This window comes from Spirillospora albida (assembly GCF_000718255.1).
GTDB lineage: Bacteria > Actinomycetota > Actinomycetes > Streptosporangiales > Streptosporangiaceae > Spirillospora > Spirillospora albida.
The window spans coordinates 55,942-113,612 of record NZ_JOFJ01000010.1 but is presented as its reverse complement, the minus strand read 5'-3'; the positions used below and the strand labels follow the sequence as shown (position 1 = coordinate 113,612).

General features: G+C 69.0%; 48 protein-coding genes, 4 tRNA genes and 1 pseudogene (2 of these 53 only partly in view). 27 read left to right on the top strand and 26 right to left on the bottom strand.

From position 1 onward, the window contains the following. The 4 genes from IE99_RS0115230 to IE99_RS0115215 form a co-directional block, all read left to right on the top strand. A protein-coding gene (locus tag IE99_RS0115230; RefSeq protein ID WP_030170176.1) for a S8 family serine peptidase crosses the window boundary here: on the top strand, positions 1–254 show its final stretch. 1,453 nt of this gene lie to the left of the window's left edge; the window shows 254 of its 1,707 coding nt (coding positions 1,454–1,707); the start codon falls outside the window, past its left edge; its stop codon occupies positions 252–254. A gap of 68 nt (positions 255–322) precedes the next feature. Next, positions 323–802, top strand: coding sequence for a low molecular weight protein-tyrosine-phosphatase (locus IE99_RS0115225; protein ID WP_030170173.1), 480 nt, complete (start codon positions 323–325; stop codon positions 800–802). 115 nt (positions 803–917) lie between these two features. Further along, positions 918–1,943 carry a TolB-like translocation protein gene (locus tag IE99_RS0115220; protein WP_245623214.1) on the top strand — a complete coding sequence of 342 codons (1,026 nt, stop codon included), beginning with the start codon at positions 918–920 and terminating at the stop codon, positions 1,941–1,943. Positions 1,944–1,996: 53 nt separating this feature from the next. Further along, positions 1,997–2,821, top strand: a complete 825-nt coding sequence (locus IE99_RS0115215; RefSeq protein ID WP_030170167.1) for a PSP1 domain-containing protein — start codon at positions 1,997–1,999, stop codon at positions 2,819–2,821. Between the two features lie 40 nt (positions 2,822–2,861). Here IE99_RS0115215 and IE99_RS0115210 read toward each other — a convergent pair whose 3' ends face one another. The 3 genes from IE99_RS0115210 to IE99_RS0115200 form a co-directional block, all read right to left on the bottom strand. Continuing rightward, positions 2,862–3,983 (bottom strand): fatty acid desaturase family protein, encoded by a 1,122-nt coding sequence (locus tag IE99_RS0115210; RefSeq protein WP_030170164.1) that lies wholly within the window; start codon positions 3,981–3,983, stop codon positions 2,862–2,864. Positions 3,984–3,994: 11 nt separating this feature from the next. Continuing rightward, a complete protein-coding gene (locus IE99_RS0115205; RefSeq protein ID WP_030170160.1) occupies positions 3,995–5,071 on the bottom strand; it encodes a ferredoxin reductase in 1,077 nt (358 codons plus the stop codon). A gap of 200 nt (positions 5,072–5,271) precedes the next feature. Continuing rightward, positions 5,272–6,003: a DUF427 domain-containing protein gene (locus IE99_RS0115200; RefSeq protein WP_030170156.1), complete on the bottom strand. Its 732-nt coding sequence runs from the start codon at positions 6,001–6,003 to the stop codon at positions 5,272–5,274. A gap of 220 nt (positions 6,004–6,223) precedes the next feature. Here IE99_RS0115200 and IE99_RS0115195 point away from each other — a divergent pair, with 220 nt between their 5' ends. From IE99_RS0115195 to IE99_RS0115185, 3 genes are all read left to right on the top strand, one after another. After that, entirely contained in the window at positions 6,224–7,696 is a 1,473-nt protein-coding gene (locus tag IE99_RS0115195) for an alpha/beta hydrolase (protein ID WP_030170153.1), read from the top strand. Positions 7,697–7,750: 54 nt separating this feature from the next. Further along, positions 7,751–7,826 (top strand) — tRNA-Thr (locus IE99_RS0115190). A gap of 134 nt (positions 7,827–7,960) precedes the next feature. Continuing rightward, on the top strand, positions 7,961–8,473 hold the full coding sequence (locus tag IE99_RS0115185) for a DinB family protein (RefSeq protein ID WP_030170150.1): 513 nt from the start codon (positions 7,961–7,963) through the stop codon (positions 8,471–8,473). A gap of 6 nt (positions 8,474–8,479) precedes the next feature. On the opposite strand, the gene IE99_RS0115180 is transcribed toward IE99_RS0115185, so the two are convergent. Continuing rightward, on the bottom strand, positions 8,480–9,106 hold the full coding sequence (locus tag IE99_RS0115180; protein ID WP_030170147.1) for a maltokinase N-terminal cap-like domain-containing protein: 627 nt from the start codon (positions 9,104–9,106) through the stop codon (positions 8,480–8,482). Between the two features lie 155 nt (positions 9,107–9,261). Between IE99_RS0115180 and IE99_RS31880 the strand changes: the two genes are divergently transcribed. The 3 genes from IE99_RS31880 (at position 9,262) to IE99_RS30340 (ending at position 12,769) form a co-directional block, all read left to right on the top strand. Continuing rightward, positions 9,262–9,355 (top strand) — tRNA-Ser (locus IE99_RS31880). A 398-nt stretch (positions 9,356–9,753) separates the two neighbouring features. Then, on the top strand, positions 9,754–11,340 hold the full coding sequence (locus tag IE99_RS0115175) for a TROVE domain-containing protein (RefSeq protein ID WP_030170144.1): 1,587 nt from the start codon (positions 9,754–9,756) through the stop codon (positions 11,338–11,340). 154 nt (positions 11,341–11,494) lie between these two features. Further along, a complete protein-coding gene (locus IE99_RS30340; RefSeq protein ID WP_051712533.1) occupies positions 11,495–12,769 on the top strand; it encodes a CE1 family esterase in 1,275 nt (424 codons plus the stop codon). Positions 12,770–12,796: 27 nt separating this feature from the next. On the opposite strand, the gene IE99_RS0115165 is transcribed toward IE99_RS30340, so the two are convergent. The 5 genes from IE99_RS0115165 to IE99_RS0115145 all read right to left on the bottom strand — a co-directional run bounded on the left by IE99_RS0115165 (position 12,797) and on the right by IE99_RS0115145 (position 15,495). Further along, entirely contained in the window at positions 12,797–13,285 is a 489-nt protein-coding gene (locus tag IE99_RS0115165; protein WP_030170138.1) for a nitroreductase family deazaflavin-dependent oxidoreductase, read from the bottom strand. 279 nt (positions 13,286–13,564) lie between these two features. Then, a complete protein-coding gene (locus IE99_RS33065) occupies positions 13,565–13,702 on the bottom strand; it encodes a hypothetical protein (protein WP_245623213.1) in 138 nt (45 codons plus the stop codon). Beyond that, complete coding sequence (locus IE99_RS0115155; protein ID WP_030170135.1) at positions 13,699–14,022, bottom strand: SDR family oxidoreductase; 324 nt, start codon at positions 14,020–14,022, stop codon at positions 13,699–13,701. Before IE99_RS0115155 ends, IE99_RS33065 begins: the two co-directional genes overlap by 4 nt. Before the next feature lie 163 nt (positions 14,023–14,185). After that, positions 14,186–14,896 carry a class I SAM-dependent DNA methyltransferase gene (locus IE99_RS0115150; protein WP_030170132.1) on the bottom strand — a complete coding sequence of 237 codons (711 nt, stop codon included), beginning with the start codon at positions 14,894–14,896 and terminating at the stop codon, positions 14,186–14,188. 32 nt (positions 14,897–14,928) lie between these two features. Then, the gene (locus IE99_RS0115145) at positions 14,929–15,495 is read right to left on the bottom strand and encodes a TetR/AcrR family transcriptional regulator (protein ID WP_169744433.1); all 567 of its coding nucleotides are present in this window, start codon (positions 15,493–15,495) and stop codon (positions 14,929–14,931) included. Between the two features lie 64 nt (positions 15,496–15,559). Here IE99_RS0115145 and IE99_RS0115140 point away from each other — a divergent pair, with 64 nt between their 5' ends. Continuing rightward, a complete protein-coding gene (locus IE99_RS0115140) occupies positions 15,560–18,691 on the top strand; it encodes a bifunctional cytochrome P450/NADPH--P450 reductase (RefSeq protein ID WP_030170128.1) in 3,132 nt (1,043 codons plus the stop codon). Positions 18,692–18,901: 210 nt separating this feature from the next. Here the strand turns inward: IE99_RS0115140 and IE99_RS0115135 are convergent, their stop codons facing one another. Further along, positions 18,902–19,417, bottom strand: coding sequence for a GNAT family N-acetyltransferase (locus IE99_RS0115135; RefSeq protein WP_030170125.1), 516 nt, complete (start codon positions 19,415–19,417; stop codon positions 18,902–18,904). Positions 19,418–19,821: 404 nt separating this feature from the next. Further along, positions 19,822–20,172, bottom strand: a complete 351-nt coding sequence (locus IE99_RS0115130) for a winged helix-turn-helix transcriptional regulator (protein ID WP_030170122.1) — start codon at positions 20,170–20,172, stop codon at positions 19,822–19,824. Positions 20,173–20,220: 48 nt separating this feature from the next. Between IE99_RS0115130 and IE99_RS0115125 the strand changes: the two genes are divergently transcribed. Further along, positions 20,221–21,114, top strand: a complete 894-nt coding sequence (locus IE99_RS0115125) for an NAD(P)-dependent oxidoreductase (RefSeq protein ID WP_030170119.1) — start codon at positions 20,221–20,223, stop codon at positions 21,112–21,114. A gap of 306 nt (positions 21,115–21,420) precedes the next feature. On the opposite strand, the gene IE99_RS0115120 is transcribed toward IE99_RS0115125, so the two are convergent. Then, a tRNA-Phe gene (locus tag IE99_RS0115120) sits at positions 21,421–21,494 on the bottom strand. A 21-nt stretch (positions 21,495–21,515) separates the two neighbouring features. Further along, positions 21,516–21,593: transfer RNA gene (locus tag IE99_RS0115115), tRNA-Asp, on the bottom strand. A 215-nt stretch (positions 21,594–21,808) separates the two neighbouring features. On the opposite strand from IE99_RS0115115, the gene IE99_RS0115110 reads away from it, so the two are divergent. After that, positions 21,809–22,072 (top strand): hypothetical protein, encoded by a 264-nt coding sequence (locus IE99_RS0115110; RefSeq protein ID WP_157610318.1) that lies wholly within the window; start codon positions 21,809–21,811, stop codon positions 22,070–22,072. A gap of 73 nt (positions 22,073–22,145) precedes the next feature. Beyond that, positions 22,146–22,271, top strand: coding sequence for a hypothetical protein (locus tag IE99_RS33415; RefSeq protein WP_281176542.1), 126 nt, complete (start codon positions 22,146–22,148; stop codon positions 22,269–22,271). Here the strand turns inward: IE99_RS33415 and IE99_RS0115100 are convergent. Further along, positions 22,268–23,140 (bottom strand): LysR family transcriptional regulator, encoded by an 873-nt coding sequence (locus IE99_RS0115100; RefSeq protein ID WP_030170113.1) that lies wholly within the window; start codon positions 23,138–23,140, stop codon positions 22,268–22,270. The genes IE99_RS33415 and IE99_RS0115100 overlap by 4 nt on opposite strands. Positions 23,141–23,356: 216 nt before the next feature. Between IE99_RS0115100 and IE99_RS0115095 the strand changes: the two genes are divergently transcribed. After that, complete coding sequence (locus IE99_RS0115095) at positions 23,357–24,706, top strand: sensor histidine kinase (RefSeq protein ID WP_051712531.1); 1,350 nt, start codon at positions 23,357–23,359, stop codon at positions 24,704–24,706. Positions 24,707–24,800: 94 nt separating this feature from the next. Here the strand turns inward: IE99_RS0115095 and IE99_RS0115090 are convergent, their stop codons facing one another. Beyond that, entirely contained in the window at positions 24,801–26,273 is a 1,473-nt protein-coding gene (locus IE99_RS0115090) for a cyclic nucleotide-binding domain-containing protein (protein WP_030170108.1), read from the bottom strand. Positions 26,274–27,077: 804 nt separating this feature from the next. Between IE99_RS0115090 and IE99_RS0115085 the strand changes: the two genes are divergently transcribed. The 3 genes from IE99_RS0115085 to IE99_RS0115075 all read left to right on the top strand — a co-directional run bounded on the left by IE99_RS0115085 (position 27,078) and on the right by IE99_RS0115075 (position 31,443). After that, a complete protein-coding gene (locus IE99_RS0115085) occupies positions 27,078–27,953 on the top strand; it encodes a helix-turn-helix domain-containing protein (protein ID WP_030170105.1) in 876 nt (291 codons plus the stop codon). Between the two features lie 236 nt (positions 27,954–28,189). Next, positions 28,190–28,417, top strand: a complete 228-nt coding sequence (locus tag IE99_RS0115080) for a DUF397 domain-containing protein (RefSeq protein WP_342666223.1) — start codon at positions 28,190–28,192, stop codon at positions 28,415–28,417. Positions 28,418–28,602: 185 nt separating this feature from the next. Next, positions 28,603–31,443 (top strand): FAD-binding and (Fe-S)-binding domain-containing protein, encoded by a 2,841-nt coding sequence (locus tag IE99_RS0115075; protein WP_211258818.1) that lies wholly within the window; start codon positions 28,603–28,605, stop codon positions 31,441–31,443. A gap of 48 nt (positions 31,444–31,491) precedes the next feature. On the opposite strand, the gene IE99_RS0115070 is transcribed toward IE99_RS0115075, so the two are convergent. The 9 genes from IE99_RS0115070 to IE99_RS0115030 all read right to left on the bottom strand — a co-directional run bounded on the left by IE99_RS0115070 (position 31,492) and on the right by IE99_RS0115030 (position 41,724). Then, entirely contained in the window at positions 31,492–32,751 is a 1,260-nt protein-coding gene (locus IE99_RS0115070) for a lipase family protein (protein WP_030170098.1), read from the bottom strand. 188 nt (positions 32,752–32,939) lie between these two features. Beyond that, positions 32,940–35,858, bottom strand: coding sequence for an AAA family ATPase (locus IE99_RS0115065; RefSeq protein ID WP_245623211.1), 2,919 nt, complete (start codon positions 35,856–35,858; stop codon positions 32,940–32,942). A 72-nt stretch (positions 35,859–35,930) separates the two neighbouring features. Further along, entirely contained in the window at positions 35,931–36,557 is a 627-nt protein-coding gene (locus tag IE99_RS0115060) for an alpha-ketoglutarate-dependent dioxygenase AlkB (RefSeq protein ID WP_030170094.1), read from the bottom strand. Between the two features lie 37 nt (positions 36,558–36,594). Then, positions 36,595–37,521, bottom strand: coding sequence for an MmpS family transport accessory protein (locus tag IE99_RS0115055; protein ID WP_157610316.1), 927 nt, complete (start codon positions 37,519–37,521; stop codon positions 36,595–36,597). A gap of 145 nt (positions 37,522–37,666) precedes the next feature. Then, a complete protein-coding gene (locus tag IE99_RS0115050; RefSeq protein WP_030170089.1) occupies positions 37,667–38,533 on the bottom strand; it encodes a helix-turn-helix domain-containing protein in 867 nt (288 codons plus the stop codon). 119 nt (positions 38,534–38,652) lie between these two features. Next, positions 38,653–39,741: an XRE family transcriptional regulator gene (locus IE99_RS0115045; RefSeq protein ID WP_037559462.1), complete on the bottom strand. Its 1,089-nt coding sequence runs from the start codon at positions 39,739–39,741 to the stop codon at positions 38,653–38,655. After that, positions 39,741–40,388, bottom strand: a complete 648-nt coding sequence (locus tag IE99_RS0115040; protein WP_030170083.1) for a hypothetical protein — start codon at positions 40,386–40,388, stop codon at positions 39,741–39,743. The genes IE99_RS0115045 and IE99_RS0115040 overlap by 1 nt, the downstream gene beginning before the upstream one ends. A gap of 28 nt (positions 40,389–40,416) precedes the next feature. After that, positions 40,417–41,190 (bottom strand): glutamate ABC transporter substrate-binding protein, encoded by a 774-nt coding sequence (locus tag IE99_RS0115035; protein ID WP_051712529.1) that lies wholly within the window; start codon positions 41,188–41,190, stop codon positions 40,417–40,419. A 171-nt stretch (positions 41,191–41,361) separates the two neighbouring features. Then, positions 41,362–41,724: a hypothetical protein gene (locus tag IE99_RS0115030; RefSeq protein ID WP_157610315.1), complete on the bottom strand. Its 363-nt coding sequence runs from the start codon at positions 41,722–41,724 to the stop codon at positions 41,362–41,364. Between the two features lie 193 nt (positions 41,725–41,917). Here IE99_RS0115030 and IE99_RS0115025 point away from each other — a divergent pair, with 193 nt between their 5' ends. Beyond that, a complete protein-coding gene (locus IE99_RS0115025; protein WP_030170075.1) occupies positions 41,918–42,658 on the top strand; it encodes an SDR family NAD(P)-dependent oxidoreductase in 741 nt (246 codons plus the stop codon). Positions 42,659–42,825: 167 nt separating this feature from the next. On the opposite strand, the gene IE99_RS30335 is transcribed toward IE99_RS0115025, so the two are convergent. Beyond that, positions 42,826–43,455 carry a hypothetical protein gene (locus IE99_RS30335; RefSeq protein ID WP_157610313.1) on the bottom strand — a complete coding sequence of 210 codons (630 nt, stop codon included), beginning with the start codon at positions 43,453–43,455 and terminating at the stop codon, positions 42,826–42,828. Between the two features lie 265 nt (positions 43,456–43,720). Between IE99_RS30335 and IE99_RS30330 the strand changes: the two genes are divergently transcribed. Then, on the top strand, positions 43,721–44,134 hold the full coding sequence (locus tag IE99_RS30330; RefSeq protein WP_157610310.1) for a hypothetical protein: 414 nt from the start codon (positions 43,721–43,723) through the stop codon (positions 44,132–44,134). Beyond that, positions 44,131–44,595 (top strand): annotated as a pseudogene (locus IE99_RS33650) (GNAT family N-acetyltransferase); the annotation flags it as partial. The gene IE99_RS30330 and the pseudogene IE99_RS33650, both read left to right, overlap by 4 nt. Positions 44,596–44,695: 100 nt before the next feature. Here IE99_RS33650 and IE99_RS0115015 read toward each other — a convergent pair. After that, entirely contained in the window at positions 44,696–45,799 is a 1,104-nt protein-coding gene (locus IE99_RS0115015) for a DNA cytosine methyltransferase (RefSeq protein ID WP_030170073.1), read from the bottom strand. A gap of 605 nt (positions 45,800–46,404) precedes the next feature. Here IE99_RS0115015 and IE99_RS0115010 point away from each other — a divergent pair. The 6 genes from IE99_RS0115010 to IE99_RS0114985 form a co-directional block, all read left to right on the top strand. Continuing rightward, positions 46,405–48,963 carry a Z1 domain-containing protein gene (locus IE99_RS0115010; RefSeq protein WP_030170071.1) on the top strand — a complete coding sequence of 853 codons (2,559 nt, stop codon included), beginning with the start codon at positions 46,405–46,407 and terminating at the stop codon, positions 48,961–48,963. Continuing rightward, positions 48,960–49,967 carry a PD-(D/E)XK motif protein gene (locus tag IE99_RS29210; protein ID WP_037559445.1) on the top strand — a complete coding sequence of 336 codons (1,008 nt, stop codon included), beginning with the start codon at positions 48,960–48,962 and terminating at the stop codon, positions 49,965–49,967. Before IE99_RS0115010 ends, IE99_RS29210 begins: the two co-directional genes overlap by 4 nt. Before the next feature lie 47 nt (positions 49,968–50,014). Continuing rightward, positions 50,015–52,000, top strand: a complete 1,986-nt coding sequence (locus IE99_RS0115000) for a hypothetical protein (protein WP_157610308.1) — start codon at positions 50,015–50,017, stop codon at positions 51,998–52,000. Continuing rightward, positions 51,997–52,893 carry a hypothetical protein gene (locus tag IE99_RS33060; RefSeq protein WP_245623210.1) on the top strand — a complete coding sequence of 299 codons (897 nt, stop codon included), beginning with the start codon at positions 51,997–51,999 and terminating at the stop codon, positions 52,891–52,893. Before IE99_RS0115000 ends, IE99_RS33060 begins: the two co-directional genes overlap by 4 nt. After that, the gene (locus IE99_RS0114990) at positions 52,893–54,356 is read left to right on the top strand and encodes a DUF6339 family protein (RefSeq protein WP_030170061.1); all 1,464 of its coding nucleotides are present in this window, start codon (positions 52,893–52,895) and stop codon (positions 54,354–54,356) included. Before IE99_RS33060 ends, IE99_RS0114990 begins: the two co-directional genes overlap by 1 nt. A 186-nt stretch (positions 54,357–54,542) precedes the next feature. Further along, positions 54,543–57,671, top strand: partial view of an ATP-dependent DNA helicase gene (locus IE99_RS0114985; RefSeq protein ID WP_211258816.1) — the 5' portion only. Its footprint extends 15 nt past the window's final position; the window shows 3,129 of its 3,144 coding nt (coding positions 1–3,129); it begins with the start codon at positions 54,543–54,545; the stop codon falls past the right edge of the window.

Genomic DNA, 57,671 nt, shown 5'->3' with positions numbered 1-57,671 from the left:
TCGTCAGCAAGTACGGGCGCGAGGACCGGTCCGGCGGGCTGACCGCCGACCCGCGCTTCGTCGAGGCGATGCTGCGCGGCACCGCCACGGCGAAGCCGTGCCCGAGCCCCGCCGCGTACGAGTACGTCTGGTACGCCCTGGTCGACGGCGAGTGGCAGAAGCGCACGTCGACGCAGACGTGCGAGGGGTCGAAGGGCCGCAACGGCTTCTTCGGCAGCGGCATCGTGGACGCGCTGAACGCCGTCCGCCGCTAGAACCGCGTCTGGAGCGGCCCCCGGCACCGGCCGGGGGCCGTTTCCGGCTTCTCGGGCATCATGGAGGCATGCCGTACCGAGTCACGTTCGTCTGCACGGGCAACATCTGCCGCTCCCCGATGGCGGAGTGGATCCTGCGCCACCACGTCGCGGAAGAGGGCCTGGACGTCGAGGTCGACAGCTCCGGTACGGGCGGCTGGCATGTCGGGGACGGTGCCGACGAGCGGACCGTCGCGGCCCTCGACCGGGCGGGCTACCGGTCGGCGCACACCGCCCGCCAGTTCGAGGCGTCGTGGTTCGCCCGCTACGACCTGATCATCGCGCTGGACACGGGCCACCTGCGCGCCCTCCGGTCGATGGCGCCGGACGAGGCGTCGCGCGACAAGGTGCGCCTGCTGCGCGAGTTCGACCCGTCCGCCGCCGGCGACCTCGACGTCCCGGACCCCTACTACGGGGGCCGCGCCGACTTCGACACCGTCCTGGAGATGGTGGAGGCCACGATGCCCGGCCTCCTGGACGAGATCCGCAAGGACCTCAAGGGCGCCTGACCGCCCGGCGGGGGTCCTTCGCCGGGATACGCGGTGGTTACTCCGCAATTTTGATAGAAACTACGGGTCGGCGAACGCGTACGAGCAGCGGAGAGGCGGGTGCGGGGCGAGGCCCATGGGCAGAAGGCAGAAGGACCCGGCTCCAGGTTCGTGGGTGGTGGAGGTGCGCAAGCGCGCCGTCCCGCTGAGCATGGCGGCGGGGGCGGCCCTGTTCGTCGCCGCCGGGCTGGACGTGGTGCACCGCCACCAGAGCGCGAGCGACGAGAAGTACGCCGCGGCCAAGCCGGCGGCGAAGAGCGAGAGCACCCCGCCGCGGTTCGTGGTCGGTGTCCGCAAGGCCGGTGACGGCCTGGTCGTCCGGGACGTCCGCGAGGGCGAGGACGTGGGGCTCGCGGTCGCCGCGCCCGCCGGCCGCCGCTTCCACCAGGTGGCCCCCGCCAAGGGCGGTTCGTACGTCGTCGCGTCGTACGCCTCCCGGACGGTCGAGTTCCAGCGGCTCCGGCTGGAGAAGAGCGGGCGCCCGAAGGCCCTGGAGAACCTCCCGAAGGCCACCGTTCCCGGCATCTCCACCTCCTTCTCCGACCTCGCCGTGAGCCCGGACGGCGACCGCATCGCCTACGTCACCTACCGGGGCAACGCGGGCCGCATCGACGTGGTCTCGACGTCCACGGGAACCCGCAAGGTGTGGACGGCGGCGTCTCCCGCTCACATCAACAGCCTGTCATGGGCCGGTGACACTCTGGCGTTCGTCTGGCATCCGCTCCGCATGGTCGCCGGGAAGGTGACCGAGGTCCGCCACCAGGTCCGCACCCTCGACACGAAGGGCCAGGGCGGCGACCTGAAGATGAGCAAGGCCGTCCTGACCCTGCCGAAGGGCGGTACCACCGCCGTCCTGGCCCGCGACGGCCGGACGCTCGTCGCCGGAATCGTCCAGAACGGGCAGCTGTCGCTGCAGGCTTTCACGGTCGCCACGGGCAGGCCCGCGAACGCCCTGTGGAAGCAGAAGGTGTCCGGATCCGTCACGCGCCTCGGCACCGACAGGACGGGCAGGCACTTCCTGGCCACCGCGTCCGACGGCCGCCTGCACGCGCAGGACGTCCCGCCGGTGACCGGAGTGGATCTCGCAGACGCCGCCTGGTGACTTCCGCTTAGAGTGAGGGGACAGAACCGGGCGAACGGAGCGAGACCGTGGGAATGGTGATGGCTGTCAGCTTCACCCGGTACGGCCGCCTTTACTACCTCGATCCGGGCGCGCACTCCCCGGCGGTCGGCGACAAGGTCCTCGTCCCGACCGATTCCGGCGCCGAGGTCGCCGAGTGCGTCTGGGCGCCCCAGTGGGTCTCGGACGACATCGGCGGCCTCCCCGTCTGCGAGGGCCCCGCCACGGACGAGCACCTGGAGCGCGACGAGGCGAACCGCCGCCGCCGGGCGGAGGGCCGCGGCATCGCCAAGCGGCTGATCCGCAAGCACGGGCTCCCGATGAAGGTGATCGGCGTCGACTACCTCGACGCCGAGGGCATCTTCAAGATCTACTTCACGGCCCCGCGCCGCGTCGACTTCCGGGCCCTGGTCCGCGACCTGGCCCGCAGCATCAAGGCCCGCGTCGAGCTCCGCCAGGTCGGGCCCCGCGACGAGGCGCGACTCCAGGGCGGCATCGGACCCTGCGGCCGCGACCTGTGCTGCGCGACGTTCCTGAAGGACTTCGAACCCGTCTCCGTCCGCATGGCGAAGGACCAGGACCTCCCCGTCAACCCCCTGCGCATAGCGGGCGCCTGCGGCCGCCTCATGTGCTGCCTCAAGTACGAGCATCCGCTGTACATGGAGTTCAAGGAGAACGCCCCGCGCCTCGGGGCGCGCGTCTCCACCCCGGAGGGCGACGGCCAGGTGATCGGCTACAACGTCCCCGGCGACCGCGTGACGGTGAAGGTGGGCTCACGCCGCTGCTCCTGCCCGTCCGCCTCCGTCTGCTCCCCCCGCAAGCAGCACGACGAGATGTACGACGCGGACGGGACGGGCTGACCGGGCGCCGGCCGGCACGGGACGGCCGGCGCCCGGCAGGTCAGACCGCGCTGGTGCGGGCGCGGCGGCGGTTGCGCCGTTCGCGCTGGTAGGCGAGGTCCTCCTTGGTAGGCAGGGCGTAGCGGAAGATCTTCTTCCAGGTGCTGCCGACCTGCTGGGAGAGGGTGCCCGTGTGGTACGGGAGGTCGTACTTCTCGCAGAGGGCGCGGATGCGGGGCGCGATCTCCGCGTAGCGGTTGCTGGGCAGGTCCGGGAAGAGGTGGTGCTCGATCTGGTGGCTGAGGTTGCCGCTCATCAGGTGGAGGAACGCGCTGCCCTTGATGTTGGCGGAGCCCAGCAGCTGCCGGACGTACCACTGGCCCTTCGTCTCGCCCTCGAGGCGCTCCTCCTCGAAGACCTCGACGTCCCCGGGAAAGTGCCCACAGAAGATGATCATGTGGGCCCAGACGTTGCGGGCGGCGTTGGCGGTGAAGTTGGCGGCCAGCGTCGACAGGAACTGGGGCCCGCTGAGCAGCGGGAACGCGAGGTAGTCCTTGCCCCACTGGCGGCGGATCTTGCGTCCGATCTGGCTGAGCTTCTCCTTGGTGACCTCGGGGTCCACCTTCCCCTTGCGCACGTTCGCGATGTCGAGGTCGTGCAGGGCGACCCCGTACTCGAAGAAGAGGGCGAGGAGGGCGTTGTAGATCGGCTGCGGGATCGCCGACCAGTGCCACCTCTGCTCCGGCGTGATCCGCAGGACGCCGTAGCCCACGTCGTTGTCCTTGCCCAGGATGTTCGTGAACGTGTGGTGGACGAAGTTGTGGGAGTGCTTCCACTGCTCGGCGGGGGAGACGTTGTCCCACTCCCAGGTCGTGGAGTGGATCTTGGGGTCGCGCATCCAGTCCCACTGGCCGTGCATGACGTTGTGCCCGATCTCCATGTTCTCCAGGATCTTCGCGACGGCGAGCGTCGTGGTCCCGGCGATCCAGGCGGGCGGCAGCGAGGACGCCATCAGCATCGCGCGTCCGCCGATCTCCAGGCCCCGCTGCCAGCGGATGACCTTGCGGATGTAGGCGGCGTCGCGCTCGCCGAGGTCGGCGGTGAGCTCGTCGCGGAGCGCGTCGAGCTCGGCGGCGATGGTCTCGTAGTCGGCTTCGGTCAGATGGTCGGTGGTGGTGGTCATCGGTACTCCCCTCACAGTTCGATCTCGACCGGGCCGGCGGCGGCCGATATACAGGTCTGGACGGTGCAGCCCTCCTCCCCGTGCACCTCGCCGGTGCGCAGGTCGCGGACCTTGCCGGAGCGCAGGGTGCCGACGCAGCTGTAGCAGATGCCCATCCGGCAGCCGCTCGGCAGCAGCGCGCCCGCGTCCTCCCCGGCGACGAGGAGCGGTGTGTCGCCGGGCGCCTCGACCTCGACATCGCTCGTGGTGAACCGGACGAGGCCGCCCTCGCCGGAGCCCGCGACGGGCGCGAGCCGGAACCGTTCGATGCGCAGCCGCTCGGCGGCGCCGGCGGCCTCCCAGTGGTCGCTGATCGCGTCGAGCAGCCCGGCGGGACCGCATGCCCACGTGTCGCGTTCCGCCCAGTCGGGGCAGAGATCGCCGATATCGGACGGCTCCAGCCGTCCCGCGGCGGACGTGTGCCGCTCGTGCAGGGTGAGCCCCGGCAGGCGGTGGTGCAGGTCGCGGAGTTCGGCGCCGAAGATGACGTCCCCGGGCGTACGGGCCGAGTGGACGAGCGCGATGTCGGACGCGCAGCCGGTCTCGGCGAGGTGGCGGAGCATCGCCATCACGGGCGTGATGCCGCTGCCCGCCGTGAGGAAGAGCAGCCGGGACGGGACGGGCGACGGCAGCGTGAAGTCTCCGTCCGCCGCGTCCAGCCGCAGGATCGCACCCGGGCGGATCTCGTTGACCAGGTGCGGCGAGACGATGCCGTCCGCCGTCGCCTTGACGGTGATCGTGATGCGGCCGTCGCGGCGCGGCGGGGACGACAGCGAGAACGTCCGGGCGTGCCGGACCCCGCCGATGTCGACACCGACCCGCACCCACTGGCCGGGCCGGTGCCCGCGCCAGCCGTGCCCCGGCTTGATCACCAGGGTGGCGGCGCCGGGCGCCTCGTGCCGGACGGCCTCGACGCGGCCGGCCGGCACGGCGGACCACAGCGGGTTGATGAGACCGAGGTAGTCGTCGGGCAGCAGGGGCGTCGTCAGCATCCGGGCGGCGGCCGCGAGCCGGCGCGCGCGGCGCGCTGGGACGGGCGTGGTGGTCATTGCGTGAGCCTCCCCGAAGGCGCTCTAACTTACGAGTGCGTAACCTACGGTCGCGTAGGTTCGGGGAGGGTTCAACCCCCTCCACGCCAAAGCGACGGGTATCACACGATGGCATGACATATCTGTGTCATGGTGTAAAGCCCGTTGATAAAGGGGGCTCCGACATTTGTGGGAATCCCTCAGACGACCCCCCGCATGCGTCAGAACGGGGTGATCGGACGCTCCTGCCGCACTCCGTCCACGAACACGTCCACCTTCTCGTCGTAGAAGCAGACCAGCCCGGCGATCTTCTGGCTCTCCGCCACCGGGGCGCGGTAGCCCCACGCGAGGTCCTGGTGGACGGTCCCGTTCACCCGCACCGACCAGTACTCGGCGGTCCCCTTGTACGGGCAGCCCGTCACGGTGGCGGTCGGTTCCAGTAGATCCATCCGGACATGCGCCTTCGGCAGGTAGTACCGCACCGGCAGGCTCGTCTCGAACAGCATCCGCGGGCTGGACGACTCCGCGACCGTCACGCCGTCCACCTCGACGCGCACATGCCGGGAACTGGCCAGGATGTCGAGGCGATGGTGCGGGTCACGCGGGTGGATGAAGACCTCCTCGTCCTCCTCGAACCAGCCGTCCATCGCCTTCCAGTCGAGCCGGATCAGACCGGGTAGGGCGTCGCGGGAACGCGCGGCGCCGTGGACCTCCCGGCCGCCCGCCATCACCGTGTAGGACGTCCCTTCCCCGAGCTCTGGCGGGCCTTCCGCAGGTCCCTCCGCCTTCAGCTCTGCCCGGACGTCCTCCTCCGGGATGTAGTACATGGGGTAGTAGGGGATCTCCCACACCAGCGACGGCCTCGTGGTGTCCGCCACCAGATGCCCGCCGATGTACGCCCGGACGCGCTTCCCGCACTCCTCGACCCGGATGCCGTCTTGTGATGTGCCCATGTCAGGGCAACAGCTCCCGTCCGGTGCCTATTTCTCAGCAACCTCATATGGCCGAGGGCGTCACTGCCGCCAGGGCCAACCTCGCCGTCGCCGCGGAGGGCGACACGTCCACCGGGGCAGGGCGGCGGCTCAGACCGGGCGGCGGCCGGACCCCACCACACCGGCCGCCGCCCCGCCGGTACCGTAAGCCGCGGCACATCGACGACGAACGGGGACGCAGGTGCGAGCGAAGCTCATCGGCGCGGCCGTGACGGCGCTGGCCCTGACGGCCTGCAACAGCGAACCGCCGCGGCCCCCCGCCCCCGCCGGCCTGTCGTCGTTCTACGGCCAGAAACCGTCCTGGAAGGACTGCGACGGCGGCTTCGAATGCGCGACCATCGACGTCCCCCTCGACTACGCCGCGCCCGCCGCCGGCACGATCGAGCTCGCCGTGATCAGGCTCCCCGCCGACGGCGACCGCATCGGCTCCCTGCTCACCAACCCGGGCGGCCCCGGCGGCTCGGGCGTCGCCTTCGTCCGGCAGGCGGTCGGCGCGTTCAGCACCGACCTGCGGAAACGCTTCGACATCGTCGGCTTCGACCCCCGCGGCGTCGCCACCAGCGCCCCCATCCGCTGCAACACCACCCAGGACCTCGACGCCTTCTTCGCCGCGGACGCCTCCCCCGACGACGAGCGAGAGAAGCAGACCTACGCGTCCGCCAGCAGAGCCTTCGCGCAGAACTGCGCGACCAAGGAAGCCAGAGACCTCCCCCACGTCGGAACGCTCAACGCAGCCCGCGACATGGACATCCTCCGCTCGTCCCTGGGCGACCCCAAGCTCACCTACTTCGGCGCGTCCTACGGCACCTACCTGGGGGCGACGTACGCGGAGCTGTTCCCGCGCAACGTCCGCGCCCTCGTCCTGGACGGCGCGGTAGACCCCACAACGACCTCCACCGGCCTCCTGGCCGAACAGGCGAAGGGCTTCGAGACCGCCCTGCGCGCCTTCGCGGAGGACTGCGTCCAGAAGAACTGCCCCCTGGGCACGACGCCCGCGGCGGTCCTCTCCACGGTCGACGAACTCCAAGCGAAGACCGACAGAACCCCCCTTACAAGCAGTCGCGACCAGCGCAAGGTCACCGAATCCCTGGTCACGATGGGCATCGCCAGGGCCCTCTACGCGAAGGAGTACTGGCCCGTCCTCCGCCAGGCCCTGACCGCCGCCGTCCAGAGGTCCGACGGCACCATGCTCCTGTCCCTGGCCGACGAGATGGTGGAACGCAAGGACGGCTCGTACAGCAACCAGATGGACGCCAACATGGCCGTCAACTGCGTGGACAAGCCCAACCCACCCGACCTGAAGACGTACGCCAAGGCGGCCGACCAGGCCACGAGGGAATCCCCCCGTTTCGGCCCCTTCGTCGTCTGGAGCGGCCTGCCGTGCGTCTACTGGAAGCCCCGAACGGACCGCCGTCCCACAGCCCTCACCGCCAAGGGCGCGGCCCCAATCCTGGTCATAGGCACGACCCGTGACCCCGCGACCCCCTACAAATGGGCGGAGAACCTCGCCACCCAGCTCTCCAGCGGCGTCCTCCTCACCCTGGACGGCGACGGCCACACCGCCTACCTCCAAGGCGACCCCTGCATCACCCGGGCCACCGACCGCTACCTGATCAGCGCGACCCCGCCCCGACCGAGGACCACCTGCCGCTGAACAAACCCGTGCGCACCCACCCCTCCCAACCCGGTAGACTGCTGCCCGAGGCCCGCCGCCTTAGCTCAGTCGGCAGAGCGATTCACTCGTAATGAATAGGTCATCGGTTCGATTCCGATAGGCGGCTCCAGCTCAAAGCCCCCTTGCGATCACCGTAAGGGGGTTTTGTGTTGAGTGCTCGACTGACTGCCTGACGATTGGGGCGTGGCCGGTTTGCAGGGGAGTGGGTGGCTGCTTCGTTCGTTGCGCGGGCAAGATGTGGGGATGGATGCGAACGAGCGGACCGATCCGCCCCTTGAGGGGGATGAGCGTGCGACGCTGACCGGGTTTCTGCAGTACCAGCGTGACACCCTGGCGTGGAAGTGCTCCGGGCTGACCGGTGACCAGTTGCGGAGTCGGGCGGTGTCGCCTTCGGCGCTTTCGCTGATCGGGCTGGTGCGGCACATGACCGATGTCGAGCGGAGCTGGTTCCGCAACGTGTTGAACGGCGAGGACATCTTGCCGATCTACTGGGCTGCGGATCGCAGCCGGTTCGACGATTTCGTGGTCGAGGACGCCGATCCCGATGAGGCGTTCCGGTTGTGGCACGAGGCCTGCGCTGAGTCGCGGGAGATCGTGGACGCCGCCGAATCGCTCGATGTCACCGGACACCATCCCCGGCACGGCAGCGACCACTCGTTGCGGTGGATTCTCGTCCACATGATCGAGGAGTACGCCCGGCACAACGGGCACGCCGACCTGCTCCGTGAGCGTATTGACGGCGCGACCGGCGAATAGCCGGGGCTAGCCGGTCAGCAGGACGGCGAAGAGGCCCTGGACTCGGGTGCCGTCCGGCATCTGCCAGGTGCCCGCGACATGGCCTTGCCTCGGTCGGAGATGAGGTGCGGCGGTCGAGCGCAGGACGCGGTGCAGGCGGAGGGTCGTGCCGTCCGGTGCCGTCAGCTCGGTGCCTTCTTGGGCGTCGGTCACGGTGGTGGGGAGGGGGATGGGCGCGTCGCCTGCGTAGGCGCGGGTGACCTCGTGGTCGGGGGTGTCGCTGGTGTTCTGGTCCTGGGCTTCTGTCCGGCCCTCGATGAGGGCCAGGAGCTGGGCGACCATCACCGGGTCGTGGCAGCCGTCGTAGGCCCAGCGCCTGCCCAGGACGCCGTGTTCCATGGTGCCGACGAGGGCGTGCTCCGCTCCGTCGAGCGGGGCGCCGCGGTAGGTGAGCGGTACGAGGTAGGCGGCCGAGGCGTCGTTGACGATCATGAACTCGATCCCGACCTCGCCCTGGGGGTCGTCCAGGCGGAAGCCGCCGGCCTTGGTCAGGACCGGTCCGGCGCTCCCGCGGTACCACGGCCGGGAGGGGAGCCAGGCGGTGAGCAGCTCCAGCTTGGTCGGCTTGAGGACGGTCTGGTGGATGACGGCCATGGACAGGATTCTGCCGTATACGGGCTCCAGGGGGCCGGAAAATCAGGTGCGGGTTCTCGGGGGCGCTGGTTATCGTCTTCATTGCCTCCCGGTGCGAAGGCCGCGGGTTACTTCTTCTGTTAAAGGAAACGATCCTGCGGTTGCTTCCGTTCTCGGGCGGTGTACGACTTCAGAGTGTTCCCGGTGCGCAGGTGAGGGATACTTCCAATTGAGATGGAGAGGTTGCGGGTTCGAGTCCCGTCGCCGGCCTTCGGGCCGGCGTAGCTCAATCGGTAGAGCGCTTACGGTGACCTTCGCCGACCTTGTTCTCGGGAACTCTCTGGAGACAACCGAATACGCACCTCCCGGTGCGCAGGTGAACGGATACTTCGAGGTTCGACCCCTTGCAGGCCTGGTCAGGCCCGTTGCCCCAACACGGCGGGGCGGTCCGTGCGCCGACCTGATCTCGGGAGGGGGCATGTGTTCCGCGGGTGCCCGGTGCGAAGGCAACGGATACTTCTCAATCCATGGGTCGTGGGTTCGAGTCCCACCGCCACCGCGAGGTGGTGTAGCTCAGTCGGGCAGAGCAATGGGAAACGGCCGTTGCCGATTCTGATCTCGGGCACCACCGCGGAAAGGCTCCCTCCATCTCGGAAGGAGCCTTTTTCATGGCCAAGTTCAATCGCGCCGCCGTGCGCGCGGCGGTCGCCGGTCTGATCAAGACCGAGACGGTGCCGTCCGGCCGTACCCACGAGGGGGCGCCCGCATATGCGCGGGACGCCAAGAGTGAGCTCTTCCTTCTGGCGGTCGCGAACATGGTCGGCGAGGACACCTTCTACGAGTCCGCCGGTGCGCGTGACGCGCGGTTCCGTGAGCTCGTCCACGAGGTCGCCGTCGACGATCCGGAGTGGCTCGCGGAGTTCCTGCCGTGGCTGCGCGGCGAGGCCAACATGCGTTCGGCGCCCGTGGTCGCGGCGCTCGAGGCGGTGCGCGCGCGGCTGGACGCCGGGCTGAGCGGCGGCAACCGGCAGCTCGTGGCGAGTGTGCTGCAGCGGCCGGACGAGCCGGGTGAAGCGCTGGCCTACTGGACGTCCACGTACGGGCGCGCCATTCCGAAGCCGGTGAAGCGGGGCGTCGGCGATGCCGTCCAGCGGCTCTACGGCGAGCGGGCGCTGCTGAAGTACGACGGCGATTCCCGGGGTTTCCGGTTCGGGGACGTCATCGATCTGGTCCACCCGGTACCGGGTGCGCCGTGGCAGGGCGACCTGTTCCGGCATGCGCTGGACCGGCGTCACGGTCGGGGCGAGGAGATCCCGTCGAGCCTGCGAGTGCTGCGGGCGCGTGCGGAGCTGATGTCGCTGCCCGTCGGCGAGCGGCGCGCGGTTCTCGCGGCCCCGGACCGGCTCCGGGACGCGGGCATCACCTGGGAGGCGCTGGCCGGCTGGCTGCAGGGGCCGATGGACGCGGCCGCCTGGGAGGCGGTCATTCCGTCCATGGGGTACATGGCGCGGCTCCGCAACCTGCGGAACTTCGACCAGGCCGGGGTTTCGGACGAGGTCGCCGCGCGGGTCGCGGCGAGCCTGTCCGACCCGGAGCAGGTGGCGCGGTCACGGCAGTTCCCGTTCCGGTTCTTCTCGGCGTACCAGGCGGCACCGTCGCTGCGCTGGGGCGACGCGCTCGAGAAGGCGCTGGCGGCGTCGACCGCGAACGTGCCCGCGCTGCCCGGCCGGACGCTCGTCCTCGCGGACACCTCGGGGTCGATGCTGGGCAGGGGGGTTTCGGCCCGGTCGACCATGTCGTACGCGCAGATGGCCGCGCTGTTCGGCGTCGTCCTCGCGACGCGCGGGAACGATGTCGATCTGCACGGGTTCGCGGACGGCACGTTCCGCCACAAGGTGGGGCGTGGCGCGTCCGTGCTGCGCGAGGTGGGGCGGTTCGTCGGCCGGATCGGCGAGGTCGGGCACGGCACCCGCATCGCCGCGGCCGTCCGCGCGACCTACCGCGGGCACGACCGGGTGATCATCCTGTCGGACATGCAGACGTTCGTCGACGGGCGCGGCGAGGTCGGGCAGGCGGTGCCGCAGCATGTGCCGATGTACGGGTTCAACCTGGCCGGCTACAAGCACGCGGCGATGCCGGCCGGGATCGGGACGCGGCACGAGCTCGGCGGGATGACCGACGCGACGTTCCGGCTCATTCCGCTGATGGAGGCCGGCCACGACGCCGTTTGGCCGTGGAAGACCGCCGCCGCGTGACGGCGGAAGGGATCGGCTCCGCATCCGCCGGACGGATGCGGAGCCGATTTGGCCGGATCCTGCCGCGTCGTCCGTGATCGTCGGGGGTGACTGCGGTGCGTCCGGTGCCTAGCCTGGTGGTGGTCGGGGGTGATCCGTGGAACGGAGGGCTCCCGTGCACATCCTCTCGTGGCGCCGGTGTCGGGCATTCGTCGCGATCTCGCTCGCGATCGGCTTCGCGCAGGTGCCGTCGGCGGCGCACGCGGACGGTCCCCCGCCGGACCGCATCACCGTGTCGGTCGAGGGAGAACCCGCCTATCGCCTGGACGGCGACCTGACGTCCGGCGGGATCGTCATCGCTGATGACATCGTCGATTTCGCCACAAAGCGGATCGAGGGCCAGGGCTCGCTGCGGGGTGCGGACGGCGGTACCGCCACGGTGAACATCAAGGTCGGCAAGGCGTTGGTCGGGATGGCGGGCACGTTCGTCCTGCGGGACCCGTCCGCCGACGTGAGGATCTGGGCTCTGGTGCACGGCGACGTGACCGCTCCGGTCGACGGCACGGTCGTATGGCGCGGCGCCGCCGACGTCCGGCGCGGTTCCGAGTCCGCCAGGCGAACCGTGCGGATCACCATCCAGGACAGGACGCTCGACCCGGGCGACCACGCGATACGTATCGAGCACGCCGGGCAGGACCGCCGCGCCCTCGTCACCCTGCCAGACGGGTACGACGGTTCACCGCTACCGGTGCTGTTCCACCTTCCCGGCCTGATCGAGACCCCGTGGATGGCGGAGCTCTTCGGCCGCATGTCGCAGTACTCAAGGACGCGCGGCTTCATCATGGTGACGGCCGAGCATTACGGGCTGGGCTGGCAGGTGGGCGCGGATGTCCCCCGAGACCCGGATGTGGACGACCCGGGCTTCATCAACCGCCTTCAGGACATCCTGATCTCCCGTTTCAACGCCGACCCGAAACGGCTGTACGCGTCCGGCCTGAGCAACGGCGGGTTCTTCACCAGCCGGCTGGCCTGCGAGAACCGCCGGTTCGCCGCGTACGCCCCGGTGGCCGGGCAGCTCCAGGACGAGGCGTCCTGCCGGCCTGGGCGGCACGTCCCGATCGTCCTGATCCACGGGACGACCGACCCCCTGGTTGAGTACGAGACGGCCCCGGAGGCGGCTGGGTTCTTCGCGTCCAACAACGGCTGCGGCGCGGCCACGGATGTCACCGACCTGCCGGACATCGACCCAGGCGACCGCACCACCGTCACCCGGCACACGTACCGGAATTGCCGGGCGGACGCGCCCGTCGTCCTGTACGAGATCAAGAACGGCGGCCACCAGTGGCCCGGCGGCACGCCGTTCCCGCTCCCGTTCCTCGGCGCGACGACGCAGGACATCGACGCGAACGCGGTCATCTGGGATTTCGTCTCGCGCTTCCGCCTGCCCTGACCACGCGCGGCCGATAATCCGAAAGGGTTATGAGGCGGCCTTGACCGGCTCACAGATGACGACGGGGATCTCGCGGTCCGTCCATTCCTGGTAGTTGCCGTATTCGGGATAGAACTCGACCAGGCGCCGCCAGAGGTCGGCGCGCTCCTCGCCTTCGGCGGTGCGCGCCGTCATCGGCTGCGGACGCCGCCCCGTCTGCACCTTGACCTGCGGATTCGCGCCGGCGTTCAGGTACCACTGGGGGTGCTTGCCGGTTCCGCCACGGGAGGCGACGATGATGACGCGCTCCCCGTCCGGCAGGTAGAGCAGCGCCATGGTGCGGTCCTTGCCGGACTTGCGGCCCGTCGTGGTGAGCAGGCAGACCGGCACCCCGGACGGGAATGCGCTGCCGAACCGGAACTTGCGCCCGACGCGTCCGCCGGTGGCGCGGAAGAGCGTCACATGGCTGCGGGTGAGCGCCTTCATCGCGGGGGCGAACATCGAGGAATCGAAGAACTTGGGCCTGCCGCTCGACACGATCCACTCCATCCTGGGCGGGAACCCGATCATTGTGCCGATCCCGCGCCGAATGCGCACCCGGCCGGCCGGCCGAAGTCGCGCCGGAGACCGCGAATTCGCAGCTAGACACCTTCGTGAGCGATCTGAATTTTCTCAAGCCGCCGGTCGCGCTCGTTCATCGAAGGGCCAAAATGACGTCCGCGACCCGATTGCCGGACGGCGCCGCCCCGGAACGCCCATCTGTGGCGGCCAACCGCGCGACGAATCGCGAGTGGTCGCTCAGCGGTTCGATGCGCGCTACGACCGCGGCACCCCGTCACCGGAGCGCAGCAGAGGACGAAGCGTCGTGTAAGCCCAGCCGGCGAGGGTGGTGGGCGTGGTGGTGATCAGGTCCCGGGGCTGCTCGGGAACCAGGTCACGGGTGCCTGCCGTCATGCCGGCGATGCCCTCCACCGCCGAGGGCGGCAGGCCCGCTCCGCGCAGGGCGCCGCGGTGCGCAGCGAGGTCTCCACCGGGTCCTCGACCACGTGCGGAGTCGGATCGACCCAGAAGACGGTACGTGCCCCCCGCACCGCGTCCCGGACATATGCGGCGTCGGTGAGATCACCTTGGCGCACGTCGACACGTTCGCGAATGCCGTCGTCCAGGCGTTGCGGATCCCGGACGAGCACGCGCGGCCGAACACCGGCCTGGAGCAGCAACCGGACCACGCGCGATCCCACATGGCCGGTAGGGGTGGTGACGACGATGGTCACGATGCTTCCTCCGTTCTCCCCACCGGCTCGCCGAGAATGTGTCCGGTGGCTGCGCCGGGAAACGGTACTCAGAGCGTCGGACGATCTCAGATCGCCGAACCGAATGGCGATCGCCGCCTGCTCCGTGGCCGACGCGCTCCGTCAGCGTGAATCGCCGCGTCCGTCAGCCCTTGCGTGCGAGCACGAGACGGTGACGAGGGCTTCCGTCCGAGCGTCGGCCCAGACAGGCCAATGGGAGGGTCGTCACGGTGAACCCCACCGCTTTCAAATCGTCCTGGAGGGCGCTCAGCGGGCATGTGCGGTAATACATGACGAACGGTGGCCGCCACACGGCGTTTCGCACGCGCATGGCCGCGTCGAATCCGAGCGCCGTCCAGTATCCGATCGAGGCGATCGGTTGCGGCCCGCCGACGGGAAAGGCGAAAAGCCCACCGGATCGGAGCGCGCGGTGCACCCCGGCGAAGACCGCCGGCCGTTCGGCGGGCAGCAGATGCCCGAGTGCCCCGAAGGTGACCGCGAGATCGAAGGCCCCGGCGAAGGGCAGCGCCCTGACGTCGGCCTGCACCCATCCGGCGTTCGGATGCGAGTCGCGCGCCCGCGCGAGCATTCCCGCGCTGAAGTCGACGCCCGTGATCCGTTCGCGGCACAGGGGCTCGAGGGTTCGCATTCCGGCGCCGGTGCCGCAGCACACGTCCAGTCCCCGCCCGAACGGCCCGAGCGGGCGCAGTGCGATGGCGGTCGCGTCGAGAACGCCGTCGGGAGTGCGGAAAGGCGTGTGGTCGAACTTCGGGGCGAGCAGGTCGTAGCCGCGCTCGACCGAGGACAGTGCCTGCACCGCCAGCTCGCGCAGCGACGGACCTTGAGGCGAGAACACGAGGTAAGCGTACTTCGCGCGATCGGCGGTGTTCAGCGGTGGAATGCCGCCAGTCCCGCGATGGCGAAGTCGAGGCTGGACTCGAAGGTCTCGTCGAGGTCGGCGGCCCCGCCCTGCTCGTCCAGCGCTCCGGTCGTCTCGCCGAGGATGAACCCCGACAGCAGCGCGAACAGCGCCTTGCGGGCGTGCGCGAGATCGTCCGGGCCGATGCCGGCGGCGGTGAGGATGCGGTCGAGCGCCCGCCAGAGCCGGTGGTCGCTGCCGGTGACCTCCGGATGCGACTGGGCGTACAGCCACAGGGACGGATGGCGGCGGGCGCTGGCGCGGCAGGCGTGGCCGAGGGCCCGGAGCTGCTGCGGCCACGGCGCGCCGTCGTCGGGCGGCAGGCTCAGCTGGGCGCCGACCAGGGCGCAGACCCGCTGGAGCAGCGTCGTCTTGCTGTCGATGTGGTGGTACAGCGACATCGGGTTGACGTCGAGTTCCACCGCAAGCTTGCGCATGGACAACCCCTCGACGCCGCCCGCGTCGATGAGGCGCAGGGCCGTGGCGTAGATCTCTTCGGGGCTCAGGGGGGCACCCCGGTGCGCACTTACAGCCATACGCTGTATGGTAACGTCCGCCATACGGTGTATGGCTTGCACCGGCCCGCCGCCAAGGAGCCCCATGCCCGCGAACCGGACCATCCCCGTCCTGCGAGGGCTGCCCGTCCTCGGCAACGCCCTGCAACTGTCGGGCGACGTGCCCACCGACTTCCTCGTGGAGACCGCCGAGCGGCACCCCGGGGGGATCTACCAGCTGGACGTCCTGGGACGTCGTCCGCTGTTCGTCTACGACCCCGACCTCGTCGCCGAGATCTGCGACGAGAAGCGGTTCTACAAGAGCGTCGCGCCGCCGCTGGCGATCGTCCGCGACTTCGCCGGCGACGGGCTCTTCACCGCCCGCGGGGACGAGCCGGTCTGGGGCCGGGCGCACCGCATCCTGATGCCGGCGTTCGGCCAGCGGTCCATGAAGGCGTACTTCCCGCAGATGCTCGACATCGCGCAGGAACTGGTGGCGTCCTGGACGCGCCGTCAGGGCGAGGACCTCCCCGTCGCCGACGACATGACGCGCCTCACCCTGGACACGATCGCGCTCACCGGCTTCGGCTACCGGTTCGACTCCTTCTCGTCCCCCCGGCTGCACCCGTTCCTGCAGGCGATGGGCAACGCCCTGACCGAGGCCATGGTCCGCGCCCGGCAGCCGCCGCTGGTCACCCGGATGCGCACCAGGCGCGAGGACGCCTACCGCGCCGACATCCGCGCCATGCAAGACCTCGTGGACGACGTCATCCGGCAGCGCCGCGCCGGAGACCGCGCCGGAGGCACGGACCTGCTCGGCCTGATGCTGGACGCCTCCGACCCCGGCACCGGGGAGCGGCTGCCCGATGACAACATCCGCAACCAGGTGCTGACCTTCCTGATCGCCGGGCACGAGACGACCAGCGGGCTGCTGTCGTTCGCCCTCTACAACCTGCTGCGCAACCCCCACGTCCTGGCCCGCGCCTACGCCGAGGTCGACCGCCTGCTCCCGGACACCACCCCGCCCACCTACGAGACGATCATGAAACTGGACGTGATCCCCCGCGTCCTGGAGGAGACGCTGCGGCTCTGGTCGCCCATCCCCGGCACCATCCTCAAGCCGTTCGCCGACACCGAGATCGGCGGCCACCCGGTGGGCAAGGGCCGGCAGATCTTCATGCTGCTGCCCGCCCTGCACCGGCATCCGAAGGCATGGGACCGTCCGGACGAGTTCGACATCGACCGCTGGCTCCCCGAACGCCGCGCCGAGCACCACCCCGCCGGCTACAAGCCGTTCGGCAACGGCGAACGGGCCTGCATCGGACGCCAGTTCGCCCTCACCGAGGCGCGGCTCGCCCTCGCCCTCGTCCTGCAGCGGTTCGCGATCAGCGACCCCCACGCCTACCGGATGCGGGTCAAGCAGACCCTCACCCTCAAGCCCGAGGGCTTCACGATCCAGGTCCGCGAACGCCGCGCCCACGAGCGCGGCACCGCCATCGCGGAACCGGTGGCGGAGGAACGGGTCGCCGCCGGCACGCCTCTCACCGTCGCCTACGGCACGCCATTCACCGTCGCCTACGGCTCCAACCTCGGCACCTGCGCCGCCATCGCCGAGCGCCTGGCCGAGCGCGCCGACCGGTCCGGCTTCGCCGTCACCCTCACCACGCTGGACGAGCTGGCGACCGACCCGCCCCGGCAGGGGATGCTCGTCGTGGTCGCCGCCAGCTACAACGGCAAGGCCCCCGACAACGCCCGTGCCTTCGACGCCCTCGACGAACTACCGCCCCTGGACGGCGTCCGACTGGCCCTGCTCGGCTGCGGCGACACCCAGTGGCCCACATACCAGGCATTCCCCCGGCGCGCCTTCACCAAGTTCACCGACGCGGGGGCCGTCCCGCTGGTGGAACGCGGCGAAGCCGACGCGGCAGGCGACCTCGACAGCGGTGTCACCACCTGGACCGCCACCCTCTGGGCGGCCCTCACGACCGAGTACGGGACGTCCACCGCGTCGGCCGAGCCCCGCTACACCATGGACGTGCTCACCGAGGCCGACGTCCGCCCCGCCGTGATCTCGGCCGCGGCCGTCCCGCTGACCGTGGTCGAGGTCCAGGAGCTGACCGGTGATCCCACGGGACTGTGGGACTTCTCCCTGGAAGCGCCCCGTCCCGGCGTCCGCTCGATCGTCGCCGCCCTCCCCGACGGAGTGACCTATACGGCCGGCGACCATTTGGCCGTCTTCGCCAAGAACGACCCCGAACAGGTGCAGCGGGCACTGCACCTCCTGAGCGTCCCCCGCGACCAGGTCGTCCGGCTCCGCGCCCGTGGGACGACCCACCTGCCGGTGGACACCCCGATCACGGCCGGTCTCCTGCTGACCGAGTTCACCGAACTCCAGGAGCCCGCCACCCGATCCGACCTGGAAACGCTCACCGCCCACACCGAGTGCCCGCACACCCGCGGCCGGCTCGCCGCACTCGCCGACACCTACGCGGACGAGATCCTGGCGAAACACGTCTCCGTGCTCGACCTCCTGGAACGTTTTCCCGCCGTCACGCTGCCCCTCCCGGTCTTCCTGGAAACGGTCGGCCCGATCCGTCCGCGCTACTACTCGATCTCCTCGTCACCGTTGGCCGACCCCCACCGCGTCCGGCTTACGGTCGGCCTGGTGGAAGGCCGCGCCTGGTCCGGAACGGGCCACTACCGAGGAACATGCTCGGCCTACCTGGCGACCCTGGGCCCCGGCGACGTCTTCTACGGCCACGTCCGCACGCCCGCACCCCCGTTCCGGCTCCCCGCCGACCCGGCCACCCCGCTGATCCTCATAGGCCCCGGCACCGGAATAGCGCCCCTGCGCGGCTTTCTAGAAGAACGCGCCCACTCTGGCGCGACCGGACCGGCCGAACTGTTCACCGGCTGCCGCCACCCCGGCCACGACCGCCTTTACGGCGCCGAACTCGACACCTGGCAGAAGGACGGGCTGGTCCGCGTCCACACCGCGTTCTCCGCAGTGCCCGACCACCCGGTCCGCTATGTCCAGCAGGCCCTGGCCGAGGGAGCCGACCGCCTCTGGGAATTGCTGAACCAGGGGGCGCACATCTACATCTGCGGCGACGGCCTGAACATGGCGCCGGCCGTCCGCCAGACCCTCGCCCGGCTCTACAAGGACCGCACCGGCAACGACAAGGGCCTCAGCCTCCTGGAGGTCGAAGGCCGCTACCACCAGGACATCTTCGCCTGAAGACCGCAACCCAGACCTCCACTCGGCGAACCACCAGGCGCACCAATGAGCGGCTCATCACAAGTGTTGTCCGCGACGATCCACAGACTGTGGACGGCCCGCTCCGCCGGATTCGTCTCAGCGCTATCAGGACCGGCGAGGGCGCGCCCGATAAGCCTGTGCCATCCGCCGGGGGATCGGCAGCGGAGAACCCGCTGCCGATCCCGTGGGTTACCGCTGCGCCGGGCGAGTGGCGCGGTAACGAGCGGTGTTCTGCTCGGGATCGGTGTGCGTCCGCTCGAACCCGGCCTTTTCCAAGACCCGGATGGAGGGCGGGTTGGACAGCTCCACGTTGGCGTGGACGGCATGGACGCCGGGTGCCCTGAAGGCGTACGCGGTCAGGGCTCGCGTGGCCTCGGGGGCGTAGCCGAGTCCTCGGCGGGACGGCACGATGCCGTAGCCGATTTCCACCGTGCCGTCGCTGGGCGGCCAGAACAGCCCGATCGACCCGACCACCAGACCGCTGTCGCTTTCGATGATCTGACGGTGGCCGTACTCGCCCAGCCATGCGGGGTGCTCGGTGAACAGACCGGCGATGACGTGGTCGCCCTCGGCGGGGAAGTCCTCCGCCCAGTGCGCCGGCCGAGCGCCGTCCAGGACGGCGGTGACCTCGGCAGGGACCCACGACCGCAGGACGAGGCGGTCAGTGGTCAGGTCGGCATCGGTCGCCGAGAAGAAAGAAGACAAGGTGGAACTCCTGATCGTGGAAACGACCCGGCCGGCGCTCTAGGCGCGCGCGGACCGGAGAAGGGCATGCTGAAGACGGCCGTCGGCAGCCATATTCATCAAGCTCCTCGTCCGTAGTGATCAGGTGCCACGACACTAAGGCCCTGCGGCCATCCGGAGCAAACCGGTTTCCACAGGTCTTCAGCCTCGACCCGCCCCTCCGGACCGTCCGAAAGCACGCGGTCACCGCGCAAGGCCACCCCGCCCCCGAAACCGCGAGCAGCCGCCGAACCGCCCGGCTCGAAGTATGGGCGCGGACGGTACCCACTTTTTGTGGGTACTTGGCTGGGCGCGGTGGTGGGACGAGGCTAGTGGTCGGCGGTCAACGGACCGTTCGATCAAGGTGGAACGGAGGTGGCGTGCGTTCAGGAAGCCGACTGGCCCTCGGCGAGTTTCTCCAAGCGGCGGTGACCCCAATCGGAGAGGGGAGCCAGCGCCTCGGAGAGGTCGCGGCCGAACTCGGTCAGGAAGTACACCGTCTTCAGCGGTAGCCCATCGTGCACCTCGCGGTGCACCAGGCCGTCTTCCTCCATTTCGCGGAGCGCCTGAGTCAACACTTTCTCGCTGAGGTCCGGCAGCCGTCGACGCAGCTCGCCAGGGCGGTGCGGGCGGCCTTCCAGCAGCCAGAGCAGGGCGGTCTTCCACTTGCCGTCGATCACGGCGATCGCGGCTGTCACTCCGCAGACGTTGGTGTTCTGAGCAAGCTTGCGCGTCATCGATGTCCTTTTACTGCTGTTTGTCGATTCTATTGTGGAGGTTAAGTCATGTCCGAACAGTCTGCCGTCACCGTGATCGGTCTGGGACCGATGGGGCGTGCCTTGGCGAGCACGTTCGCAGGCGCCGATCTGCGGAGCACCGTCTGGAACCGAACTCCGGGCCGGGATCACGAACTGGTCGAACAAGGCGCGATCCGCGCCCGATCGGCCGAGGAGGCGGTCGCCGCGAGCGACCTGACCGTGGTCTGCGTGGTGGACTACGACGCGGCGGACTCGGTTCTGCGGCGTGACGCGGTCACCGACGCGCTCAAGGGGCGCACCGTGGTGAACCTGACCGCCGACACACCTGGACGTGCCCGCGGCACCGCCGCCTGGGCGGCCGACCACGGCATCCGGTACCTGGACGGCGTGATCATGACGCCGGCCGTCACCATCGGAACGCCGGACGCGGTGTTCATCCACAGCGGCCCGAAGGATCTCTACCGAAAGCACCTTCCAGTGCTGGAGGCGCTGGGCGGCGCCCACACTCATCTGGGCGAGGACATCGGCAGGGCCGCCGCGTATGACATCGCGCTGCTGGACATCTTCTGGACCGCGATGGCCGGCTACGCGCACGCCTTGGCGGTGGCGAAGGCGGAGGGGATCACCGCGCGCGAACTGGCCCCGTTCGCCACGGGCATCGGCGCGATCCTGCCACCGATCTTCGAGGAACTCGCGGAAGGGGTGGACAACGGCAACTTCTCCGGCGAGGGCAACCCGATCACCTCGGCGGCGTCGTCCATGGCCCACATCATCCACACCTCCGAAGCCCACGGGATCGACGCCGGTGTCATGCGAGCCGCCGAGGGCCTGGCCCGCCGCGTCATTGGAATGGGCAACGGCACGGACGGCTTCATCCGCGTCACCGAACTCCTCGCAGAGACGACCGACGTGGGGCGCTGAAGACCGTTCGAGGGGACATCGAAAGCTCGTACTCGTCGTCGACTATTCGCTGCTCGCCCCAGAACGCCGACCTAAGAAGCCCGTTGACGGATCAGGCACGCAACGGCCACGGCCGCAGGAGAACGGCTCGTGAACGATGAGGCCCCAGCGTTCAGGATCATGTCCCGGACACCGCCTACGCTCACGCGGCACTGAAAGAGAAGCGGCGGGCGCTTGGGAAGCCAAGGGATGCGCTCGGCCGAGGCCGTTGCTGTCAAAAGGCCCGGAACCTGATCAGCTTCCGGGCCCTTTGGCTGGTCTATGGAGTGGGCAGGGGCGGGGTCGAACCGCCGACCTTCCGCTTTTCAGGCGGACGCTCGTACCGACTGAGCTACCTGCCCAGGACGCGCAGTCGGCGCGTCTGGCGGTCCTGACGGGATTTGAACCCGCGGCCTCCACCTTGACAGGGTGGCGAGCACTCCTAACTGCTCCACAGGACCTTGCTGCTCCTGAGCTTAGTGGCTCTGGAGTGTGTCTTGACCGGGCTGCCCCGTTCTTGGCGACGTCCGAGAGCATACGCGATGGCCGTGGGTGGCGCCAACTCGGTTCGTGGCCCGGGGAGGGGGTCGCGATCTATCGTGAGGCGGCCATGGGGAGGCGCGGGTGAGCGGCAGGAGCAGGCTCGAGATCCGGGGTGCGGTGGGTGCTGGCGCACATGGTCGTCGTCGCGAACGCCATAGGGTCCGTGGTGGTGATGCTGTTCGCGACGTTCGTGGTGCCGGATCCGCCGCTGGAGGACGTGGCGCGGGTGCGGTTCGTGAACACGGTCGTGTTCGCCGGGTATCCGGTGTTCGCGGGGCCGGTGGCTCTGGTGTCCGGGCTGTGGTTATGGCGGCCTGTGGTCCGGTTGGTGCGGGACGGGGAGGTCGCCGATCGGCGGCAGGCGCGGGCCGTTCTGCATGGGGGCCGTTGCGATTGACGCTGTTGGTGGGGGTGCTGTGGGTCGTCGGGGCGGTGGGGTGGGCCGTTCTCGATCTGGTGATGTTCACGGGGTGGCTGGCGGTGAAGACGGCGACGAGTACACGATCGTGTACCTGTTGTCGGAGCGGCTGCTGCGGCCGGCGACGGCGCTGGCGCTGGTGGAGGAGCGGCTGCGGCTGCTCGCGCGGCGGGACTAGCCGGCGGCTCGCGCGCGGGTCAGGAGGGCGCGGGCGGCGGGGCCGCTCGGGCCTTCGGCGCGCCAGGCGAGGGCGACGCGGCCGTGGAGGCGGGGCTGGACGATCGGGAGCGCGTGCAGGTCGGTGGCGCGGGCGGCGCTCTCGGGGAGGACGGCGACGCCGAGCCCGTAGGCGGCCAGCTGCGCGAGGACGGGCGGGTGGCCCGCCTCGAACGCGATGCGGGGACGCAGGCCCGCGGTGGTGCAGGCGTCGTCGAGGAGGGCGCGCAGGCCGGTGCCGGTGGGCAGGCACAGCAGTTCCAGGCCGGCGAGTTCGGCGAGCTTGATCTCGGTGCCGCCGGCGAGGGGGTGGCCGGGCGGGACGGCCGCGACGAGGTCCTGTTCGAGGACGACCTGCGTGCGCAGGCCGGTGGGGTCGTCGGCGCCGAGGCTGAGGTAGGCGAGGTCGAGGCGTCCGGCGCGGAGGGCGTCGGCCAGGGAGGCGGTGTCGTCCTGCGTGACGGTGATCTCCACGAGGGGGTGGTCGCGGTGGAAGGCGGCGAGGAGGTCGGGGAGGCCGAGGGCCTGGATCCACTCGATCACGCCGAGGGTGACGCGGCCGCGCAGGAGGCCGGTCAGCTCGTCCACCGACTGCCGTGCGGCGGCGACCGCGGCGAGCGCGGCGCGGGCGTAGGGCAGGACGGTCGCGCCGGCCTCGGTGAGGGTGACGGTCCGGCCGGAGCGGTCGAACAGCGGCTGGCCGAGTTCGTGTTCGAGCCGGCGGATCTGGGCGCTGACGCCGGGCTGGGCGACGTGCAGCCGTTCGGCGGCGCGGGTGAAACCGGCCTCCTCCGTCACGGCCACGAAGTACTCGAGCTGGCGCAGTTCCATAACCTCAGATGCTAGACAACCCTGGACGTAGACGGCGTGCTTCTCCCGGTGGTCCATGTCCTCGCGTGGACGCGAATGCGGCCTCGTGAACCATTTCTTTGACGTCTCTTGGTCGCCGTGCTCCCGTCCGGGGGACTGATCTCGCCCCCGCGGGTGATTACCTCACGTGCAGGAGGTCAGGTGAACGGACGGGGCACATGGTCCATACGCGTGCGGATGACCGTCCTGGCCGGGGCGGTCACCGCGGTGATCTGTGCCGTCCTGTCCGTGTTGATCATCGTCGGCGCGCGCGGGCAGGTGGCCGACCACCGGCGCGATCAGGCGACCGCGGCGGCGCTCCGGCTCGTCTACGAGGTGAAGCGGAGCCGGGTGCCGGCGGTGCTGTCGGGGCCGGAGGCAACCGTCCTCCAGGTACTGAACGCGCGCGGGCACGTCGTGGCGGGATCGCGGAACGCCCCGGACACGCCGATCGCCACCTTCCTGCCCGAAGAGGGCAGCGTCTATGAGATGCGGACGCTGTGCCCACCGAAGGGGCTCTCGGACTGCATGTGGGTGATCGCGTTCCGCGTCTTCGAGCCGGACGGCGACTGGACGGTCTACGCGGCCGCCGAGCGCATCCCCTGGTACGTCAGCGGCGCGCTCTGCCTGTTCCTGCTCGGCGCGTCCCTGCTGATCGTGCTGCTCGCGGCGCTGCGCACCTGGCGGACCGTGGACCGCACCCTCGCGCCGGTCGACGCCATCCGCGCCGAACTCGCCGAGATCACCGCGAGCCGGTCCGGCCGCCGGGTCCCGGTGCCGGAGACCAGGGACGAGATCCGCGCGCTGGCCGAGGCCGCGAACGCCACCCTGGACCGCCTCGACGCCGAACTCGAGCGGCAGCGGCGCTTCACCTCCGACGCGTCCCATGATCTGCGCAGCCCCATCGCGGCGGCGCGGGCGCAACTGGAGGAGGCGCTGATGTACCCGCTCGAGGCCGACTGGCCCCGGACGGGACGCGGCGTCCTGCAGAGCCTCGACCGGCTCCAGGCCATCGTCACGGATCTGCTCGAGCTCGCCCGGCTCGACGCGGGCCGGTACCACGGTGACGAGACCATCGATCTGTCCGCCCTGGTGACGATCGAGATCCGGCGTTCGGAACGCACCAAACGGATCGTCACGACGCTCGCGGAGGGCGTGACGGTGCGCGGGGACCGGCTCCGGCTCGTCCGGCTCCTGACGAACCTCCTCGACAACGCCGAGCGGCACGCCGACTCCCGGATCGACGTGAGCGTCCGGGCCGAGGACGGATACGCGGTCCTGGAGGTGCTGGACGACGGGGCCGGCATCCCGGAACGCCAGCGCGACCTGGTCTTCCAGCGGTTCGCCCGGTTGAAGGAGGCCGAGGACAAGGACGCGGGCGGCACCGGCCTCGGGCTGCCGATCGCCCGCGAGATCGCCACCTCGCACGGCGGCACCTTGACCATCGAGGACAGCGATCATGGTGCCCGGTTCGTCCTTCGGCTTCCGTTGGAGCGGTCCGAACGCACGCCCGGCCGCACCGCGAAGGCCGTCCGGGCACGGACATAGGGCCGGAAACAGGAAGACCCCGCCGGAGCGGGGTGGCGCCGCCGCACGGACCCGTGCGGGGGCGGGTCGTGCGCGGGCGTCGGGCGCGGCCGGGTCAGGCGGCGCGGTGGTGGCCGGGGCCGGTCGGCAGGAACATCCAGCCGGTGAACTCCGACTCCTTGACGGTGCAGGTCACGTGCTCGTAGTCGGCCGCGTTCACGTATCCGGGGCTGTGGGCGATGACGGAGTCGTAGACGAACGGCGAGGCGATGAAGCCGAGGTCGGCGCCGGTGTCGGTGAGCCGCCGCTTGAGGACGGGCGCCTCCACCAGCCGCGCCGTGTGGTTGACGGCCGAGCCCGACACGCCTTCGGCGTCGGGCGTCACGGGCCCGACGTGGACGGCGAGCCGCAGCTGGAGCCGGACGGCCGGGCCGGCCTGGTGGTTGTAGCGGCGCAGCCGGGCCGCCAGCCAGGCGAGCATCGGATCGACGACGGACATGGTCGGCATCTCGGGCGGAACGATGAGCATCACGCCGTCACCGCGGTCTTCGTGGTGAGTGGCGTCCCAGGGCACCTTCGACTCCTCGAACGCCGCCCGCAGGAGGTCGTACATGGCGTGCTTCACCATGCGGCGGTCGTCGTCGTCGCGGTGCCGCCCGTTGTAGCCCGCGATGTCGGCGAACACGATCGTGCAGTTCTGGCCGGACCAGGACGGCGCCGGGTGGAGGTTCGCTTGCGCGGCCATGGTCTGGGTCTCGAGAGCGTGCGACGCCCACTGCACCGGATGCGTCGCGACGGGTCGGTGGAGCGGAGCTCCGTAAGGCCAGGACGCGTCCATCACGGGGATGTGGTGCTGGAGGGCGGCGTACGGGTTCGTCCACGGCGGTGATCCGCCCGCGTAGTGCTGCGGAAACGCGTACGGCTGCGGGTACGCGTAGTGCTGCGGGAACGCGGCCGGGGGCTGCGTCATGCCCGCCGCGGGCGGAGGCGCGGTGGCGGCGCCGTTCTCCGTCATCCGGAGGTACACCTCCCGCTCGATGACGGCGAGCACGCGCGGGTGGTCCGACAGGTAGGCCGCGAACTCCTGCGTGGTCAGGCGCAGGGCCCGGACGGTGTCGAGCGCGACGATGCTCGCCGACCGCTGGCGCAGCATCAGCGCGGCGCGCTCGCCGATGATGTCGCCGGGACCGCGGGTCGCGAGGATCCGCTCGTGCCCCTCCCGCTCCACGCAGACCGTCACCCAGCCGGAGCGGAGGATCAGGACGTGGTCGGCGGTCTCACCTTCGCGCCACAAGACGGTGCCCAGCGGGTACACGGACTCGTGCGCGGCGTGCTCGAGGGCCGCCCGCTCGATGGGGGTGAGGGAACCGAGGAATCCGTGCCGCGTCTTCGCGGCGTGGCCGCCGCCGGGCGGGGGCCCGCCGGCGGGGGCCTCGGGGTGGGGGTGGCCGGACGAGGGGCGCCCGGCGGGGCTGTGCGCGGCCGGCCGGGCCGCGGCGAACTCGTGCCGGTCGGCCGTGTCCGGCGCCGGACGCGGCGGGGGCGCCGCCGCCGGGCCGATGAGGTCGGGGTCGTGCCGATGGGCCATCACACCACCTCCCCTTGCCGGATCGGGTGAAGGGGAGGGGGAGCGCCGGAGGCGCGGCCGGAAAGGGTGGGGTAGGGGCGGTCGAAGGTCGGGGGAAGCGTGAACGGTCGGGACATGTCGAACCCCATGCCTTGAAGCGCGACCCCGGATCCCGAGCGGTCTGCCCGAAAATCGGCCAGAACACGATTCTCGGTGGCCGAAGTCACATCACCTATAGCCCGTTCCGCGTGATCGCGGTTAGACTTGGTGAGCCCGCAGGAAGCGTTTTTCCAGGTCAATGCGGCTTTCTCTGCGCTCTGCGCAGTATGGCCGAATGGCCGGAGCGGCGCCTCCCGCGGTCCCGAAGAGTCGCTCCCCACTTGCCGTCGATCCTCTTGGCTCGCAACCGTTGATCGGCGGGAGGTGGGAGCGGCTCTTTTCGTTGCGCAGTCTGTCCGAATTGTCGTTTTGAGTGGTGACCTCCCGGTCGGCCGCCGCGGTGGGGGCGGCGGACGGAGGGCGGGACAGGTGCGGCTGCGCTCCCATTCTCACTACCCTCCGCTCGGTCGAAGCTCGCATCGCGTGGTGTGGCGTGGCGCGCTCTGTCGATGTGCTACCTTGCACATTACAACAAAGTTTCGCGACACGCAGCATGCCGCAACCTTCGCGGTGTAAGTTTCGCGCAGGTGGAGAGATTCTCACCCTCTTCGTCGGCGGCAGGGAGCGGAGGACGCATGACAGTGTGCGGTCATGTATCCCGACAGGTCGCCGTATGCCATATTGCACCCGAGCAGCTAGCACGCCTACTCAGAGTGAGCGATCCATATGACCACCAGTGATCAGGGACCCATCGTCCAGAGCGCGCTCCTGCGATCCGAGCTCCTCCGTCTCCGCAAAGAGAAAGGGATGACGCAGGAGCAGGTGGCGAGGACCCTGGAGTGGTCGCCGTCCAAGCTCATCCGGGTGGAGGGCGGCAAGAACTCCATCACGCGGACCGATTTGCAGGCACTGCTGCGCCTGTATGACGTGACGTCGGAGAGCCGCCACGAGCGCATGCAGGCGCTGGCCCGCGGAGCGCGCGAGCCGGCCTGGTGGAACGCCTACCGGGGCGAGTTCGACGACGCCTTCCTGACCTTCGTCGGCTACTCGGCCGGTGCCGCCTTCATCCGGCACTTCCACGGCACGGTCATCCCCGGCCTGCTCCAGACGGAGCGGTACGCCGAGGTCCTCTCGACCGGAGTGGTGTCCTCGCAGAAGCAGGCCATGGGCGTGAAGCTGCGCATGCAGCGCCAGCGCGAACTGGCCAAGCGGACGCATGCGCCCCGGCAGAACTACATTCTCGACGAGGCGGTGATCCGCCGGCATGTGGGCATCAAGGCCGACCCGGCGATCATGCCGGAGCAGCTGCGGCATGTGGCCGACTCCGCCGAGCAGGACGAAATGCTGACCGTCCGCGTCGTGCCGTTCAGTGCGGGCGCGCACCTCGGTATTCACGGCCCCTTCACCGTCCTGGAGTTCGACGGCGACCTCAACGACGTGCTCTATCTGGAGGGCCGCCGAGGGAACAGCGCGCTGATCACCGGGGACGACGAGAGGATCGCCGAATACCGGGACAACTTCGAGACGCTGCTCGATGACGCGCTGCCTCCGGAGGAGTCGGTCGCGCTCATCCGGCAGGCCGCCGAGGATCTGATGGCCTGAATCAGCCCCATCGTGTCCGGCCGGAGGTGACCGCCTTTACCCGACGTCCATAGGCGAGTAGCCGACATAGCACGCTACGTGATCTTGTGTTCCCTTGTAGGCGGGATAACTCAGACCGTTTACACTCGTGATCGGGAAATTTTCCACAAGGTCGTGGTTTGCCGTGCCCTGCTTGGCTCTCGTCCGGCGGCCCTTCTTGCCCGATCCACGGGCAGGACTCCCCCCGCCGGCTTCGGATGGAGGGTTGCTGGATGGTCGAACGGTCGAATCTAAGGGTGGCACCGAGGTGGCGCAAGAGCAGCGCCAGCGATGTCGACGGCGACTGCGTCGAGGTCGCGGGTGATGGCCGGTCGGTGCTGGTCCGCGACTCGCGTGACCCTGACGGGGGTTTGCTCGCTCTCAGCTCGGCCCAGTGGCGTTTGATGTTGGGAGCGATCCGGAACGGGGACCTGGACGGCCGCTGAGTCTCCTGGCCCACTTCCCTCAAATGACTCGGAAATATCGACTACCACAATGATGTGAAGCGCTTTCCGGCGAATTTTGACAATGCGGTTGTCAACACCGTCCCGCCGGGGGAGGCGGTCGCCCCGCGCGGCGGGAGGGGATACCTCCGGACACCCCGCCGCGCGGCCGCGCCTACGCTGGGAGAGTGTTCGATCTTGCTCGGAGGCTGGACGCCGCGCTGCCCGGCGTCTTTCGCACCGATCTGACCGCCCGGACCGCCTACTCGTCCGATGCGTCCCTCTACCGGTGCGTTCCGGCCGCCGTGGCGGAGCCCCGTTCCGTCGATGATCTGCCGCGCATCCTGGCGCTGGCCGAGGACGAGGGGCTGCCCGTCACGATGCGCGGCGGCGGGACGTCGATCGCGGGCAACGCGGTCGGTGCCGGGATCGTCGTCGACACGTCCCGCCATCTGCACCGGATCCGTGAGATCGACCCCGATGCGCGGACGGCGGTCGTGGAGCCAGGTGTGGTCCTGGACCGGCTGCGCGCGGCGGTGGCGGAGCACGGGCTCACCTTCGGTCCCGATCCGTCCACCCATTCGCGGTGCACGCTGGGCGGGATGATCGGCAACAACGCGTGCGGGCCGCACAGCGTGGCGTGGGGCACGACGGCCGCGAACGTGGAGGCGCTGCGGCTCGTCCTGCCGGGTGGACGCGAGCTGGCCGCGACGCGTGGTTCGTCCGGTGATGCGGGGACCGATTCCGTCCTGACCCGGCTCAGGGACGCCCACCTCGCTCAAGCTCGGACGGAACTCGGGCGATTCACCCGCCAGGGGTCCGGTTACGGCCTGCACCATCTGCTGCCCGAGAACGGCTTCGATGTCGGGAAGGCGCTGGTCGGCGCGGAAGGGACGTGCGGGGTCGTCACGGAGGCGACGGTGAACCTCGTCCCGGTGCCGAAGGCGCGCGCGCTGGCGGTCCTCGGTTTCGCGGACGTGTTCGCCGCGGCCGAGATCGCCCCGTTCGTTGCGGAATCGGGGGCGCTGACCGTCGAGGGCATGGCGTCCGACCTCCTCAGCGCGCTGCGCGCCCAGCCCGGACGGCAGGAGGCGGGCGCCGACCTCCCGCCCGGCGGCGGCTGGCTGTTCTGCGAGGTCGGAGGGGGAAGCCGGGCCGAGGCCCGGGACGCGGCGCACGCGCTGGCCGACGCAATCGCCGCCGGGGTGCCCGGCATGACCCGGGTCATCGTCGACGACCCGGCGCGCATGCGGGCGCTGTGGTGGATCCGCGAAGCGGGCGCCGGGATCGTGACCCGCCTCCCGGACGGCGGCGAAGCCTGGCCGGGCTGGGAGGACTCCGCCGTACCGCCCACCCGGCTCGCCGGCTACCTGCGCGACCTGTACGGGCTGATGGAGGAGCGCGGGCTCCGGGGCGTCCCGTACGGGCATTTCGGTGAGGGCTGCCTGCACCTGCGCCTCGACTTCGCGCTGGCCGAGCCGCAGGGCGTCGCCGGCTACCGCGCGTTCGTCGAGGACGCGGCGCGGCTCGTCGTGTCCCATGGCGGGTCGGTGTCGGGGGAGCACGGCGACGGCCGCGCCCGCTCCGAGCTGCTGGGGCGCATGTACTCGCCGGAGCTGCTGGGGGCGTTCGCCGCGTTCAAGCACGCCTTCGATCCGGGCGGACGTCTCAATCCGGGCGTCCTCGTCGACCCGGCCCCGCTGGACGCCGATCTCCGTCCGGGCCCCGGCCGGGACGCCCTGAAGATCACTCCGGTCCATGCGCTGACCAGGGATCACGGGTCGTTCGCGGCGGCCGTGCACCGTTGCGTCGGGGTCGGTGCCTGCCGGAACCTCGACAGCGGCGCGATGTGCCCGTCGTTCAAGGCGACGAGGGACGAGGTGCATTCGACGCGGGGGCGCGCGCGGGTGCTGGCGGAGATGCTGCGCGGCGAGTCGCTGCCGGACGGGTGGCGGTCGCGGGAGGTCCGGGACGCGCTGGATCTGTGCCTGTCCTGCAAGGCGTGCGCGAGCGACTGCCCGGTGAACGTCGATATGGCGACCTACAAGGCGGAGTTCCTGTACCGGCACTATTCGGGGCGGCGCCGTCCGATGGCGCACTACACGCTGGGCTGGCTGCCGGTGTGGTCGCGGCTGGTCACGGCGTCTCCCTGGACGGCCCGGCTGGCGAACGCGGCGCTGGCGCGCGACGGCGTCGCGCGGGTGGTGAAGCGGGCCGGCGGCATCGAGCCCCGCCGCGACATGATCCGCTTCGCGGAGCGGACGCTGCGCGCCCGGTTCGGGAACCGGCGGGCAGCAAAGAGCCCGAGCACGGAGAAACCGGGCACGGTCGTCCTCTGGCCGGACACCTTCACCGAGTACCACACGCCCGACGTCGGGCGGGCGGCAGTCGCGGTCCTGGAAGCGCTCGGCCATCGGGTTCTGATCCCGCCGGGCCGGGTCTGCTGCGGCCTGACCTGGCATTCCACCGGGCAGCTCGGCATGACGCGCCGCGTCCTGCGCCATACCCTGGACGTCCTCGCGCCCGCCCTGGACGCCGGCCTCCCCATCGTCGGCCTCGAACCGTCCTGCACCGTGATGCTGCGGGACGAGGCGCCCGAACTGCTCCCGGACGATCCGCGCGCCCACCGCCTCGCCGCGCTCACCGTCACGCTCGCCGAGCTGGTCGCGCGCCACGGCGGTGAGTGGCCGTTCGGCACGCTCGACACGTCGGCGGTCGCGCAGCCGCACTGCCATCAGGTGGCGAAGGGCTCGTACACGGCCGATCTCGCCGTCCTGGAGAGGCTGGGTGTGCGGACGGACGTCATCACCGCGGGCTGCTGCGGCCTCGCCGGCAACTTCGGTTTCGAACCCGGGCACTGGGACGTCTCGCGGGCGTGCGCGGAGCGGGAGCTCTTCCCCAAGGTGCGCGCCGCGGAGGGCGGGTTCGTCCTCGCCGACGGCTTCTCCTGCCGGACGCAGGTGGAGCAGGGAACCGGCCGTAGCGCGCTCCACCTGGCGCAGATCCTCGAGCGGGCATTGAAGCCGTGAAGGGCGGGGCCCCCGTGGCCCCGCCCTTCACCGCTCAGCCGTCAAGGACTACGAGCCGCAGTTCCCCCTGACCGGCTTCCCGGCGAAGCGGTCGCCGACGAAGCCGATCGCGTCGGGGTGGCTCATCACGATGCCGACGGCGTGCTCGGCGAACTGGTAGGTCTTCCAGGTCACGTTCGCGCCCTTGGCGCACCAGGCCGCGCGCAGGGTCTGGGCCTGCTTGAGCGGGATGATCTCGTCGTACAGGGCGTGCGACTGGAACACCGGGACGGTCGGGGCCGTGCCGCCGAGCCTGTTCCCGTCCAGCCTCGCCACCCATGCCTTCGTGGTGAGCGGGTTGGACGTGGTGTAGTCGCCGACCTTCTTGAACGCGGTGCCGAACATCGTGCCGATGCCGTCCAGGCTCACGAGGCACATGTCGTTCGCCTTCTTGAACAGCTCCTTGCCCTGGGCGTTGAGGAACTTCGACAGCTGCAGCTCGGGGTAGGCGGCGTCGTATCCGGCGGCGGCCATGAACATGAACGCGGCGAACGGGTTGCCGTCGAGGCCGTCGGCGACGGCGCGCAGGTCGGCCGGGACCCCGCCGGCGGCGACGCCCTTGAGCTGGAGTTCCGGCGCGTACGCCGGGGCGAGTTCGGCGCCCCACCCGGCGGACGTCCCGCCCTGCGAGTACCCCATCAGCGCGACGGGGCCGCTGCCGATGCGCGCGGCGGAGAGCCGCTGCGCGGCGCGCGCCATGTTCAGCACGGCCTTGCCCTGCGAGCGTCCGACCTCGTAGGTGTGCTGGCCTGGGGTGCCGAGGCCCTCCATGTCGCTGACGGTGACGGCCCAGCCGCGGTTGAGGGCGTCGATGATGGCGAGGGCCTCGTAGTCGTAGCCCTGCGAGAGGGTGTAGGAGGGGGCGCAGGCGTCGCCGAGGCCGCGCGTCCCGACCGCGTAGGAGAGCAGCGGCCGCTTGCCAGGACCGTTCCACGCCTTGGTGGGGACGAGGACCGTCCCGGACACCGCGATCGGAGTGCCCTGCGCCGACTCCGACCGGTACAGCACCTGCCAGGACTTGACGCCCCCGAACGGTGCCCGGCTGAACGGGTCGACGGTGAAGGTCGACCTGCGGGAGCGGATGATGTCGCCCGGCTTTCCGGCGGGCAGCGGCGACGGGGGCCGGTAGAACGGATCCTTGGCGGGAGGGGTGGTGCCCTGCGGAGCCGCCCCGGCGGTTCCCTGGAGGGCGGTCGCCGTCATGGCGACCCCGATGCAGGAGACCAGCGCGGTGCGCAGGAACCGGCGAGCAGACCGGCGAACGAACATGGCCCGTGACCCTTCGACATGCCACCTCTCACGGTGGCGATCACCTGACCCTAAAGTAATTGGACACTGACTCCAATGTGCCTCACGGTGTAAGGAAGGTCACTTCTTTATCACCGGACTGATAACGCCCAACCGTCACGGGCCGCTCGACACGTGACCTGGCACACACCGGCGCCCTCGGACGCCTGTCAGGAGGCGACGTCCTCGGGGAGCAAGGTGATCAGATCGTCCTTCGTCAGGGTCTCGCCCGCGTTCGCGCGCTGCTCGGTGCGGCGGGCATGGGCGGTGACGGCGGCGCGGAACAGCTTGTCGGCCTCGCGTCCGTTGCCCTGGCGGTAGCGGTCGCCGTGCGTGCGGAAGTGGGCCAGCAGGCTGTGGCGGGTCTCCGCCGGGACGAGGTAGTCCGCGCCTTCCGCCTTGCCCAGGAAGATGGAGAGGAGGGCGTCCGCGTCGTAGGGCTCGAACGCGAGCGTGCGTGCGAACCGGGAGGCCAGGCCGGGGTTGGCGGAGAGGAAGCCGTCCATCTCCGCCGTGTAGCCCGCCACGATGACGATGACCTCGTCGCGGTGGTCCTCCATGAGCTTCACCAGCGTGTCGATGGCCTCCCGCCCGAAATCGTGGCCGGTCCCGCCCGGACGGGCCAGGCTGTACGCCTCGTCCACGAACAGGACGCCGCCGCGGGCGCGTTCGAAGACGGCCGCCGTCTTCTGCGCGGTCTCCCCGACGTACCGGCCGACGAGGTCGACGCGGGCGGCCTCGACGAGTTGCCCCTGGGCGAGGACGCCGAGGGCGGCGAGGAGTTCGCCGTAGATGCGGGCGACGGTCGTCTTGCCCGTCCCGGGCGGCCCGGCGAAGACGAGATGGCCGGTGAACGGCTCGGTGTCCAGCCCGGCGTCCCGGCGCCGCCGCGCGGACGCGAGCAGGTCGAGGAGGTCGCCGATCTCGCGCTTCACGTCCGCGAGCCCGGCCATGGCCTGAAGCCTGTCCAGGATGACCTGGACCTGGCCCGGGTCGCGGGCCTCCCCGAAGCGCGCCGCGAGACCCGTCTCGACGTCCAGGTCCTCGGGGAGCAGGAGGGTGAGCTCGTCCCCGGACGGAAGGTCCGGCAGTTCGGCGAGGCGCTGCGCCTGCCGCTCCACCGCGGCCTCGAAGACGCGGCGGGCGGCGCGGCCGTTGCCGAAGCTCGCGTCCCGCTTGACCTGCGTGAAGTAGGCGAGGACGGCGGCGCGCGCGTCGGCCGACAGGCGGTAGCCGTCCGTGCGGGCCTGATGCTCGACGATCTCGACCAGCTCGGCCGGACCGTAGTTCTCGAAGTGGACCGTCCGGGAGAAACGGGATGCCAGCCCGGTGTTCGCCGTCAGGAACTCCCGCATCTCCGCCGAATACCCGGCCGCGATGACGACGACCTCGCTGCTGTGGTCCTCCATGAGCTTCACCAGGGTATCGATGGCCTCCCGCCCGAAATCGGTTCCGGTCGTCGCCCGCGACAGCGCGTAGGCCTCATCGATGAAGAGGACGCCGCCGCGCGCCCGGTCGAACGCCTCCGTCGTCTTCAGGGCCGTCCCGCCGACGTTCTCCGAGACCAGGTCGGCGCGCCCGACCTCCACCACCTGGCCCTTCTCGACGACGCCGAGCGCCGCGAGGATCCGCCCGTAGAGGCGCGCCACGGTCGTCTTGCCCGTGCCGGGCGGCCCGGCGAACACCATGTGCCGGCCGATCGACGGGCCGGGCGGCAGGCCGGCGCGGCGCCGCTGCGCCGCCACCTTCTGCAGGTTCGTCAGCTTCCTGATCTCGCCCTTCACGGGGGCGAGGCCGATCATCGCGTCCAGGTCGGCGAGCAGGTCGTCCGCCGACGCGCCGGTCGCCGGGGCCGTGACGCGCGGCGCCGGCGCCTCCGCCGCGCCGTCCGCGACCGTCGCCGTCGCCTTCCCGGGCGCCTCGAAGGCGAGGACGTCCGGCGCGCCGTTGCGCTCGCTCGTGACGTCCTCCAGCCGGACCCGCGCCTCGGCCGCGGCGGCGATGCCCTGGTGCCCGCTCTCCACGATCGTGCAGCCGAGCATGGTCAGCTCCGCGCCGGGATCGGCGCTCACCCCGAACTCGGCGCTGCCCGTCACGGTCACCGCCTCGAACGTCCCGCTACCGCCCGCCAGGACGGTCACGCCGTCCGCGGCCGCCTCCTCGATCCGCCCGCGGACGAACTCGGCGCGGCCGCCGGCTCCGATGAACGCGCCGAACTTGGCCGCGGCGACGACCTCGCAGTCCTCGAACCGGCCGGAGCCCTGCTCGACGACGACGCCGATCCGTTTCGGCCGCTCCACCCGGAGGCGCCGCGCGGTGAGCGCGCCCTCCTCGGCGACCCACACCGCGTCGACCTCCGCGTCGGCGACCAGGCAGTCATCGGTGCGGGCCCGGCCCCGGTCGCGGACGACCAGCGCGCAGCCTCCCGTGTCGTGCATCGCCGTGTTGCGGACCGCCGCGTCCCCGCGCTGGTCGACCAGGACGGCGGCGCCCGCCGGACGGCTGATCGTGCACTGCTCGATCAGCGGTTTCGCGCCCTCGGTCACCCAGATCCCGTGACCGCCCGCGTCCTCCACCCGGCATGACCGGACGGTCACCGAGCTGCCCGAGCGGAGCGCGATCGCGTTCCCCGGCGTCCCGGAGACGTCCGTGCCGTCCATGACCCCGGACGCGGCCGAGTACAGCACCGCGCCGTCCTGGACGCGGCAGCCGTGCATGGCCAGCCGGCCGCCGTTCCACACGCGGACGGCCACGGAACCGGGTCGGCTGACGAACTCGCACCGCTCCGCCAGCACGCTGCCCTCGGCGACCTCCAGCGCGCTTCCCTCGCCGCTCCAGTTCCGGATGATCAGGCCCTGCAGCGTGACGTGCCCGGTGAGCTCGATCGTCGCGTCGGTGTCGCCGTCCAGCGTGACCGTGCCGGGCCCTCCGACGGCCGTCAGTGTGAAATTCCCGCTGCTGCGGAACCCGGTGTTCGGGTACTGGCCCGGTTCGATCAGGATGTGCGTCCCGGACGGCCCGTAGGGCGGCGTCGGCACCTGCAGCGCGTCCAATACCGTCCGGAATGCCCGAGGTGCTGTCTGGGACACGACAAGACGTTGCAACGGGCCTCCCCTGGAAAATCACCAATTATGGTGCCATCCCCGGGAGGGGCATAGGAGTCAGCGGACGTTGTGCGGGCGGAACTGGATACTGATACGGGGACCCGTCGCGCGGGCGCTCTTCGGGATGGCGTGCTCCCACGTCCGCTGGCAGGAACCGCCCATCACGACGAGATCGCCGTGCCCCACCTCGTACCGGACCGTCCGCCCGCCGCCGCGAGGGCGCAGCAAAAGGGACCGCGGGGAACCGACGGACAAGATCGCGACCATCGTGTCCTCCGTCGAACCGCGCCCGATGCGGTCGCCGTGCCAGGCGACGCTGTCGCGCCCATCCCTGTAGAGGCAGAGCCCGGCGGTGCGGAACGGCTCCCCGAGCTCCTCCTCGTAGTGCTCGTCCAAAGCGGCCTTGACCTCGTCCAGAAGTGGATCGGGCAGCGTCTCGCCCTCGCCGTAGAACGCGAGGAGGCGCGGCACGTCCACGACCCGCTCGTACATGAGCCGCCGCTCGGCCCGCCAGGGGACGGACGCCAGCAGCCGCTCGAACAGGGCGTCCGCGCCCGGAAGCCAGCCGGGAAGGGCGTCGACCCAGGCGCCGTGGGCGAGCCGGGTGCGCCGGAGGGCGGCCAGCGGGCGCGGGCCGGTCTCGTCCGCGAGGTCCAGGAGCGAGCCTTGGAAAGCGCCGGTCATGCCCCCAATGTACCCGGCGGGTCAAACATGTGTTCGATCAGCCGCCGTAGTTCGCCTGGCAGAGCGCGCTGAAGGGTGAGGTGTTGCTCGCGCTCTCCTGGCCGTCGACCACGATCCGGCACGAGAGCACGGTCGTGATCGTGGAGGTGTCGCCCGTCGCGGTGAGGCTGAGCGGGGTGGGCGCCCCGCCCTGCGGCGCCGGCACCGGGAACTCCTTCTTCCACGGCAGCTTCACGTTGCGCAGCGTCACCGACTTGGTGTCGACCGGGTCCAGATAGGTGATCATCTTGGCGGTGCCGGGCCGTCCCGTGATCTCGTAGCGGACCTGGTGCCGGGTGCCGGTGTCCTTCGTCCCCACGTCCGGGAGGCGCTGCAGGACGAGCGCCGCCAGCCCGGACAGGACCGTGCGGGGGTCCTTCTCCTTGTCGCCCTTGATGCCGCTGAGCACGAGCCTCACGGTCAGCGCCCCGCGCCGCGCGGCCAGCTCGTGCTCGACGAACCTCTCTCCGGGGTCGGAGCCGATCGTCCAGTAGTCGAACCAGCTCTCGTCCGCGCCGGGCACCACGTTCTGCGCGATGATGGTCGGCCGCCCGTCCGACCGAAGCCGCTCCCGGTGCTCGTCCAGGTAGCGGCGGAAGAAGAGCTTGGCGTCCTCGGCGGTGGCCTGCAGGTCGAGCGTCAGGTAGTCGCCGCCCGTCCAGGTGCACTCGATGCCGTTGGCCGAGTTCGTCGACCGCCTGCCCGGTTCCGAGGAGAGGCGGTTGTGGCCGTATTTGCGGTAGTCGGCGTCGGTGAGCAGCCCGCACATCTCGGGCGTCAGCTTCCCGTTCTCGGGCTGCGGCCACCCGCCGGGCGGCGGCTTCGCCTCCGTGTCGCCGCCGTCCTGGGAGCCGCCACCGGTGCATCCCGTCACCGCGAGCAGCGCGCCCAGCGCGACCATGCCGATTGCCTGGCGATACCTCACGGTCGCCGACCCTACGTCCGCCCGATCGCGTCCGGTACGCGAACCGGTGAATAGTTCGCCGTCCCATGGCCGGAACCGGTCAGGCCATCGCGGCGCCGGGGCGGGGCGCCCGCATCCGGAGGGGAGGGCACCCCGGTCTGACGGCTCAGTAGTCCTTCAGGAGCTCTTCCAGGATGGTGATCGTGCGGTCGGGGCGGGCGGCGCGGATCGCCAGCAGATCCATGACCTCCTTGCAGCGCGCCACCTCCTGGACCTCCGGGTACCGCGCGCCGGTGAGCTGCTCCAGGTAGACGATGTCGTCCAGGTCGTTCTCCGCGAACCGCAGCACGGTGACCGGACCGCCGAGCGGGAGGTCGCCGCTGGCCGCGAACGGCAGGACCTGGACGTTCACGTGGGGCATGTGCCGCGCCACCTCGATGAGGTGCTCGATCTGGCCGCGCATCGTCGCGGGCCCGCCGAACGGCCGCCGCAGCGCCGCCTCGTCGATGATCGCCCACAGCGACACCGGGTTCGTCGGCCGGTAAAGGATCTTCTGCCGCATCATCCGGACGGTGAGGCGCCGGTCGAGGACCTCGTGCAGCGCCTTGTCGTGCTCCAGGGCGATGACGGCCCGCGCGTACTCCCGCGTCTGCAGCAGGCCGGGGACGTACTGCGCCTCGTAGCTCCGGACGGCCGCCGCGGACTGCTCGAGCCCGAGGTACTGCTCGAACCAGGTCGGCACCACGTCCCCGTACGCGTGCCACCAGCCCGGCTCCTTCGCCTGATCGACCAGCTCCAGCAGCGAGTCGCGCTCGCCGCGGTCGCGCACCCCGTACAGGTCGAGGAGGTCGGTGACGTCGCGGAGCTTGAAGCCGTGCCGGCCGTTCTCCAGCCGGCTCATCTTCGACGCCGATCCGCGGATCGCCGCGCCGGCCGTCGCGCGCGAGATGCCGTTCCGTTCCCTGAGCCGGCGCAAGCGCGCCCCGATCTGCATGCGCAGCGCGGTCGGTCCGGCCTGCCGATGGTCCAGCACAAGATCACCCCGTGCACCCTTGGCTCTGCGACAACCTTCGGAGCTTCTCACACGCACCGGCGGCGCCGCAGGGAACCACCGGTTATAGGTATGCGACCGACTGGTGACGGAGCGTCCTGTCAGTGCCGGTGTGGAACCAGAAGGTCGAGGTCGGCACGGGTGACATGGGCGCGCTCGGCGAGCGCGTCCCGGTCGAGGCCCGCCCCGCCGACCAGTTCCACGGCGTGCACGAGCATGGACGGCTGCTCCAGGCCCCGCGCCGGCCCCGGCTCCTGCCGCCGCCAGCCGCGCGCGCCGAGGGTGCTCATCGCGCTCCGGTACGTCCCCTCGCTCATGATCTTCAGGGTGCGGGCGCGGAACAGCAGGGCCGCCATGCTGACGCCCCACGCGTCCTTGAGCGCCGCGAGCCGGTCCCAGTCGGCGGTCGCGGGCAGTTCTCCGGCGATGTCCTGCTCCGGCATGAGGAACTCCGCCGCGAACCGGTGCGCCTGATCCTCCACGATCTTCTCGCCGGGCTCCGCGTCCGCGTGCATGACGAGGTGGCCGAGCTCGTGCGCGGCGTCGAACCTGTTGCGCCAGTAGTCGCCCTTGGCGGGGTTGAACAGCACCATCGGACGAGGGTGGACGCCCACGCTGAACGCGTCGACCCGCTCGGTCGCCTCCGGCAGCACCAGGACGAGCACCCCGCGCCCCTCCAGCAGCCGCACCATGTGCGGCACCGGCCCGGACGCGTCGAGGAGCGCCTTCCGCGCGAGCCTCGCCGCCTCGACGGGCCCGCTTCCGGCGATCTCGTCCGGGGCCACGGAGTATTCGGGCAGGTCGACGGCGGGGAAGTCGACGAGGTCCTCGAGCGCGGCCACGATGTCGGTGGCGATCCGCCCGTACGCGAGCGCCTGGTCGCGCTCGATCTGCGTCGTCGAGCGAAGTGACCGGAAATGGGCACCGTCCATCGACACGGGGCTCCGCCCCGCCTGGAAGAACTCGACCGGCACACCGAGCGCGATCGCCAGCCGCGACAGCGTGCCCTCCGCCGGACGCTGCACGCCCGCCTCGAACTGCCCGATGGCCTTCGGGGTCGTCCCCACCGCCTGCGCGAGCTGGTTCTTGCGCAGCCCGCGCAGCCGCCGGGCCAGCGTCAGCCGTTCGCAGTCGAACAGCAGCCGCGCCTCGGCGACCCTCCGGGGCGTCCGGTCGTCAACCTCGTTCACTAGGCCGTTTCAGTGCTCGTCTCGTCGCGGAGCCGCATCGGGACGTCCGCTTCGTCGTCGCCCCACAGCGGCAGGGGGCGTGCGACGAGCTTACGGCGTGGATCACCCCCCAGCGTGTCGTCCAGGGGACGGAGCCAGCGCCACGCGGGCCCGCCGTCGTCGTTCATCCTGGGCTGCCCCAGGAAGAGCTCCATCTCCAGCGGCTCGTCGCTCGCGCTGTGCGCCAGGACGAGCGTGACCACGTCGGGCGTGTCGCGCGGCGTCAGCCCGAGGTCGAGCGCCAGCTGCCGGCCGTCGGCGTACCCCTGCCGCGCCACGGCCTGCTTGGTCGGGCTGTCGCGGTCCCACCGGATCCCGCGCACGTTCCCGAACGGGTGCCGCTTGAGCAGCACCCGGTAGGGGCCGAACCGCCAGCCGGGGGACTGGTTCAGGTCATCCCGGAAGACGCGCTCGTCGTCCTCGAAGACACGGTCGATCTGGGACTCGAGGTTGTCGAACGCGGCGATCCCGAACGTGCGCTCCTTGAACCCGGCCGCCCTGGTCAGCGATCCGAAGACCGCGAGCGTCGCCTCCCGGTGCGCGTCCCGCAGCCCGTGCAGGAACCCCGCGCCGAGCAACTCGTCCCAAACAGCGCTTTGGTGGTCCACGCCCCCACGGTAAACAGGGCCACCGACATTATGAACAGCCCTGGAACTCCGGCACGGATTCGACCGGGCGCAAACCGCTCCGGCCGAACCACTTCCGCAGCAACCGCCCGGCCGTCCCGTCCTGGTACATGAGGGTGAGGGCGCGATTGACCGCCTCGCACCCTTCGATGTCGCCTTTCCGTAACGCCACGCCGTACGGCTCGTCCGTGAACGGCGCATTGACGATCTTCAGTTCGGAATGCCGCGCCGCGAACCCCGCCAGGACGAGATCACCGGTGGAAACGACGTCGATCTCACCTCGCCGCAGCTTCTCCACGCACTCGCCGTACGACGCGGCCGGCACCAGCCTGGCCTGGACGCCCAGCCCGACGGTCACGCGCTCGGTGGAGACCGACCCGCTCGCCTGGCACATCCTCCGCCCGGCCATGTCCCGCGCGCCGCGAATGCGGCTCTCCGTCCGCCGGACCATGAGGTCCTGATGCGCGAGGTAGTAGGGCCCGGCGAAAGTGACCTGCCTCGTCCGCGCCGGCGTGATCGAATAGGACGCCAGGACGAGGTCGACCTCGTGCCGATTCAGGCGCCGGTCCCGGTCCGCTGAGGTGACGGCCTTGAAAGTGACGCGGGAGGCGCCGATGTGCCGCGCGATGTACGTGCCGACATCGACCTCGAAACCGCGGAACTCGCCGCCCTCGCGCAATCCCAGTCCGGGCTGGTCGGCCTTGACGCCGATGACCAGTTCGCCGGCCCCGGCCACCGATCCCGTGGTGGCCTCCGCCGTGCATCCGGTCAGCGCCAGCGCCATTACGCCCGCGGCGACGCGGACGATCGCGGTATTCACGCTCCAGTGCTACCGCCCGAGCGCGACCGCGAGATGAACGTGGGGCGAGCGCCGCAGGTACAGCACGGGAGCGCCTGAAATCCCCAGCAATTATCCACAGGGTGTGGATAATTGCTGGGGATGCCCGTCCGGGATCTACGGAAGGGACTCGCTGCCCGCTTCCGGCGATGTGGTCGCGGTCCGCAGGACCGGCACGGCCTTCACCGGCTGCGCTTTCCCTTCGGCGACGAGCCGCTCATGCTGCTGCCAGCCCTGCAGCCATTTCCAGCCCGACCCGAGCGCCGCCGTCATGGCCGCGACCATGAACGCCGTCACCTGCGACTCGTCCAGGTGAGCGCCCGGCACGACCTGCGCCACCAGCCCGGCCAGCCATCCGGACGCGACCGCGAAGACCGGCGTGAACAGCGCGACCCCGCGTCCGATCCACGACCCTTCACTCTGCGGCACCGCCTCGGCCGCGACCACCTGGACGCCGCCGTCACCGACGGATTCCGACACACCCATCACCTGCTTTCGGGGGGAGCCGTCCGAGTCCATTACCCGGTCGGCTTCCCCAGCCTGATACCCGACTCTCGTGGACGGCGCAGCCACGCCACGCGAGATGGGCATCCGGGGGGGGCGGCGAGCACGCCCGAATGCGGCGTCCGATTTCCGCCAGCGTTCTCTCCCTGAGCCGACCAGCCTTGTCGTCATGAACAAGATCGATGGAAAAGTGGCCCTGGTGACCGGCGGCAGCCGCGGGATCGGCGCGGCGGTGGCGCTGCGCCTCGCCCGGGACGGCGCGGACGTGGCCTTCACCTACGAGAACAACACCGAGCGCGCCGATGCGGTCGTCGAGCAGATCAAAGACGCCGGACGCCGAGCGCTGGCGATGCGCGCCGACAGCGCGGACGCCGCAGCGATGGCCGAAGCGGTGGAGCAGACGGCTTCGGCCTTCGGCAGGCTCGACATCCTGGTCAACAACGCGGCCATCTTCCACGTCGCCCCTGTGGAAGAACTGGAGGTGACGGACATCGACCGCACGCTGGCCGTGAACGTCCGCGCCCCCTTGGTCGCCGCGCAGGCGGCCGCCCGCCACATGGCGGACGGCGGCCGGATCATCAGCATCGGCAGCAACGTCGCCGAACGCGCGGTGTTCCCCGGCTTCGCGCTCTACGCGCTGAGCAAGACGGCGCTCACCGGCATGACGAAGGGCCTGGCCCGCGACCTCGGCCCCCGCGGCATCACGGTCAACGTGGTCAACCCGGGCCCGACCGACACCGACACCAACCCGGCCGACGGCCCCAACGCCGACACCATCCGCAGCTTCACCGCCCTGAACAGCTACGCGACACCGGACGACATCGCCGCCACCGTCGCGCACCTGGCCGGCGACGAAGCCCACTACATCACCGGAGCAGTGATCAACGTGGACGGCGGCTTCACCGCCTGACCGGTAGTGACGCCTCCGCACGCCTCCGCAAGGCTCCGCCTTCTCCAGAGGGCGGAGCCGCTGCGTCGTCCGGCACTGTGTCTTGGGCCGGGATATCGCCCTCTGCGCCGTGGGTAGGCGGATACTTGCGGTCTGAAGGCGGACTGTTGAGGATCCGCCGGTCCGGTTCAGGCGGATGGTGCTGCATGACCGACAAACCCGTCCCGGAGTGGGCGATACGTCTCCAGGTGGAGCGAAGAGCCCGCGGGTGGTCCCAGCGGGCCATGGCGCGGGAACTCTTCTCGGCGATCGGTGTGGACCCGACCCCGCAGCAGCTCGCGAGTCTCGCCCGGCAGATCCGCGGTTATGAGAGCGGGACGCGTCCACGCGACTGGAGAGAGGCCTACGCCACGGCATTCGGCCTTGCCGAAGACGACCTGTTCGGTGAACTCGCCAGGCCGGATCACAACGAAGTCCGCCGGCGGCTCCTGGCTTGCCTTGCTCTCCTCGGAGCGGACACCGCCGCACAGACGGAACACCTCGAATCGATCCGGCAGGCACTCACAACCGCTCTGCCGGGAAGGATGCAGGGACATCTCGTCCGTGATTGGGAGGAGGTCGCGTTCGAGCACGGACATGCCTTCCTGACAACCGCACCGGACGTCCTGCTGCCGGATCTGGCGGCCGATCTGGTCGCGCTCATGGACGCCATCCGAACCGCGGGGCGCGAGACCGTCCGGCAGAACCTGTGCGCTCCGGCGGGGAGGATGGCCACGATCATGGCCATGACGGTCGCGACGCTCGGGCATCGGCGGCATGCACGCGACTGGTGGCGGACCGCGCGGCACACCGCGGACGCGTCCCGGGATCGTGACCTGCGGACGTGGGTGCGCGGCTACGAGGCGATGAGCAGCCTGTACGCGGGTCGGCCCATGACGGTGGTGCTGCGCCTGGCGGATGAGGCGATCGGCATCGCCGGAGACGACGCAGGAGCCGCCGTGCTGGAAGCGATGGCCGGCGCGCGCCCAGACGCTGTCGCTGATGCCAGGCAGAACCGCAGAGGCTGTCGCGACGATGCGTCTCTTGGAACAGCGCTGGGATCGTCTGCCCGCAGTCGCCCCGGACGACCGGCTCGCGATCGGAGCGTGGCCGGAGACCGCACTACAGCACACCGCTGCGTTCACCTACACGCACACCGGAGACGCCGACCTGGCCGACCGGGCACGGACCGCCGCACTGTCTCTGTATCCGCCGGCGATGCGGCGGCAGCGTGCACAGATCGAACTGTTGACGGCGGTGGGGCTCGTCCAGAACGGTGAAATCGCGGCGGGGGTGGCACACGCGGCCCAGACGGTCCAGGCGCTGGCACCGGCGCAGCGGACGACCACGATCCAGCGAGGAGCGCGCATGGTGCTGGACGCCGTCCCGGACGAGGGAATAACGCAACCGGCAGTGCTGGAGTACCGAGACGCGCTGGTGCTTCGGCCAGGGGAATGACGATGGCTGAGGACGTCGTCCTGCAGGTCTACGAAGAGGGCGTGGTGTTGCACGTCATGGAGGAAGTCGCGGACCTGTATGAGGACGTCTACGCCGAACCGCCCTATTGCTCTGCGCCGAAGTACTCCCGAGCCCGTTTCCTTGAACGGACCCGTCAGCAGACGCTCTCGTCCGGTTTCAAAATGATCGTTGCGCGCCGGGATGGTGAACTGGCCGGATTCGCGTTCGGCTTCGCCATGATGCCGGGCGCCTGGTGGGCGCGGGCAACCCAGCCGCCTCGCGAGGTACTCGCGGCAGCCAAGTACGCCGTGATCGAACTGGTGGTGGCAAAGGCCGAGCGGGGCCGCGGTCTCGGCCGACGTCTGCTAGACGCTCTAATCCGAGATCGACCTGAGCCGTACGCGACGCTCGCCGCTGTCCTAGACGCCGACGCCTACCGCAGATACGAGCGCTGGGGCTGGCGAAAAGTCGCCGAGTTCAGAGCAGAGCCACCCTACTCGGATGCGCTCGTCTTGGACCGCCGGAACGAACCCTCATCGTGCACTCTCGCCTGGCAGTGGGTCAGGCGACTCCCAAGCCTCGGGCGACGTGATGGGCCAGTGCCTGGGCCAATGGGATGGGGACGGCATTGCCGATCTGACGGGCGATCTCCAACTTCGGACCGCACCACTCGAACGTGTCCGGGAAACCTTGCAGGCGAGCGGCTTCCAAGTGGCTCAGGGCGCGATTCTGGTCAGGGTGCAGGTAGCGCCCCTTCTCCGGCTTGAAGAACTCCGTGCGGATCGTCACTGAAGGACGGTCCCACACGAGGCGTCCCATCACGTCTCCGGAGCCGGTGGTGTGCTTGATCCAGCAGGGCGCCTTGAGGTCATCCGGAAGATTGAAACGGTTGCCGCCGTAAGGGATTCGTCGGAATCGCTTACGGGAAAGATCGCTGTACTTCCTGGTTATGTGGAGGTCATGCGCCATATACTTTCCGGCGACCTCTCTCCCGAATACGTGGAAGGTCCGTCCCACGGGGAGCTCCGTGTGGTGCCGAGGAATCTCTTCCGCGAGGCCATCAAAGGCAGACTTGACTGTCGACCAGTTCATCTCTGGAACCTCTGGGCTCGGGAGAGGGATGGGGACCAAATCTCTGCGTGTCCCGATGACGATGGCTCGGCGTCGCAATTGAGGGGCACCGAAGTCGGTGGCTCGCAAGATGCCGGGATAGATCTCGTAATCCTTGAGCCTACCGCCGTGAAGTTCGGCTTTCAGGGCGTCGAACTGGCGTGTTTTGAGGAAACGGTCAACGTTCTCTAGAACGAAAACTTTGGGTTGAACTCTTGTCAAGGTTTCCACATAACGATCCCAGAGTTCGTTGCGCTCATCGTCCTCACGCTTCGCTCCGAGGTTTGAGAACCCCTGACAGGGAGGACCGCCGACTACGACGTCGGCGGTCGGCAACTCGTTCTCGAGCCACTTTGCGATGTCGCCCCAATAAACGTGATCCTCGCCAAAGTTCGCTGCGTACGTCGCGGCTGCGAAGAGGTCTTGCTCGACCGCTGCGACGGGACTGAACAATCCTGTTTCTCGGAAACCCTGAGACAGTCCCCCGCAGCCAGCGAAGAGATCGATCACCCGGAGCGGATCGGGTCCGCTGCCCGACTCGCGAGAAGCGGCCATTGTGCTTTGGTACCACCCTCCGTGAGCGACAGGAACCGTGAGTGATCGCTTTGTGTCACGTCGAACTTGCGTTCGGATCTTACCCATGGGTAGAGGAGAAGATCGAGGGGCTAGCCCGAACACGCTCCGAGATGTTACCCGTGATCGCTCCTGAGGCTCGGGTTCAACCCTCGTTTGGGGTGGTTCCCTTCCGAAACCGCTTCCCTGTCTCATGTGGCGCACGGATCTGGGGTGGGTGCTCTGGGGCTGCGCGTCTCGACGAGGTCGGCCCGTCTGACGGTCTGCGCGGCACCCGAGGTGGCGTCGGGTCGTTCCATCCGCGCGGCCAATGACGGGCACTGCCTGGCGCATACGTGCGACGGGTTCGCGAGGACGAGCTGCGGCGGTGCCCAGTATCACTGTGCGCCAGCAGAATGTCCGTAGTGAGGCGTAATGTTCAAGGACTTCACGCCTTCGGGGGGAGTATGCATCTCGCCCGGACTTGACAACTGCCAGGGCGTCTCCCGCCGTGATCTGGGGAACCCTGCTCTGGAGTGCGTCGATCGGTCGAGCTTCGTTCGGCGTCACGTATGCGACAGTCGGCTCAGTTGGGGGACAGAAGATCCATGGACGACGAATTCGAGGACAACTACGACACGTTCCAAGCTCTCCTTGATTCCTACCCGCCTGCCGAGGCTGTCAAGAGGTTGGAGCGACTTAAGATCCCGGCCGACGTCATCCAGCGCATCCGAGAAAGACACGAAGCGCAGACAATCAAGATCAAGGAGCTGGAAGAGCCTCAGACGGTCGTCCTAGGCAATCGGGACACGTGGTACACCGGCCCGCGGCCCGACGACAGGTGCTGGCCTGCAGTGGTCGACCTGCTCCGCAGGGATGGCTGGCCGAAGGACCCTGCCATCGACAGTCTCGATACCTCCTCGACTCGCATCATGTCCCTGCTGAACCATCCCCGGGAGAAGAGCTTCTCAACGCGCGGCCTGGTCGTTGGATACGTCCAGTCAGGCAAGACGACCAACTTCACCGCCGTGATGGCCAAGGCGGCGGATCGTGGCTACAAACTGTTCATCGTCCTGGCGGGGGTCCACAACGGACTGCGGCGACAGACACAGGCGAGGCTCGTGCAGCAGCTCGTAAAGCCGAACCCGTCGCGTTGGTCCCAGCTAACCGACCTGGACAAGGACTTCACCCCGACGGCCAATGCCGCCGCGTTCTTCGGCAAGGCCAACAAGACCCACGTCCTCTGCGTGGTGAAGAAGAACGCCACCGTGCTCCGGAAACTCGCCAAGTGGCTCGACAGCGCCTCGGCCTACCTTCAAGATTGTCCAGCGTTGATCATTGACGACGAGGCGGATCAGGCCACCGTCGCCACCAAGTCGATCAACCCGCTGATCCGCAGTCTTTTGGCCAGCCTCCCCAAGTCGGCCTATGTGGGGTACACGGCCTCTCCCTTCGCCAACCTCCTCATCGACCCCGCGGCCAAGGACCTCTACCCCGAACACTTCATCGTAAATCTGCCGAAGCCGCATGGCCACTTCGGCACCGAGATCCTGTTCGGTCGATACGCTCTCGACGGTGAGGACCCCGAGGACGTCGATGACGGCTACGACATGATCCGCGAGGTTCCCGAAGAGGATGTCGAATACCTGCGGCCGATCAAGCGTGCCGACGTAGAGGGATTTGTGCCCGAGATCACCGAGACGCTGCACGACGCGATCGATTACTTCTGGTTGACCACGGCCGCTCGACGTGTTCGTGGCACCGGCAACTCCCACGCCACGATGTTGATCCACACCAGCGTGAACACGTCCGTGCACGACAGCTTCAAGGCCCCCCTGGAGCACTGCCGCGCCCAACTGAGGACATCGCTGAACGAGTCGTCCATCCTCGAGAGACTCCGTGTCCTTTGGGACAAGGAGACGGCGAGGGTGCCGGCCGAGGACTTCGGGGAGACGAAGGTCGACTTCGACGACCTGGTAGAGGAGTTGCCCGGCGTGCTTGACGCTTGCCGCATCATCATGGACAACTCCAGTAGCGACGACCGGCTGGACTATGAGAACGGGCCGATCGTGGCGATCGCGGTCGGCGGGAACACCCTCTCCCGCGGTCTTACCCTCGAAGGCCTCTCGGTCAGCTACTTCGTGCGTGCCGTGTCCGCCTACGACACTCTGCTGCAAATGGGCCGCTGGTTCGGGTACCGCAACGGTTACGCGGACCTCCCCCGGATCTGGATGACGGCCGAACTCAAGGAGTGGTTCAGGCATCTCGCCACGGTCGAGACGGAGATGCGCCGCGACATCGATGTGTACATGACCGAGGACAAGGATCCGCTCACCTTCGCTGTCCGGCTCCGTACCCATCCTGCTCTTCGGGTCACCGCGGCGGCCAAAATGAAGGACGCCGTGACAGCAGCCTCGTCGTACGGCGGCCAGCGCGTACAAACGCGCTACTTCCGAACGGACAAGAACTGGCTGCTGGAGAACCAGGAGGCGGCGAAAATGTTCGTCGAAAAAACCAGCCGGACCTCGCTCAGGTGGGAGAATCGCTCGGAGGCCGGCCGCCATGTGTTCCGTGACGTCCCGCACAGCGACGTCATCGACTTTCTCGAAAGCTACCAGTTTCACCCGGCGTCTCAGGAGTGCAACTCTCGTCTGCTCATCGGTTACATCGAGAAACGCGTACGCAATGCAGGTTCGTTGCGTAGATGGAACGTCGCTATCATCGGTAACGCGGTCGGCCCAGATGAGGAGAACTTCCAATTCGCCCCAGGGATTGCGGTCGGCCGGATCACTCGTGCGCGCCTCATCACCTCGCAGTCGGACTACGCCGACATCAAGACTCTGATGAGCCGCAGGGATGCAGCCATCGACCTGGCCGGGGAGACCTCCACGTTGGAGGAGGAGAAGATCATGGACGAGCGACGCCGACAACTGCCCGATACCGGTCTTCTCGTGCTCTACCCGATTGACAGAATCTCGCAGCCCAGTCCCGCCAAGGAAAAGCGGACGGCGCTCGATGCCGACGAGCACGTCATCGGTGTGGGTCTGGTCTTCCCGTTCCCGCAGGGCCATGACAGCGAAGTGGAAGACTACCTCTCCGCAGACCTGTCCGGCATCGACATCGAAGAGGAGGACTTCAGCGCCCTCGAGGCGGAGGACTCCGCATGAACGATGCTCGTAGGAAGCTCATCGACCGCCACTGGGCAGAACTCGAAGCCGAGCAGGTGTCCGGAGAGCGGAAGCTGCGTGTGGCGGAGCTTCCCGGCGACACGCCATTGGCCGTAGGCATTGACCACGAGGGCCATCGACACGTACTCGTGCCGATCGGGAGTCATCAGAAGGTTCGCGCAGGGCTCAACGGTCCGGTGCTTCGACTGCGCAAGCGTGACCTCGAAGACAAGGAGAGCTATCAGTCCTACGCGGATCTCGGTTGCCTCCGCCCAGATCTGAACGATCTGTTCAGCGCGCTATGCGCCGATGTGCTGGAAACGGCCGAGGCTCTTCCCGATGCCCCGCTCAAGGCCCTCTATCGAGTACTGGACCGCTGGAAGGCTCTCTTCCATGCTCAAGAAGCGCCCCTTGGCATTGAGCAACTCGCCGGTCTCTTTGCCGAGCTGAAGGTGCTCGAGGTGCTGCTTCAGGCCGATCCCAGTGCACATCGCCTTTGGAGGGGGCCAACGGGTCACCGGCACGATTTCACTTCGAGTGCGTTGGCCGTCGAGGTCAAGGCATCCCTGTCCGAGGGCGCTCGACGTGCTCGCATCCATGGGCTTGATCAGCTGGACCCCCCGTTGGACGGGACGCTTCACCTGGCCTGGTATCGCCTGACACGGGGCTCCTGGCAGACCGAGAGGTTCCTCGATGTGGTCGATCGCGTCCTGCGGCTCTGCGATGACGAGAGCGCGCTGCTGGGCCTGCTCGCCAAAGCCGGATATCGGAGCGGCAATCGTGATCATTACCGCGACGTCCGATTCGTGATCACGGAAGAGCGTTGGTACATGGTGGGCGCCACCTTTCCCGCTCTCCGAGAGAACGATCTCGTGAAGGCTGACATCCCGATCAACGTCACGGACGTCACCTACACGATCGATCTTTCAATGGAGCCACCGAACCCACTGGACAGCGAACACGTGAACAGGCATCTGCGCGCCATGATCCGAGACGCCTCATGACCGAGGTCTCATGGTTCTCCGAGCCGTTTCGCCCTGAGGGTGGAAGCATGGCCGAAGGCATTCGCAACCAACTCGGTCGTCCGAATCTCGACCTGCTGACGATCCTTGTGAGGGAGTCGGCCCAGAACAGCTGGGACGCCCGACTCTCGGATCATGATGGCCCCGTCGACTACCGGATCGACCTTCGAACGGTAGGCCCGGCCCACCGAGCCGCCTGGGCGGAACTGCTATCGAAAGGCGCGCCCCTCCCTGCCCATCTTCCGCTTCGGGAGACCTTGAAGCGTCCCACCATCCGTCTCATGGCGATCTCCGACCGCGGAACCGGCGGACTGGGCGGACCGACGCGGGCAGACAAGGCCGTCACCAAGGACTTGGACTTCGTCTCCTTCGTCCGCAACATCGGCGCACCGCGTGACAGGGCACTCGGCGGCGGCACTTACGGGTTCGGCAAGGGCATCTTCTACCTGATCTCAGAGCCGGGGACGATCCTGCTCCACACCCGCTGCCGTGTGGACGGCCGCCTTGAGACGCGACTCATGGGCTGCGCACTCTGGAAGAACTACATTGCTCAGACCGCGGACGGGGAGCGGCCGTACACAGGCCGCCACTGGTGGGGCGATGTCTCGGGTGATGTCGTGGAGCCGTTGATCGGTGAAGCGGCGGACGCGATGGCGAAGCGGCTCGGGCTCGAGGCGTTCGCACCGGACGAGACGGGTACCACAGTCATCGTGCTCGATCCGTCATTGGAGGAGCGGGAACCCCCGGTGGCTGCCGAGTACCTGGCCGAGACGATCGCCTGGCACCTGTGGCCGAAGATGCTGGAGACCGTTGACGGCGTGCCTCCCATGCGCTTCTCGGTGAACTGTGATGGGAACGAATATGCAGTTCCCGATCCTCGACGCACCCGTCCGCTCAATCTGTTCGTCGCCGCGTACGAGATGATGAAAGGGGCGCAAGGCAAGCGGCTCAAGTGCTTCAACCCGAAGCGGGAGCTCGGTGACCTCGGTTTGGTGAAGCGAGTCGCTCCGCCCTTCGAGGCCACCGGTGCCTCGCGCATGGTGGGCATCGAAAATCTGGTGCATCACGTCTGCCTTATGCGACCTGCCGAGCTCGTGGTCACCTACCGGCCGGGCCCGAAGCCGCCGACTGAATACCAGTCGTACGTCGGGGTCTTCCGTGGCGTGGAGGAGATGGACAAGGTCTACGCCGCGGCCGAACCGCCGACTCACGACGCATGGAACCCGCAGTCCCTGGAGTATCCCGAGAGCACCTACGTGAACAGCACGTTCCGTCGGATCGGTGAAGAGCTCAACGGCCTGCTGGAACTGGGCGGGAACGTCCGTCCGGGCTCGGCGAGGATCGCGCTCGGAGCGGCCAGCACGAGGTTCGCCTCCCTGCTTGGAGGCGCTTGGGGGACCGGTGGCGCGACGGACTACGGCAAGCCCGGCGACACAAGGACACCACCGACTGATTTCGGCTCGGGTCCGGACGACACCGGATCGACAGGATCATCCTCGGGTGGCGATCCGCAAGGCGGCACGGATCCTGATACGTCTCCACCTGAGGGTGGACAGGGCACAGAGGGCGGCACCATCGATCAGGGCGGCGATGGAAGTGTTGCCGGGGCCCGCGGAGCCGGTGGAGGTGACTTCAAGGGTGCGGGCGGTTCCAACTCGGGTAACGGCCATGGTCCGACCCGGCGGCCGCGGGTGGAGTACGTGAGCGAACCTTACTTCGCTGAACGTTCGGACACTCCGGTGCTGGTCCAGGAGTTCCGGTTGCCCGTCGCAGGTGCCCAGCGGGTGAGGATCGACCTCGCGGTCGCGATCACCGGCGCCGGCCGTGAGACCGAGCCGCCGCTGGGTGCCGATAGGCCTGAGCTCGTCGGCTGGGAGGACGTGAGCGGGAGACTTTTCGGCGCCCCCACGTACGTCATCGAAGGCGGGGACGGGGCGATATGGCGTGCGATCGTGCGACCCGCTCCCGACACCATGACCGAGATCGAGGTGCTGGTTGAGGCGGTTGGCCGATGAAACGTCTCGCTCTCCCGTATCGGATTCCAGCCGAAGACGTGGTGCAGGCCGAGGCATGGAGACTCGTTACCGAGGACGGTGAGCTGGAGCTACCGGAGGCGTTGCCCGACTGGGACTATCAGATGAACCTTCGGCTTCGTCGCTCCGTCCGCGTCGATCTCGACCGGGCCTACGCCGGCTCCGCGCTCGCCTCGGACGCCCCGCTCACCCTTGCGGCCGTTTGGACCGCCACCGGGTCCAACCTGCGCGGTCCTGCTCAACGGGTGCCCATCGCAGGGACCGGCACGGTTCCGGTCGAACTCGATGTTCTCCTGCATGGGACTGAACTGGGCGGCATTCTCATGCTGGACACCGCTCTGGTCCTCGCCGAGGGACAGAGCGGCGGGTCGTTCGCCGCGCCGCGCCGTGCCGGTTCGGTTCTCTGGAGTGATCGACGATCACTTCGACTGCAAGGGGACGCGACACAGTTCCCCATGGCGGTGATCGATTTCACGAAGACCTCGTTCCCCGACCACGCGGCATGGCATCTGCAGATCGGCGAGAGGCTGGACGCGGCCACCATGGGCTCGATACTCCTTCTGATCAACGAGCGGAACGAGGTCGCGGCCGCCGCCTTCAAGAACGCGGCCAAGCCGCGGCCGGTGGACAAGGTCGTCCTTAGCGCCGTCCACGCGGACGCGGCGCGCGTGATGATCGAGCACGCGCTACGCCACGATGACTTCAGAGACGGTGCCTCCTTCGAGGAGGACACTCTCGGGGCCACGCTCATGACGTTGTTCAACACGCTGTTCCCAGGTTCGTCCATCAGCGACCTTCGGCTGCGCAGGGACCAGTCGCCCGGCCTCTTCACCTCGGACCTCCAGGCCGCCGTGAAGATCTTCGAGGTGGCGTGATGAGCTTCCTCTACCCTCGGCTCCTGGCAGGACAGGCACGACCTCTGCACGAGCGTTACCGCGACCTGACGATTCAGACGCTGACGGAGCTTGCCGAGACGAGCCACGACTCGGCGGTCTACGTCGCCACAGGGGGCGACCGGATCTCAGAACAGATGCTGCGTGAACTGCGCGAGCAGGTCGTCGACCTGGCAGAACAGGCCGGATTTCCCGGTGAGTCCACCCAAAAGCTCCGGGCCGGCTTCGACCTCCGTCTTGCGACGGTCCTCCATTCGGGGATGGGGATCGTCCCCGCCGAAGCCGCCTCCGGTGACGTGTGGGCGTTCCTGGCACTCGTGCTGCTGCCGGACGTGGCGTACTGGAGATACCCGCGTCCACCCGGAGACCGCGTCCTCGGCACCGACCTCACACGACACGTATTCGGACGCATGTGGTGGCGAGCTCAGCTTGTTCATGCCGCGGACGACCCCGATCCTTATGCGGCCCTCAGTGTTCTGGGCGAGGCCGCCTTCGACCAGATCTACGCTCGCCGCAAGGCGCTCGGTGGGAGCCCTCACCTGGTAAAGGGCATCCTGCGTGTCTGGAACGACCTGCACCTACATGGTCTCGAGGAACGACAGGTCTTGCGGCACCTCCTGATGCGTCTGCTGCGCCTCGGACCTTTCGTGCTGTTCGAAGCGCTTGGTGAGCCGTCGCTCGACGCCGAACTACTCGTTGCGGCCCGAGAGACCGTGGAAGCTCTACTGAGCGCGGACGGGATCACGGACGACGAGCGCGAGCAGAAGCTCAAGGAGATCTTCTCCGGGACGGAGACTTTCACCGCCGACCAACGACGGACCACCCCGGCGGGGACGCCGAAATCCACGGTCGGAGATCCCTTGACCCAGACGCCTGATCCCGAGAGGGCCGCACCGGACGGCTCGCCCGTTCCGGCGGCAGGCGATCGTCGATACGTCATGATGCCCCAGCCATACACGCTCTACGACGGACCGGGCTTCGGTGATCCCTGCGAGATCGGCCTGCAGGCGTGTGCGGAGGCGCTGGTGGCCGTGGTCACCGTCGAAGGACCGGTGAAGGCCGTGCGTGCGTATCGGATCATCACCCAACTCGCCGGGATCGGATCGCACGATCCCGCCCTGTCAATGTTGGTGCAGGCCACCAGGTATGCGGTGCGGAAGGGAATGCTCCAGGTCGAGGGGCGACGTGGGCGAGGCGGCTATCCCGGGCTCACGCTTCGAACGTCCGACCAGCCGGACCGAATTCTGCGGCAGAAGGGACCGCGGACGAGTGAGGAGATTCCGGACCGTGAGATCGTCGCGGCGGCAGAGCTCGTACAGGCGTCCGAACCGACGATGGACTTCGACGTCCTGGCGAAGAAAACGTCCCAACTGTTCGGGTACGACAAGATTTCGAGCAACTTTAAGGAGGCTCTGATCGAAGCGCTTGAGATGCACGCCAGGTAGAAGGAATATCCGAATGTTAGTTCGAGGTCGTGTATGTAGATCTTCCGGATCGGTAGATTTGAACGTGGAGTTCCTCCGAGAATCGAGAGTGTCGGTGGCCACAACTACTCTGGCGTCCGACCGACAGATGTCACGATCTGATCCTCCAAGAAGAGAGAGCGACCAAGCATGGCCATGGACGGTGGTGTGCGCGCGGAGTTGTTGGGCGGCCTCAGCGCCGAGGCCCAGGCGATCGTCACCTCTGACGCTCGACGACTGCTGGTCATCGCGGGCGCCGGTGCAGGGAAGACCGAGGCCATGGCCCGACGGATCGCTTGGTGGCACGCGCACGACGGCATCCCCAAAGATCAGATCGTGGCCTTCACCTTCACCGAGCAGGCCGCGGAGGAGATGAAGTTCCGGATCCGCAAGTACATCGAAGTGGTGGAAGAACCCGGCGTCGACCCGAGCCTAGGCGGGATGTATGTCGGAACCATCCACGGCTACTGCCTGGAGACGTTGCGCCGACTCTGGCCAGACGAATACCACAATGACGACGTGGTGGACGACATTGCACGCTACTCCCTCGTACAGGAGGGGTACAATTTTCTTCTGGGGCTTTCCAGCCTGGAGAAGGCTCTCCAGGCTGAGGCGGGTAAGCCGTACTCGTCGCGTGGCCGCACGATCGATTACTTCTTCAACGCCTATGACCTGCTGAATGAATACGACCAGCTCGATGTCGAGTTGGCGCCCGGGCCGCGACCGGAGATCGGAGCCGAGCAGGACTGGTGCAAGCAGGCGGTCCTGCGTACCGAGGTCGGTGGCGGACCGGTCGCTGAGGCCTTCGCCGTGGCTGCGGCCCGGTACTACGCCTACCTGCGGTGCAGGCACTTCCTCGACTTCAGCACGGCGCAGTCGGAGCTGACCCGGCGGCTGCGTGCCGACGCCGCCGCCCTCCAAACCCTTCGCGGATCCGTGACCCACCTTGTCGTGGACGAGGTGCAGGACATCAACCCGGTCCAGGAGGAGATCCGGCAGATGCTGGTGGACGACCTGGATGGTTGGCTGACCGCCGTCGGTGATCACCGACAGGCGATCTACGGATGGCGGGGAGGCCGTATCGACATCATGGCCGACCTCGCGGCGGAACTCACCGACGACCCCGAGGGTGATGTCCTGGACCTGACGGCCAACTACCGTTCGACACCACGGATCATCGACATCTCGAATCGATGGAACACGACGATCAACGTACCGGGAAGCATGTCGAGCCCGGACATGACCCACGGCCGCGCGGGCCGCGTCGACCGCGCCCCCCAACACGTCGGGATCGTCGATTTCGACGGTGAGCGCTCGGACGAAGCCGCATGGATCGCCGAAGCCGTCCGAGATCTCGTTCCCTCCGCGGAACAGGGCGCGGCTCATGACACCCCGGACGGCGAGCGCGGGATCACCTACTCGGACGTCGCAGTGCTCGTCCGTACGACCACCGACGCGCGGACCTACATGCAGGCCCTCCGCGACGCCGGCATCCCGGCGGTCGTCAAAGCGGGACCAGACCTCTTCGCGCAGCCGGAAGTTCTGCTGTTCGCTGCCGCCCTCTCTCTTTCCGGTGGGCGGGACGTCTTCTTCGGAGCCGCTTGGAATCAAAGGTCCCTCCCCAACAGGCTCAGGAACGTTCTGGGAGTCGCCGACCCGGATCTGCCCGGCGCAGCACAACGCGCCATCAGAGCGGCCTTCGCCACACTGGCGGCGGAGGGACTTCACGTAGTCTCAGACGCACCGGACCGGCTCATCGCGGCCGCGGAGGCCATGGCGACCCGGCTGTCCGCCAAGCCCTTGAGCAGAGCTCAGATCATCGGGCTGAAGACACCCGAGCTGCGGAAGTGGTTGGCAGGCGCAGGACCTGTGCGCCGGGTCTTCCCACAGACGATGCTCCAGTGGCTCATGGCCGAAAGCGGGGTCGCGGAGTGGGACGTCCCGGATAGCCGGGCTGTCGTCGCGATGTACCACCTCGGACAGCTCAGCTCGCTCCTCACCGGCATCGAGACGCCGGGCTGGACGAGGGCGAAGTCCTACGCGCATCAGATCACCAGTCTGCTGCTCTGGGGTACCGAGTCGGCACGCCCGCAGGAGGCGCCTCTCCTGGCGACCCCGGAGGCGGTCGCCGTCACCACCGTGCACAGCGTGAAGGGCCTCCAGTACGCGGCCGTCTTCGTCGCCGACGTCTGCAGCCACCGCTTCCCGAGCAGTAACGCCAAGAAAAAGCCGGCCCTCCCCTTCTCAGGACCGCTCACCCAGATCATCGATCCGGCCAAACTCGCGGACAACGACGACAACGACGACGAGCGTCGGTTGATGTACGTCGCCGTGACCCGTGCGGAACGCTTCCTCTACATCACGGCCAGCAAGCCGTCCAAGTTCTTCAAGGAGCTCCGGGAGATCATTGATGATGTCGGCGGGAGTGACTGGGCCTCACCCGACGACGTCCCTCAGCCGCTGCCAGGTTTCCGACCGCTGCCCAGTGAGCGCAGCCGAGAGGACCGGCTGATCACCTCATTCTCGGACCTGCGCTATTACCTGGAGTGCCCGCACGATTTCTACCTCCGCAAGGTCTTGGGGTTCACCCCGACCATCGATCAGGCCTTCGGTTACGGCCGAGGTGTCCATAACCTGATGCGGGCCGTCCACGCGGACCCAGCCCACTGGGCCGCGCTGGCAGCAGATCCGGCGGCCCTGCGTCAGGAGATCCAAGGCCTCATCGACCGCGGCCTGTTCTATCTGCGCCACACCACCGGCGAACCGGCGGAGAACATGCACCGTCGCGGCATTGAGATTGTCAGCGACTACGTTCGTACCTACGTGGAGGAACTCCGCCGGCTCACCTTCGAGCCGGAACGTGAGTTCGAGGTCCTCGTCCCCGGTGAGAACGTGCTCGTGTCCGGCGCCATCGACGTGGTCCGCCTCGACTCGCCACCCCGCGTGACGATCATCGATTTCAAGTCCGGCGAACGTGAGACCGACAAGCACGACGCCCTGGACGAGGACGAGATGAAACTCCAAGTCTCGCTCTACGCCGTCGCCGCACGGCAGGAGCTCGAGTACGAGCCGGAACGCGGCCTCGTCCGCTACCTCGGCGAGCGAGACCCGTCCCGCAAGGAGCTCGAGGTTCCGCTGGCAGAGTCGGTCATCAACGACAGCCTGGAGACGGTGAAGTCTTTGGCCGGCGGCATCCAACGTCGCCGATTCCGCCTCGGCCCCAGCAAGACCGACAAGAACGGCGAACGCCGCTGCGGTACCTGCGACTGGTCTAGCATCTGCGGTCTCAACAAGCCG

Coding starts and splice junctions, on each gene's coding strand:
- IE99_RS0115180 (WP_030170147.1), bottom strand. CDS start 9,106: ATGGCCGTCATCCACCAGACCGTCCTCAAGCCGACCAAGCTGGAGCTG.
- IE99_RS33065 (WP_245623213.1), bottom strand. CDS start 13,702: ATGACGGCAGGCACCCGTGACCTGGTTCCCGAGCAGCCCCGGGACCTG.
- IE99_RS0115200 (WP_030170156.1), bottom strand. CDS start 6,003: ATGGGCACATCACAAGACGGCATCCGGGTCGAGGAGTGCGGGAAGCGC.
- IE99_RS0115110 (WP_157610318.1), top strand. CDS start 21,809: ATGGTCGTCGTCGCGAACGCCATAGGGTCCGTGGTGGTGATGCTGTTC.
- IE99_RS0115090 (WP_030170108.1), bottom strand. CDS start 26,273: ATGGCCCATCGGCACGACCCCGACCTCATCGGCCCGGCGGCGGCGCCC.
- IE99_RS0115225 (WP_030170173.1), top strand. CDS start 323: ATGCCGTACCGAGTCACGTTCGTCTGCACGGGCAACATCTGCCGCTCC.
- IE99_RS0115140 (WP_030170128.1), top strand. CDS start 15,560: ATGCCCGCGAACCGGACCATCCCCGTCCTGCGAGGGCTGCCCGTCCTC.
- IE99_RS0115095 (WP_051712531.1), top strand. CDS start 23,357: ATGACCGTCCTGGCCGGGGCGGTCACCGCGGTGATCTGTGCCGTCCTG.
- IE99_RS0115025 (WP_030170075.1), top strand. CDS start 41,918: ATGAACAAGATCGATGGAAAAGTGGCCCTGGTGACCGGCGGCAGCCGC.
- IE99_RS0115215 (WP_030170167.1), top strand. CDS start 1,997: ATGGTGATGGCTGTCAGCTTCACCCGGTACGGCCGCCTTTACTACCTC.
- IE99_RS0115210 (WP_030170164.1), bottom strand. CDS start 3,983: ATGACCACCACCACCGACCATCTGACCGAAGCCGACTACGAGACCATC.
- IE99_RS0115185 (WP_030170150.1), top strand. CDS start 7,961: ATGGATGCGAACGAGCGGACCGATCCGCCCCTTGAGGGGGATGAGCGT.
- IE99_RS0115100 (WP_030170113.1), bottom strand. CDS start 23,140: ATGGAACTGCGCCAGCTCGAGTACTTCGTGGCCGTGACGGAGGAGGCC.
- IE99_RS0115175 (WP_030170144.1), top strand. CDS start 9,754: ATGGCCAAGTTCAATCGCGCCGCCGTGCGCGCGGCGGTCGCCGGTCTG.
- IE99_RS0115060 (WP_030170094.1), bottom strand. CDS start 36,557: ATGACCGGCGCTTTCCAAGGCTCGCTCCTGGACCTCGCGGACGAGACC.
- IE99_RS29210 (WP_037559445.1), top strand. CDS start 48,960: ATGAACGATGCTCGTAGGAAGCTCATCGACCGCCACTGGGCAGAACTC.
- IE99_RS0115000 (WP_157610308.1), top strand. CDS start 50,015: ATGGCCGAAGGCATTCGCAACCAACTCGGTCGTCCGAATCTCGACCTG.
- IE99_RS0114990 (WP_030170061.1), top strand. CDS start 52,893: ATGAGCTTCCTCTACCCTCGGCTCCTGGCAGGACAGGCACGACCTCTG.
- IE99_RS0115070 (WP_030170098.1), bottom strand. CDS start 32,751: ATGTTCGTTCGCCGGTCTGCTCGCCGGTTCCTGCGCACCGCGCTGGTC.
- IE99_RS0115220 (WP_245623214.1), top strand. CDS start 918: ATGGGCAGAAGGCAGAAGGACCCGGCTCCAGGTTCGTGGGTGGTGGAG.
- IE99_RS0115015 (WP_030170073.1), bottom strand. CDS start 45,799: ATGGCCGCTTCTCGCGAGTCGGGCAGCGGACCCGATCCGCTCCGGGTG.
- IE99_RS0115125 (WP_030170119.1), top strand. CDS start 20,221: ATGTCCGAACAGTCTGCCGTCACCGTGATCGGTCTGGGACCGATGGGG.
- IE99_RS0115205 (WP_030170160.1), bottom strand. CDS start 5,071: ATGACCACCACGCCCGTCCCAGCGCGCCGCGCGCGCCGGCTCGCGGCC.
- IE99_RS0115035 (WP_051712529.1), bottom strand. CDS start 41,190: ATGGCGCTGGCGCTGACCGGATGCACGGCGGAGGCCACCACGGGATCG.
- IE99_RS30335 (WP_157610313.1), bottom strand. CDS start 43,455: ATGCCGCCGATGCCCGAGCGTCGCGACCGTCATGGCCATGATCGTGGC.
- IE99_RS0115010 (WP_030170071.1), top strand. CDS start 46,405: ATGGACGACGAATTCGAGGACAACTACGACACGTTCCAAGCTCTCCTT.
- IE99_RS0115145 (WP_169744433.1), bottom strand. CDS start 15,495: ATGGCTGTAAGTGCGCACCGGGGTGCCCCCCTGAGCCCCGAAGAGATC.
- IE99_RS33060 (WP_245623210.1), top strand. CDS start 51,997: ATGAAACGTCTCGCTCTCCCGTATCGGATTCCAGCCGAAGACGTGGTG.
- IE99_RS0115080 (WP_342666223.1), top strand. CDS start 28,190: ATGGAGGGTTGCTGGATGGTCGAACGGTCGAATCTAAGGGTGGCACCG.
- IE99_RS0115130 (WP_030170122.1), bottom strand. CDS start 20,172: ATGACGCGCAAGCTTGCTCAGAACACCAACGTCTGCGGAGTGACAGCC.
- IE99_RS0115085 (WP_030170105.1), top strand. CDS start 27,078: ATGACCACCAGTGATCAGGGACCCATCGTCCAGAGCGCGCTCCTGCGA.